Below are 57,671 nucleotides of genomic sequence, written 5' to 3' on the forward strand. Positions count from 1 at the left end.
AAGCCAGATGAACAAATTCCAGACGCAGATTCATGGTGTCTCTCGGGTTCCACGGCATGGCCGGCTCCAGACGATTCACTTGTCCGAAGTGTTACCCATGTCCCCGCACACCTGTTACCTATGTCTCAAGTCCATACACAGCGGCAAAGAAAAGTAGGTGCCGCCCCGCACAGGGGCGACGCTAATAGACCGACACGAACTCAAGGATACGCGACACAGCCGGCAAGCGCCCCACTAGACCCCTCAGGCAAAGTAGCCCCACCATCAACCACAATAGTCTGCCCAGTCACATACCCAGCGGAAGGCGAAGCAAGAAACACCATAGCCGCAGCAACATCCTCAGGCTCCCCTAACCTCCCAAGCGGCACCGCCCCAGCAATCCGCGCAGCAAGCGCCTCATCCCCCAGATTCACCATAGCAGGAGTCCGAATCATCCCAGGCTCCACGCCATTAACGGTAATCCGATGCACAGCCAGCTCCAGCGCAGCGGCCCGAATAAACCCATTCACCCCCGCTTTAGAAGCCGCATAGTGCGCCAACCCAGGATAAGCAACTCGCGGCCCAGTAACAGAAGAAGTCACCAGCAAACGCCCACCACCTTGCCTAACAAAAGCCGGCGTAGCAGCCTGCGCCAACCAAAAAAGCGCACTGAGATTCACAGCCAGCGTGCGCTCCAGCACCTCAGCAGAGATAGCCTCAAAAGCGGTCAGCGGAAAATACGCCGCGTTATGCACCACCACATCGAGCCGCCCAAAATCGATCTCAGCCTGCGCTATTAGCGCAAAAATCTGCTCGCGCACAGCGAGATCGACCTCATAGACACGATGCCCCTGCGGCCCCAACTCACCCAGCCAGCCGCGCGCCATATCAGCCTGCAAATCCACAAGCGCAATACTCGCCCCCTCACGCGCGAACGCTTCGACGATCCCGCGCCCGATCCCCTGGGCGCCGCCCGTCACCAGCACGGTACGCCCTGCAAAAAGGCCCGTCATGACGGATACCGCGTGATATTGAGCACCTGTGCATGCGCGCCCACCGGGAAATTCGACAGCGCATCGAACCGGCTACCCTGATAACCAAAAATCTTGCCATCGGTTTTCATCCGTTCGAGGTCGATCATCACGACACCCAGCGTCGGCACGATCTTCTCGCGCCAGACAAAGAGATAAAGCTTTTCGTCGATACCGATCATGTGACAACGGTCCACGTCCGCCAGGCCCGCTTCCACGCCGCTCAGGCACTGCCACGCGTAGAAGTTCTCGTTCAGATAGATGTGTTCGTAACGCTCCGTCGCGCTATACGTGTACAGATTGCGCATGCCGATCAGTTCGTTCGTAGCCGCGTGCAACGGCATCTGCGAAACGCTCACGCCCTCGCCCGCCGCAATACGGCCATGCCGCAATTGCATCTGCACGCCCGTCAATTCCATACCGCGTTCAACGCGCGTAAAGGCGTCGATATGCGTTTCCGTTTCGCTCGGCAAGGCACCCGCCACCACCGTGCACAAGGCGCGGCGCAGATCGAGTACGTAGCTCGTGGAAACGTTGCGCGGCTTGCCCTGATCATCGGCAAGCGATGCATCGGCGCCCACGTAATCGACGAAATACATGTCCTCGCGCACCGAACTCACCCGGCATTCATGGTGCGTTTTTGCACCGCCCGAGCGCTCGACCTCCACGCGTTGCGAGCTCGTGAAATGCAGCGTTTCGCTCGCTCCATCCGCGAATTCCAGCGTGAAACGGCGGCCTTCGAGATCGCCCGTCGGCGTGAGGATATGGCTATCCGGTGCGAAACCTTCGGCGAGTGCGCCGACCTGAATGAAAACGGGTTGGGACGACATGATAAGGAGAACTCCATGGAAAGTGTGTGAGGGCCGCACGCCTCCTGAAAGAAGCGGCGGCGTGACTCACACTCTACGGAGCCGCTACGCCGCGCGGCATCGACCATAAGGATGACAACGCCGCCCGCCTATCGCGCGATGGCGTCGGCCATTTCGTCGATCAACTGGCGCTGGAATGCCACGAAGCGTGCGCTCGGCTGCTGCAGGATCGCCAGTTCGAGCATCGGGTCTTCTACCTTGGTACGCACATCCGCGAGGGTTTCCACGATCGCATGGCCGCAGAACGGCACGTAGGCTTCCGAGTAACCGCCTTCGTGCACGATCACGAGCCGGCCGCCGCAATGGCGCTCGGCAGCGTCGCGCACGAGTTGCGTCATCGCGCGATAGCTTTCGCTATGCAGCAGCATGCGCGCGAGCGGATCGACGGCGCTCGCGTCCAGTCCGCTCGCCACCACGATCAGTTCCGGTTTGAAGCGTTCGAGTGCAGGCAGCACGATGCGCTCGAAGGCGTAGAGATAAGCGTCGTGCCCACCGCCCGGCAACAGCGGAATATTGATGTTCGCGCCTTCTCCGCGCCCTGCGCCGCGCTCATCCGCACCGCTATAGCCCGGCGGAAAACAGCCTTCCTGATGCAGCGAAATCGTCAGCGTGTTGGGATCGTCGTAATAGATCGATTGCGTGCCGTTGCCGTGATGCACATCCCAGTCGATCACCGCAACGCGCTCGACCGCGTGCTTCGCGCGCGCCGCTTCGATCGCAACCGGAATGTTCGCGAGCAGGCAGAAGCCCATCGGTTTGTCGCGCAGGCAGTGATGGCCCGGCGGGCGAGAGAGCGAGAACGCGTTCGCGGCGCGGCCTGCGAGTACCGTATCGACAGCGCTCATCGCAAGGCCCGCCGATAGCGCCGCGATTTCGTAGCTGCCTTTACCGAACGGCGCAAGTTCGCCCAGATCGCCGCCGTTCGCATCGCTCGCCGCCTTGAAGCGTTCGAGGTAATCGCGCGGATGAATTCTCAGCAGGTCGTCGTCGCTCGCGGCGGGCGCGCCTTGCATGTCGAGCGAGGCCGCCAGCCCCGACGCCTGGATCAGCGCCAGCAGCCGGCGTTTCGATTCCGGCGACTCCGCGTAACCGCTCGCGGAAGGTGGCTGCACCCAGCCGCCGACGGGAAAGAACAACGCGTGCGTGCCGCCCGTGTGCCAGAAAGTGCGTTCATCGGTGAAGAAGGCCGTTTTGCTCATGAGGTTCTCTTGCTCGTAGTGGTTCGTGTTGCGTTTGCAGGTTTAACCCTGAAAATCCAGTGTGAAAATCAATCGCGCTCGACGCGCAGCAGGCAGAGACAGGACACGACGCAGATCGCCGCCGCCCCCGCGAACAGCGCGCCCAGCGAAGCGCCCGCATCGAGCAGCACGCCCGCGATCAGCGGTCCCGCCGCGAGCCCCGCGCCAATCACGAAGTTCAGCGAGGCCACCAGCCGCCCCGTGCGGTCATGCTTCGCGGCAGCGGCCAGGATGAAGGGCAGCACAAAGGTCCATGCGAATTTGAAGGCGAACACCGCCGCCATATAGCCCGCCGTGCCCGGCTGCGTGGCCAGTCCCGCGAGCGAGACAGCGAGGATCGCGTAGCCCGCCAGCAGCATCGCGAAGCGCGCCAGACGCCCGCCGATCAGCGATGCACTGCCCGCGCCGATAATCCCCATCACGCTCGCCACCGCGAGCACTTCGCCCGTGTGCGCGGCGTCGAAACCCGCCAGCGCAGCCGCCTTGCTCGCAAAGGTCCAGACGCCGCCGATCGCCACGTAAAACGCCAGCACGCCGCCGATCACCAGCGCCGCGTTCAGCGCCGCACGCGCGGTAGTCGACGCATCGGCGCCCGCAGCCGCACCGGCGGCGCGCTTTGCGCGGCCCAGTTCAGGATCGAAGCCCCGCACCAGCGGCGCGGCGCACAGCCCCAGCACGCCGAGCACGGCATACAGCGCGCGCAATCCATAGCCTTCGAATACGTGCGGCAGCAGGAACAGGCCCACCGCGCCCGCCACCAGTTGGCCGACGACCCAGAGGCCATAGACGCGGTCGCGGTTTGCGCTGGTCGCCGCGCTCGTCATGCACAACACCATCAACGTGCCGCCGCCCAGCGCGGTGATCGTGCGCAGCGCCAGCAGACCGGCGAAGCCCGGCATGACGAATGCGGTCGCGAAGTTGCCCACGCAGAACACGGCCGTGGCGATGGCGGCAACGCGCCGCGCATCCACTCGCCCGAGCCACAGCAGCGAAGGCAGCGTCGCGCAACTGAACGCGCCCAGTTCGACAAAGAAATACGTGCCGATCTGCGAAGCGGATAGCCCGAGTTGCACGGCCAGTTGCGCGGCAACCGCAGGCGCAACCAGCAACAGCAAGGGCGTGATCGCCGCGAATACGACTAGCGAAAGCAGCGTCGAAGCCGCGAATTCGCGCGGTGCGGATTGCGCGGCTGCAAAGGACGGAGCGGGATTTTTCATGGAGTGAGAGTTCCGGTTAGCGAACAGGTCGATCAGAACGTGTGGGACATGCCGGCCATCGCGCCGAACTGCGAGACACCGGCCACCGGCAGCGTGTCGTACTCGTAGACGGGCTGCGTGCTGTCGCTCGTGTTGTGCGAGTAGCCCAGATTCACGTAGGCAAAAGTCCGCTTGGAGAGCGCATAGGTGCCGCTCGCGATATAGAGCGTGGGATGGCCGACGCTCGGCGTATTCGAAAACGTGTGATAAATACCCGCCGCGAAGCCGATGGCCGGATCGAGCCGATAACGCGCACCGCCCCATGCGACGGTCTTCGCGGGTTCGAGCGAGCCGGTCTGGCGTTCCGCGCCGCCGTATAGCGAAAGCCTGTCGATGTCCCAATGCGCGGCCAGCACGCCCACCACGCGTTGTTCGGCGGAGGTATCGGCGGTCGATGAAACCGCACCGTACGACTGGTGAATCACCGCGCTCACGCCAAAGCCGTTGCCCGCGTACTGCGCGCCCGCTTCCAGCACGCGGCCCGAACGCGAGTTGCCGGCGACGCCGCCCGTCGCGGCCAGCGCTTCGCCGCTGAAACCGCCGATATCGGGGCTTTGATATTTGATGGCGTTATCGATGAAATTCGCAGCAAGCGGCACGAGCACGCCCTGCCCGCTATACGACGCGTAAAGCAGCGGATCGTAGAAGACCGTGCGATCGAACAGCACGCTGAACTGACGGCCCATCGTCACCGTGCCGAAACCGCCTTTGAGCCCCACCCAGGCGCCGCGAAAGAAAGCGAGACCCGGCACCGTGGCCGAGCCATCGTTGAGATTCAGCCCTTGTTCGAGGCGGAAAATCGCCTGCATGCCGCCGCCCAGATCCTCCGTACCCGTGATGCCGATCTGCGAAGGCAGCACGCCGTAGTTCTGCAGATTGACGGCGCTGTGTGCGCCGTCCGCGTGCGTGCGGTACTGAATGCCGGCATCGAGAATGCCGTAAAGCGTGACGCTCGATTGCGCGTGCGCCGCGCCGCCCGCGGCAAGCGCCATCGCGGTTAGCGGCGCCAGGCGAATGCACGCTTCGATGCGCGAGCGCCTGCGCGGGTGCCTCAATCCATTCCATCGTTTCATCGACCGACTCTCCAAACCGTACGACGTTGTTGTCATTGACCACGTGCCCGGTAGCGTCGAGGCCCCGGATCTGCGTGCAGTGTCGGTAGCGGGAAAAGTCGTGAACAGACGTTCAAGTGAACGCTGCGGAAAACCCTGATGCGCTCGCCAGCGCCCGTGCAGACTGGCGCGAAGCCGGTTTCGTGCGGGTGCAGCACGCATCGCGTTGTGGCTGGCCCCGTTCAATTGCAGGGGGTGAAGACGCACTTCACAACGCTGTCCGCCGAAAATCGGCGGCACGTATAATCGGCTGCAAAATCGTGGCTTCACAATCGAAGAGGAGGAGCGCTTGACACGCAACGCAGACCGGCACGCGCCCTTCGCGAACGCCCCGGACATGCCCGCCGCGATCGCCATCGACACCTATGCGCACAACGCGCCCGCCGTGCGTAGCGCCGATTTCGAAGGCCCGTTTTGCGGCGACGGCACCGCCGAGCGCGACCTGAGCGTGTTGCTGCTCGATCTCTACGCGCTGGCGAATCAAACCGGCATCGGCGAATTCGAAAACGGTTTTTTCCGGCTGCTGCGCGGGCTGCTCGCTTTCGATGCGGGCTGGACCGGCGTGACCACGCACACGACCGGCGGCCCGGTCATGCACAACAGTTTTACATGGGGTCTGCCCGATTCGTTCTTCCCGGAATGGATCAAGGTGCGCGACTGCGATCCGCTCGCGCTGGGCACGCGCGGTGTTTATGGCCGTGCGATGGCGATTTCCATCGTCGACCCCGACGTGCCGCCGCGCTTTCGCAACTGGGCCGTCAAACACGGGCTCGCGCAGTTGATGGTGGTGACGGCGCTCGACCATCGCTTCGGACTCACAACTTTTCTTTCGGTGTATCGGCGTGCGCTCGACAAGCCCTTCAGCGCCGACGACGCGCACAAGGTCGGCAACGTGATTGCGCATCTCGCGGCGGCGCTCACGATCAATCGCTCGTTCCAGCTCACGCGCGAGCGCGGCACGACGCCCAGCGTCTCGCCTGCGCGTGCGATCTGCGATTCGTTCGGCACCGTGCATCAAGCCGATAAAGCCTTCGAGACGACCCTGCGCCACGACTGGCCGCTCTATGCCAACCAGACCTTGCCGCAGCCGTTGATCGACTGGCTGCACGGCGGCGGCGCGCATCCGTACACGGGCGAGCGCATCACCGTGCATTGCGTGCCGACGGCGGGCCTCTTTCAACTGGAAGCGCGCACGCGCTCGGAACTCGACCGCCTGAGCCCGCGCGAACTCGTCGCCATCCAGCACTACGGCGACGGCCTCTCGCACAAGGAAGTCGCGCAACGCATGGGTATTTCGCCGACCACCGTACGGCACTATCTGCGCTGCGCCTATCGCAAGCTTGGCATGCACGACAAGAGCGAGATTCCGCGCCTGCTGGCTGCCCTCAGCCAGCAGGAAGCGCTGAAGCCGTAACGGCGCCAGCGCCTCGCGCACACCCTAGAAGCGATGCGCCATGCCCGCCGTCACCACCAGTTGCCTGCGCGTGCTGGACGGCGAGACGCCGTAAATCTGCGCCTGTGCGTGCCGCCCCTGCTGCCCGACGCCAATCAGATACAACGTCGTGCGCTTCGAAAGCTGATACTGCGTGCCAAGATTGAGCTGATCCCAACCCGGCTCCGCACCCGCCGTGCCCTCGCCCGAATACTGCCCATTCGTGCGGATATACGCTACGCCCGCGAGCCACGTGGGCGTCATCTGCCAGGTGACGCTGGCCTCGTAGTTGTCGAGCGTGAGCGCGGTGGCGTCCAGATAGCGATACTGGGTCTTCGAATACAGTCCCGCGAGCGTCACAGTGCCGACGTGCCACGACGCGCCCGCCAGCCAGATGCGCTGCCGCTGCACGCCCGCGCCGCCCGCCAGGCTGTTGCTGAAGGTATTCGAATAGTCATCGAAAATACCCGCGCCCGGCGCACCCAGCGCGCCTGCAGGCTGCGTATCGGGCCGGTCGGCCTGCACGAAACCGACGCCTAGCGAGACCGGCCCCTGGGTCCAGCCGGCCCCTGCCGCGATCAGTCGATTGCCGGTGAAATCGCCGGGCTGATTGCTGAATCCATACGTCGCGCCAAAGCTGAAACCGGCGAAAGTCGGGCTGGCGTACTTGACGGTATTGCTGACCTTGAAGGTCGCGTTGGTGTTATCGGCATCGCCCACATGCGCGCCGATGTAGCCGGCCCAGGTTTCGTTGCTCGCGAAGCCCGATACGAAATCGATAGTCGAATCCCACTGCCGCCCGAGCGTGAGCGTGCCGTAGCCGTCGTTCGTCAGCCCCACATACGAGACGTTGAACGCGCGGCCAGGACCGTGCCCGTTGTCGATATTGAACGGACTCATCAGGCGGAACACGGCGCGGGTGCCGCCGCCCAGATCCTCCTGGCCGGTCAGAATCCAGCGCGACGAAGAAAGCTGCCCGCTCGCCGTGGTCCATTGCGCGTGACCGCCCGCGTTGTTGGCGTAGAGCAAACCCGTATCGAGAATGCCGCCCAGCGTGACGCTGCTCTGCGCATGCGTCGCGCCTGTGCCGAAACAGCAGCAGATGCCCAGCGAACCGGCGAGCGCCGTCCTCACGGTCAGAAAACGTGATTTCACGAAAGGATCTCCAGATGATTGGACTACTAATTAGTTATGAAGAATCTTGTTGCGAGAGGGAAAGCACGCGGCGGCTGCGGGCAAAGCCTGCTGCCGCCGCGTTTTTTGACCGGACACTTACGAAGCAGGCAGCCTCGCCACCGTGCGAAAGCCGATATGGTTCGTGCCCATCGTCAGATCCTGCGCGTGCCGGGCGCTGGGACGATAGCGTTTGCAATAGATCGGCGAACAGAGAAACGAGCCACCCTTGATGGTGCCGAACTGCGTGCCACGCGCCCGCGCAACCAGCGCATCTTCCAGATCGACGGCAGGCGCCGGCGGAGGTTCGGCCGCCTGTTGCGCATGGGTCTGTTGCCACGGGTCCTTCACCCATTGCCAGACATTGCCGACCATGTCGTAAAGCCCATAGCCGTTCGCTGGAAAGCAGCCTACCGGCGAAGTCGAAACAAAGCCGTCCTTGTCCGTGTTCTGGAAAGGAAACGCACCTTGCCAGGTATTCGCCATTGCTTTCGAGCGCAATGTGAAGGTGTCGCCCCAGGGATAGACGCCGTGCTTGCCGCCATGCGCTGCGTACTCGTATTCGGCTTCGGTGGGCAGATCGCGGCCGAGCCACTTCGCGTAGGCCTGTGCGTCTTCATAGGCGATCTGCACCACCGGATGATTATCGAGGCCTTCGATCGAGCTATCCGGGCCGTCCGGGTGCCGCCAGTCCGCGCCGGGCAGGTAGTGCCACCATTGCATCGCACCCACCAGCAGATCCTTCGGCGGCAGGAACACGGTGGAGCCGGGCCGCGTCATTGCCGCCGGCACGCCGGGATAGCGCGCCGGATCGAGGCCGCGTTCGGCGAGCGTGCGATAACCGGTCGCCGCCACGAAGCGCGCGAACTGGGCGTTCGTCACGTCGTAACGGTCGATCATGAAGGCGCCCACTTTCACGGACCGCGCGGGCGCCTCCTCAAGATAATCGCTGTCCGAACCCATCACAAAAGTGCCCGCCGGCACCTTCACCTGATCCGCCGCTGCGCCTGCGGGCGGCAGACCGCCGAACGCCCGGCAAGCTTTCACGGTGCCGAGTGAGGGTGCTGGCGCGACAGGCACGCTGGCCTGCGCGCGCTGTGCCCCAGCGACACCGCCCGCCACCGCGGCCCAGACCAGCGCGACGCCCAGCAGCGGCAGCGCGACCGGCGCGCCGCGTTTGCCCCACCAGGCCCGCGTGTTTGCCTTGCTGTGGCGCGCCATTTCAGTAGTCCGCGCGCGGATAGGACGTATCGCGCCCGGTCTCCACGACGTTGTTCTGCTGGACGTATTGCGACCATTCGGTCAGCAGTTCTTCGACCACTTCGGGACGTTTCGCGGATAGATCATGCAATTCGCCGCGATCGTGCGCGAGGTCGTAAAGCTGCCAATGTCCCTTGCCGTTGTCGTATGAATAGACGAGCTTCCAGTTGCCTTTGCGCAGCGCTTTGCGGCCCATCAGTTCCATGCCGTAGACGTAATCGGCCACATGCACGCGCTTGCGCTCGCCCGTGAGCCAGGGCTTCATCGACATGCCCTGCATCGGCAGCACGGTCTGACCATGGAATTCAATACCCGGCTGACGAATGCCCGCAAAATCCAGGATCGTGGGCGTGAAATCCTTCACGGTCAGCATCTGCTCGGCTTTGCCCGGCTGGATATGACCGGGATACGAAATGAACGACGGCGAACGAATGCCACCCTCATTCGTATAAGCCTTGAAAAGACGAAATGGTTGCGCGCTCACCTGTCCCCACGCCGGACCTTCGAACACGAACGAATCGGGGCGGCCGATATTGTCGAGCGTGTTATTGAAGTCGTGCGCGATCCATTGCGCGTTGCCGCTGTCCTTATCCCATTCGTTGCCTTCGGGGCCGTTGTCCGAGAGGAACACGATCAGCGTGTTGTCGTACTGGCCGCTCGCTTTCAGATAGTCGATCAGACGTCCCACGTTGCGATCGAGTTCGCTCACCATCGCCGCATAGGCTTGCATCGTGCGCGCCGAGCGGGCCTTCTCCTGATCGCTCAGCGCATTCCACGCTTTCGTGCCTTCCGGCAGCGGTGCGGGCTTCGTATCGGCCGGCACGAGGCCAAGACGCTTCATCTTGTCGATGCGGCGTTGCGCGATCACGTCGTAACCCACGTCGTACTGTCCATGGAAACGGCGCAGCGCGTCGTCGGGCGCCTGCAGCGGCAAATGTGCCGCCGTATAGGCTGCATACGCGAAGAACGGCCGTCCGTCGCGCGACTTGTCGCCCAGATATTCAATCAGTTTGTCGGTGTAGGTGCGCGACGAATAGAAGTCCTCGGGCAAATCGATTTTCTTGCCGTCTTCGCGGTAAGTCGGTTCCGGCGAATCGGAGGTAATGCGCATTTCCTTCTGCCGGAAATGCGCCGCGCCGCCGTTCATGAGCGCGTAGGAACGCATGAAGCCGCGCTGGTCAGGCCGCATGCCGTCGCTGGCGCCCAGATGCCACTTGCCCGCCATCACGGTCCAGTAACCGCCGTCTTTCATGACTTCGGGCAGCGCGGCCACGCGATGATTGAGCCCGCCTTCATAACCGGGATGATTGACCTCTTCTGGCGTGAGATGCGGCGTGATCATCTCCGCCATATTGCCGACGCCCGCGAGGTGATTGTCGATGCCCGAGAGCAGCATCGAACGCGTGGGCGAGCAGGTGGGCGCGACGTACAGGGTGTCGAGCAAACGGCCCTGCGCGACGAGCGCGTCGAGATTCGGAGTGGGAATCTCGCTGCCGAATGCACCGAGGTCCGAGCGGCCCAGGTCGTCGGCGACAATCAGCAGGACATTGGGACGCGTGGCACTGCCCGCATTTGTCTGAGCGAAGGACGGCGCAGCGAGTGTGGCGGCAAATGAAGCCGCAAATAAAGAGGCGAGAAGAGCAGCGAGAGGCGCGCGACCGCGCTGTGCGGCGGCCGGGTCGAGTCGAAAACCCAAGGTTATCTCCGTTATCGTGGTTATGTAGCGAGAACATCTGATTCGCACGTCTACGATAAGGAGCCAATAAGGCCACGCAGTATCACAAATCGGCAAACCGTCCCGCGGCAAGGTGAATACCCGGCACCGCGCGTTTGCACAAGCGGGTTTTCCCTTGCATGCGCCATGCGCATGGATCGCTCGCGCACACGCATACGCATACGCGTTTCATGCCCGGCGACCGGCACCAGAATCAAAACACGCAGAGCAAAATGTGGACGACCGTGCGCTGCGATTGCATCATGTCCGCTATTTCCATTCCAGCGGCTTCGCACCATGCGCATCACGCCACTCCCTCCCCTGCAGTGCCTCGTCGCCTTCGAAGCCGCCGTGCGTCATGCGAGCTTCACGCGCGCCGCCGCCGAACTGCATCTCACGCAAAGCGCCATCAGCCGCCAGATCCAGCAACTCGAGGAATTTCTCGGCCGCTCGCTCTTCGTGCGCGAGCATCGCGCGCTGCGTCTGACCATTGCAGGCGAGCATTACGCAGCCCAGGTGCAGCGCCTGCTCACGCAATGCGCCGAAGCCACCTTCGACGTGATGAAGCAACACGCCGCACTGGAGTTGACCGTCGCGTGTTCGTCGGGCGTCGCCGTGCTCTGGCTCACGCCGCGCCTGCCGCTCTTTCGCGCGGCCTTCCCCGATATCCAGTTGCGTCTGGTCGTACGCGACGGCCTTGCCTCGATGTCGCCCGCAGAGTTCGACGTCGGCGTCTATTACGTGCGGCATCAGGCAAGCGCCGACTACACGGCGCGGCGGCTGTTCGAAGAAGAAGTGTTTCCGGTCTGCTCGCCCGCCTATCTGGCGGGCCGCACGCTAAAGCCCGCCGATCTGCCAGGCGAAACGCTGCTGCTACTCGAAGACGGCCAGCGCCAATGGATGTCCTGGCCCGAATGGCTTGCCGCCAACGGCGTGAATTTGCCGAAAGCGCCGCGCGCGCAGCATGGCATCACCATCAATCACTATCCCCAACTCGTGCAGATGGCGATCCTCGGTCAGGGCGTCGCGCTCGGCTGGCGCCACATGATCGACGCATGCCTCGCCGAAGGCCTGCTCGTACGCGTGACGCAAGCCAGCGCCAGCCACGGCGGCGGCTACTACGTGATTTCGCCCAACGATCGGGCCCAGAGTCAGGCCGCGCGCCTCTTTACGCGCTGGCTGTTCGAGCAGGCGGAGGCGCAACGCAACGCGTAAAAAAGCACTAAGCATCGCGATGCATGCGCGCCACGCATGCAAGCATGCGAATTTATCGTTTCAGAAAAAAATGCCGATTTCTCTATGCTGGAGACATGCGGGGTACATCCCGCCTTCCACAAGAGGAGGAGGCCATGCAAGGAACGCTTTCACCGCGCGCAGCGGGTTCTGTCCGGAGCGCCGCGCAGCAGCGCCGCCGCGCCATCGTCGCGACCGTGCTTGGCAACGGCCTCGAATGGTTCGATTTCACTGTCTACAGTTTCTTCGCGGTCACCATCGCGAAGCTGTTTTTCCCCAGCGGCAGCGAGCTGACTTCCGTGCTGATGGCCGTGGCCACGTTCGGCGTCGGCTTTTTCATGCGGCCGGTGGGCGGCATCGTGCTGGGCGTCTACGCCGACAAGGCGGGCCGCAAGGCAGCGCTCTCGCTCACGATTCTGCTGATGGCGCTCGGCACCGCGCTGATCGGCTTCGCACCCACCTACGAGCAGGCCGGTATCGCCGCGCCGCTCCTGATCGTCATGGCGCGTCTGCTACAAGGTTTTTCAGCAGGCGGCGAAATGGGCGGCGCCACCGCCTTTCTCACCGAATACGCCCCGCCCGGACAGCGCGCCTGGTACTCGAGCTGGATTCAATCGAGCATCGGTTTTGCGGTACTGCTGGGCGCCGCCACCGGCACCTTCGTCACCACCACGCTCAGCCCGGAAGCCCTGCATAGCTGGGGCTGGCGCGTGCCTTTTCTGCTCGGCATTGTGGTCGGCCCCGTGGGCTACTTTATCCGCAGTCAGATGGACGAAACTCCGGCGTTCAGCGCCGTCGAAGAACAGGCGCGAGAAAACTCGCCGCTCAAGGAAGTGCTCTCGCACTACCCGCGCGAAACCTTTGCGAGTTTTTCGATGGTGATTCTCTGGACGGTCTGCACCTACGTGCTGCTGTTCTATATGCCGATGTATTCCGTGCGCACGCTGCATCTGCCACAGGCGACGGGTTTCGCTTCGGGCATGATGGGCGGCTTCATGATCCTGTGCTGCTCGCCGCTCGTCGGCAAGCTCGCCGACCGCTTTGGCCGCCGCGTGTTTCTCTCCGGTGCCGCGCTCGCGATTCTCGTGCTGGCATGGCCCATGTTCGCGTGGATCAACCACACGCCCGGCCTCGCTTCGCTGCTGACTTTCCAGGCCGTGTTCGGCGTGCTGATCGCCATCTACACGGGGCCGATTCTCGCCGCGCTCGCCGAACTGTTCCCCACCCGCGTGTTGTCCACTGGCCTCTCGGTGGCCTACAACTTCGCGGTGACGATCTTCGGCGGCTTCGCGCCCTTCCTCATCACCTGGCTGATCGCCCGCACGGGCAGCAATATGGCGCCCGCGCTCTACGTGATCGTCGCGGCAGCCATTAGCCTGATCGGCACGCGCTTTGTCAAAAGCGCCTGACACGATCCAGAACCCGATATCAAGGATTCCTCACATGCCTGCAACCATCCTCAAAGGCGGCAACGTACTCGACCTCGAACGCGGCGTGCTGCTCGAACATCATCATGTCGTGATCGAAGACGGGATGATTGTCGAAGTCAGCGACCGGCCCATCGATCTCCCAAACGCGCATAGCGTGGATGTGCGCGGCAAAACCGTCATGCCGGGTCTGATCGATTGCCACGTTCACGTGCTGGCCTCCAACGCCAATCTGGGCAGCAACGCCGCACAGCCCAATATTCTCGCCGCCATTCGCGCATTGCCGATTCTCGACGCCATGCTCGCGCGCGGCTTTACGAGCGTGCGTGACGCGGGCGGCGCAGACTGGGCACTCATGCAGGCAGTCGAAACCGGTCTCGTGCCGGGCCCGCGAATTTTCCCCTCTGGCAAGGCGCTTTCGCAGACGGGCGGCCACGGCGACTTCCGCCCGCGTGGCGATCTGCTTGAACCCTGTTCGTGCTGCTTCCGCACCGGCGCGATCGCACGCGTGGTTGACGGCGTGGACGCCGTGCGGCTCGCCGTACGCGAGGAGATCCAGAAAGGCGCCACGCAGATCAAGATCATGGCGTCGGGCGGCGTGGCATCGCCCACCGACCCCATCGCCAATACGCAGTATTCGGAAGCGGAAATTCGCGCCATCGTCGAAGAAGCCCAGGCCGCCAATACCTATGTGATGGCGCATGCGTATACGGGCCGCGCCATCGCGCGCGCCGTGCGTTGCGGGGTTCGCACGATCGAACACGGCAATCTCGTCGATGAAGACGCCGCGCGCGTGATGCATGAATTCGGCGCCTTCGTCGTGCCCACACTCGTCACGTATGACGCTCTGGCGAAGCATGGCGCGCAGTTCGGCCTGCCGCCCGAATCGGTCGCCAAAGTGGCCGCGGTACAGCAGGCGGGCCGCGAATCGCTCGAACTCTATGCGAAGGCAGGCGTGCCGATGGGCTTCGGTTCGGACCTGCTCGGCGAAATGCACGCGTTCCAGTGCGGTGAATTCCGCATTCGCGCGGAGGTGCTGGGTAACCTGGAAGCGTTGAGATCGGCCACGACAGTCGCGGCGGAAATCGTCGATATGAAGGGCAAGCTCGGCACGATTGCGGCGGGCGCCATCGCCGATATTCTCGTGCTCGACGGCAACCCGCTCGCCGATATCAACGTTATCGCCGGCGAAGGCGAGCATGTCGCCTATGTGCTCCAGCGCGGCAAGATTGTGAAGGAGCGCTGAAACAAGGCCTCAAGTGCGCGTCTCGACCGGTTCGTTGCGTACCGGTTGGTTGTGTACCGGTTCGCCCAGTACACACGACGACACCCGGTTGCGCCCGCTGGCCTTCGCAATCAGCAGTTGCGCGTCGGCGGCCTGCAATACTTGCTCGGCGCCGCCCGCCAAGTTTTCCAGGCTCGCGGTGCCGGTCGCACAACCCACGCTGACCGTGACCGCGCCCGCATCGCTCTTCGCATGCGCGATGCGCAAGCCTTCCACTGCATGACGGATGCGCTCGGCGAGCCCTGCAGCTTCTTCCGCGCCCACATCAGGCAGCACCACCGCGAACTCCTCGCCACCGTAGCGCGCCGCCATATCCTGCGCGCGACTCACCTGCGCACCGATGCATTGCGCTACGTTGCGCAGCACGTCGTCGCCAACCGCGTGCCCGTATTCGTCGTTGAACAGCTTGAATTTATCGATGTCGATAAACAATATGGATAACTGACGGTTTTTTCGGCTCGCCCGGCGCCATTCTTCGTCAAGCCTGATATCCAGCGCGCGGCGATTGCTCAGTCCCGTGAGGCCGTCAGTCATCGACATCTCGCGCAGCCTGGTCAACGCCTTGTAGCGCGAGCGCAGCGCGCTTTCCAGCGCCATCGATCCCACAGCCAGCGTGAGCGCAAAGCCCGCGGCCAGCAGCCCTTGCCACCACGCCTGATGCCGCCACACGCGCAATGTTCGATGCGTCGAAGGCGCCACCACCACCGCAAGCGGCGCGCTATCCACACGTGCACTACAGCATTTCACGCCAGCGAGATCGATACGTTCGCCGCGAATTTCGTGCAGGGCCAGCGACAGATTCTCATTAGGGCGCTGGGCGTCGACCAGCACGGCGCCATCGTTGCGCACCACATGCACGGCCTCGACATCGCGCGACTCGAAGCCGCCAATGAAGCGCTGCAGATTGTCGAGCCTCACGATCAGCACCGCAACGCCTTCGAACGCGCCACCCGGCCCTTCGATACGGCGCGCCAGGGCGATTGAACGCCGCCCGTCGCGAATGCGCGAATCCAGAGGTTCCGAAACATAAAGACCGTGAGACGTGCCACGCGCGAAGGCCTGAAAATAATCACGGTCGCTGAGATTGACCCTGGCCGCCGATGGATTTTCGAACGGCGCTTCTACCGTGCCATCCGCATCGACGATAAAAGCATCGTCGAGCAATTCATGCGACACCGCCTGACCAAAGCGAATACGTTCGCGAACATTGTCGGAGATAGGCGACGCAGCGGCGTTGCGCGGCGCAGACGCCATATCGTCGAGCAGCGCGCTGTAGATATTCATATTGGCGTTCAGACCGCTCGCCACCACGGACGCCACGCTCTGCGCACGCTCGTGAGCGCGCTCGATACGGCCCGCGCGGTCGGCGGTCAACCACGCCGTTGTGCCAGCAAGCACAACAACGGCGCATAACACACCGGCGACGGAGATGAGATTGGGGTAGGCATCGAGCGTTGCCAGCAGATGGCGCGACCCACGCCGCAATATGCGGCCCACATAAGAGAATGGCGTAATGACATTTCGGGTGGGCATCTAATTTCTCCTTATGCTCTCCGCCGATTATGAACGGACGCCGCGCTTCGGGATATCACAGAATCGCGATACTCGTGTAAAGAAATTGCTACACTCGATTTAGGCTTTTGCATTCGATACATGTCAGGAAACCTAATGAGTACGAGCGTCGTTATCGCGCAAGGGCAGACCGTGACGCGCCAGGCCGTGCGCCTGCTGGTCGAACGCGCGGGCTATCGCGTACTCGCCGAAGCAGCGGATGGTTTGAGCGCCGTGCAGCGCGTGTTGCAACAGCGCCCCGATATCGCGATCCTTGGATTGCAGATGCGCCGTCTTTCCGGGCTCGAAGCAATACGGCGCATTCACGCTGAATTGCCCTCTACGCGCATCGTCGTGCTCTCCGCGCTCGACAGCGCGCATTCGATGAGCGTGTGCGCCCAGGCGGGCGCCACGGCCTTCGTCAGCATGTCCGGCGAGCTATCCGAACTCACTGCTGCGCTCGACGCCGTGAGACGCGGGCGTAGCTGGTTTCCCGTCACGGCCGATGGACTTGCGCCAGCGCCCGGCGCGACAACATCCGAAGCCGCGCAACTCGACGCGCTTTCGGCGCGCGAACGGCTCGTGCTGTCCTATCTCGTGAAGGGCGAACGCCTGCGCTACATCGCCGCCGAACTCTCGTTGAGCGAAAGCACAGTCAGCACGTATAAGCGGCGTCTGCTGCAAAAACTCAATGCGACCTCAGTGGTCGAACTCGCGGAAATCGTGCGGCGTAGCGAAGCGGATACGTCCGCACACGATCAACCTGCCATTGCCGCCGATCGGAACCTCGCGCGCCTCATCGTCGACGCATTGCCTTTTCATGTGACCGTGCGAGACGGCACCGGGCGCGTGCTATTTCTGAATCGCTATGGCCACGAAGCGCTGGGTACGCGCGCGCAATGGATCGCGGGCACCGACTTTATCGAGCACGCAAAATTGTTGGGCGTATCGGCGGATCAGGCGAGCGAGCTTCAGCGCGCATTCAGCGACGCCGTGCGCAACGGTGTGCCTTATCGCAGCGAGATCATGGTCGATGGTGCGAACGGAATCGTCGCGGCCTTGCATTGGGGCGCACCGTTGCGCGACGGCAATGCGAATGACACGATGCTGTGCGGCAGCATCAACATCACGGAACAGGAAGAGGCTTTCGTTGTGCTGCGCGAGAAACTTGCAGATGCCGAGCGCGAAGCAAGGCAAAAAGACGGCCTGCTCCAGCATTTCGTGCAGACGCTTGCGCCCGACGTCGAACGCCTGGGCGCGTTGATCGCCAATCAAAGTTCGCGAGCGCCAACAAGCTCAATCACCGCTGCAACAAATGCGGTCATGGCATCGCTGCGCACGACTTTGAATCGCTACGCGCTGCTCGCGCGCATCGAGGAGGATAGTTCTGCGCGCATGCTCGAACGCTGCGCGCCCGCCGCAATCGTGCGCGCCACCATTGAAGAGGCACGCACGCGCCATCCGCAGGCACAGATCGATCTGGATATCGCCGCGCCACGTTCCGCCGCACGCGCGGCGTTCATCGCCAGACCGGCGTTCGACGATCTACTCGGGCTGATGATCGATGCAGCGCTGGGCGCAGCGCCCATCATGCGACTCGTGAGCATAGCGTTGCAGACATCGGCGCGCTCGCGCGGTCTGCTCGATCTGCAACTCGTCGTGCAAGCTGTGCCGCCCGGCAGCAGGAAGGCGATGCGTACCACGCGCGCTACGACCCGCACACGCGACGACTGGCTCTTGCCCGCGTGCAGAAGAATTGCGGAGAAAATCGACGCATCGCTCGAAAGCGTCGATGACGGCCCGCGCTGCCGCATGGTGCTGAAAATGCACTTGCAACGCACACAGGACGATATCGGCGGATAACGTATCACTCCATCGATACCGCTTCGGACGCCGGCTTGGCACGCTGCAACAACTCCACGAGCCGCTGCGCGAGCGGCGACACATAACTGCCCGCCCGCGTAATCGCCCCCACTCTGCGGCCCAGTTCCAGTTCGGCGGAATCGACGTTGAGGCGCAAGATGCCGCGCTTCGCATTCGCGGACACATTGCCCGCAATGCAGAGCATGCGCGAGCCGCGCATCAATTCCAGCAGGGCCGGCACCGCGAAGTCCGTCTCCACACGCAAGGCCGGTTCGGGCAGCCCCTGGCGGCGGAATGCATCGTTGAGCTGTCGTCGCAGCGGCACATTCATGCCGGGCAGCAACCAGTGCTCGCCCGCCAGATCGCGCAATTTCAGGCGCGTCTTGCGCTGCAACGGATGCGATTCATCGGCCATCACGTACAGGCGGTCGTCGAATAGCGACACCGTGGCGAACTCGCCACCCACCTCGGGCGGCTCCGGCGCAACCGCCATATCGAGTTCGCCGGCGCTCATCAGCGCGAAAAGATCGCTGGCGAGGCGGCGGCGCAAACGCAGCCGCGCGGCCGGACGCTCGTTCATCAACTGGCGGCAGGCGCGTAGCACGATCGAATCCGGCACCGTCGGCGAATAGCCCACGCGCAGAATACCCTGCTCCCCTGTCTGGATCGCGCGCAGTTCCTTGAGTGCATCTTCGTATTCCAGCGCGATGCGGCGCGCGCGCTCGACGAACACCGTACCGCCCGGCGTGAGCGCCACACCGTTCGGGCTGCGGTGAAACAGCGCGAGGCCCACTTCGTTCTCGATCCGCTTGATCGCCTTGGTCAGCGCCGGCTGACTCATGCCCAGCGCCTCTGCTGCCTTGCCGATTCCTCCGCAACGTTGGACCTCCAGTAGATAGTCCAGATCGCGTGTCTCCATGGCATTCCCTTTGGTTATGGGTTTATAGCCACCACTTCATTGCGGTGATGACCGACATATTACACACTGGGCCGACATTCATTGGAGACCTGAATGAGCTTTCCGTATTTTCTGCGGCGCGCGGCCGCCTATTGGGGCGACGTGCCCGCCGTGATCCATCGCGATCGTCCGCTCAGCTACCGTCAACTCGAAGCGCGCTCGAACCAGCTTGCACACGCACTGCTGGCTCTCGGGTTGCAGCGCGGCGACCGCGTGGCCGTGCAATCGCGCAACTGCACCGAACTCGTCGAAATCGAATCTGCGCTCTATAAGGCGGGGCTCGTCAAGGCCGCACTCAATCCGCGTTTCACTTCGGCGGAAGCCACCGACGTCGCTGGCAACTGCACGCCGCGCCTACTGATCGCAGGACGTGGCTACGCCGGTTATACGCGCGAAACACCGGGTTTTGAGAGCGTGGAGGCGTTTATCGCCATCGGCGGCGCCGAGGGTTATCTCGACTATGAATCGTTGCTCGCGCAATCTTCTTCACAACCGCTCGATATCATCAGCGCCGCGGACGACCTCGCCGTGCTGCACTTTTCATCGGGATCGACGGGAAAGATCAAGGCCGCGATGCAGAGCTATGGCAACCGTATGGCTTCGCTGCGCAAGCTGCTGATGGGCATGGATACCCAGCCGCGCCCCGGCGACCGCCTCGCGCTGGTTGGGCCGATCACACACGCCTCCGGCATGCTCATGCAGCCCTTCCTCTACGGCGGTGCGACGCTCGTGCTGTTCGACAAATTCGAGCCCGAGGCCTTTCTCGCCGATCTCGAACGTTTGAAGGTCACGCATGTGTTCATGGTGCCGACCATGATCAACATGCTGCTCAACGAACCGGCACTCGCCCGTACCGACCTGCGCGCACTGAAATCGCTCTCTTACGGCGCAGCGCCGATGGCGCCCGCGCGCATCGAAGAAGCGTGGGCGCGCTTCGGTCCGATTCTTTCGCAAGGCTATGGCGCAAGCGAATCGACATCGGGCGTCACGCGCCTTTCGATGGCCGACCACGCGCACGCAATCGCCGCGCGCCCCGAACGTCTCGCGTCATGCGGGCGACCGATGGGCGAGACCGAAGTCCGCGTGATTGGCGAAGACGGCCAGCCGCTCGCTGCCGGCGAAGTGGGCGAAATCGCCATCCGCGGCGACGATGTCTTCAAGGGCTACTGGAACGCACCGGAACTCAGCGCCGAAGTCCTCGTGAACGGCTGGCTGCTGACCGGCGATCTCGCGCGCACCGACGAAGAAGGCTATCTCTATCTGGTCGATCGCAAGAAGGACATGATCATTTCGGGCGGCTTCAACGTCTATCCGACCGAAGTGGAAGCCGTGCTGTACCAGCATCCCGATGTGCTCGAAGCCTGCGTATTCAGCGTGCCGGACGAGCGCTGGGGCGAAGGCGTGAAGGCCGCGATCGTGCTCAAGCCGCAACGCGCTACGAGCGCCGACGATCTGGTCGCCCATTGCCGCACGCTGCTGGCCGACTACAAGTTGCCGCGCTCGATCAGCTTCGTAGGCGAGTTACCGCGCAACGCAAGCGGCAAAATCGCCCGCAAGATCGTGCGCGAACAATACTGGGCCGGTTCCGATCGCCGCGTGAATTAACTATTATTACGGATACCGAATCATGTTCCACTACGTAACCGATCCCGTTTTCGACGCCACACGCGAAAACATCCGCCGCTTCGTTGCCGAAGAACTCGCACCGATGGAGCGTGAACTCGGCCTCGATTCCGAAAGCGTCTGGCCGCGCGAGGTGCTGCGGCGCGTCTGGAAGCGCTCGGCGGAACTGGGCTTCTATTCCGCCTGCCTGCCCGCGCAACTGGGCGGCAAGGGATTTTCGGTGCTTCAGCAATGCGCGCTCAAAGCCGACCTTGCCGCAAGCGGATGTTCACTCGCCATCCACGTATTGGGCGATCTGGGCGGTCCGCCGCGCGTGGGCAATATGCTCAAGTACGCGACGCCCGATCAGTTGCAGCGCTATTTTATGCCGGTGATTCGCGGCGAACGATCGACCTGTTTCGCGCTGACCGAACCGCACTCGGGTTCGGACGCGCAAAGCATCAGCACCACGGCCACCGAAGATGGCGACGATCTGATCATCAGCGGTCACAAGCATTACATCAGCGGCGCGCCGTTCGCGGACTTCGCCATCGTCATGTGCGTGACCGACGCCACAGCCACGCCGCCTGCGATCAGCGCGGTACTGGTCGATCTCGATCTGCCTGGCGTCACGGTCGAGCAGGAATACGTGCCAATGTCGGGCCAGCATATCGACGCGGACATCCGCTTCGACAAAGTGCGCGTGCCGCGCGCGAATCTGTTCGGCGGCGCGGGCAATGGCTTCAAACTGGGCATGTCGCGCATCAACGTGAACCGCCTGCTGCACTGCCCGACGATGCTAGGCCTCGCAAATTCGGTGTACGAAGCGTCGCTCGATTACGCGCGCAGCCGCCGTCAGTTCGGCGGACCCATTGCGCGTTTTCAGGCGATCCAGCACATGCTCGCCGATATGGCTGCTACGTTGTGGGCCTGCGAAAGCATGATCGCGCAGACCGCCGCGCTCGCTGACGCAGGCGGCGATCTGCGCATGAAAGCCGCAGCATGCAAGGTCTTCGTTTCGGAGCGCTGTTTCGAAGTGGCCGATAAAGCCGTGCAGATTCACGGCAACGTGGGCGTGACGCGCCATCATCCGGTGGAACAGGCCTTCCGCAAACTGCGCATGTTCCGCATTTTCACGGGCACCAGTGAGATTCAGCGCAACACCATCGCGCGCGCCATTCTCGAACCTTCCGGCGCATAGACGCACAACTCGCCCACTCAAAAATCACGCGCAATAGACGCACAAAAAGACTGGAGACAAGGATGTCCGCAAACGGCAGCGACTACCGGCCCGCGCGCGCGTGGTCGATCGCCATCATGCTCGCATTGATGATGATGGTGAATTTCCTCGACAAAATCGTATTCGGCATGGTTTCCGTGCCGATGATGCACGACCTCGGCCTGACACCGACGCAGTTCGGCCTGATCGGCGGCAGCCTCAACTGGCTGTTTGCGATCTCGGCCGTAGTGGGCGGCGTGCTTTCGGATCGCATCGCCACGCGCGTGATTCTGCTGCTGATGGCGCTGTCGTGGTCGCTGCTGCAATTACCGATGCTGTTCGCCAGTTCGATGACGGTGATCCTGCTGCTGCGTGTGCTGCTGGGCGCGGGCGAAGGCCCCGCCTCGCCGGTCTCGTTGCACGCGCTCTACAAATGGTTTCCCGACGAAAAACGCGGCCTGCCCGCCGCCGTGCTCTATCAGGGCAGCGCGCTTGGGCTTTTTATCGCCGGTCTTGTGATTCCTCTGATCACTGCTCGATGGGGCTGGCGCGCGAACTTTGCGGTGCTCGCCGTGCTCGGCTTTGTGTGGTGCGTATGCTGGCTGGCGTTCGGCAGCGAAGGACCGCTCGATCCCTTGCGACGCCCTTCGATCGAACAACAGGCGCAACGCGTGCGCTGGCGCGTGCTGTTGACGGACCGCACTATCGTCGGCAACTTCTGCGGCCATTTTGCGGCGAACTGGGTGCTCGCCACTTCGCTCACGTGGATGCCGCATTATCTGCAGGCAGGGCTCGGTTATAGCGCCAGCACGTCGGGCCGTCTGTTCGCGCTGTTCGTGGCGATCACCACGCCGATGGGCCTCGGCCTCGCGTGGCTGTCGCAACAGATGCTCTGTGCGGGCATGCCTTCACGCCGCGCGCGTGGCCTTTTTATCGCCGTTGCACTGGGCATCGCGGGCCTGCTGCGTATGGCGGTGTTCGTGCCTGCCCTTGGCTCCTTCGAGAAAGTCCTGCTGCTCACGCTGAGCAGCGGCCTCACGCTGGCGATGTATTCGGTCGGCCCCGCGATGCTCAGCGAAGTCGCGCCCGCAGGCCAACGTGGCGCGATTCTCGCCTTGAGCAACGCGATTGGGTCGCTCGCGGGCCTGAGCGCCCCGCTGCTGACCGGCGTGCTGATCCAGCGCGCGTACGGCAATACCGCTATCGGCTTCGAGCAATCGTGTGTGCTGTGCGGCTTCGTGCTGATCGCTTGCGCTGGATTGTGCGCGCGCTGGCTCGATCCGAAACGTTCGCGCGCCGCCTTGCAATCGATGCGCGCGCCGGAACTCGCCGCTTCGCACACCACGCACTAAACCTCTTTTCCTGGCATCGACCGTTCCATGCACGACATCCTTCCTTTTCAGCGCGCCACGCAGGCGACTATCGACGCTCAACGCGCCGCGCAACTGAATTTGCCCATCGACGATCCGCTCGATATCGAAGAAGCGCAACGCGGTTTTATAGGCACGATTCCCGAGGCGGAAATTCGCGATGCCTATGGTCGTCTCGTCTGGAGCATGGCCGATTACGCTTTCCTCGAGGACGAAACCGCACCGCCAACTGCGCATCCAGCGCTCTGGCGCCAGGCGCGCCTCAATCGCCTGCACGGGCTCTTTGCCGTCACGGAGCGCATCTATCAGGTGCGTGGCTTCGACCTGTCGAACATGACGCTGATCGAAGGCGATCACGGGCTGATCGTCATCGATCCGCTCACCTGCCGCGAAACCGCCCATGCTGCGCTCGAACTCTATTACGCGCACCGTCCCCGTCGACCGGTGGTCGCCGTGCTCTACAGTCATAGCCACACGGATCACTTCGGCGGCGTAAAAGGCGTGATCGACGAAGCGCGTGTACGCGCAGGCGAATGCGCGATCATCGCGCCGGAAGGCTTCATGGAAGAAGCCGTGTCCGAGAACGTGCTGGCCGGCACCGCGATGGAGCGGCGTTCGCAATTCCAGTTCGGACAGACGCTCGCGCGCAGCGCGTGCTGCCAGATCGACGCGGGGCTGGGCAAGACCATGCCGAGCGGCACCGTTACGCTGATCGAACCCACACAATTGATTCGTGAGGAAACCGAAACACACTGTATCGACGGCGTAGAGATTGTCTTTCAGTTGACGCCAGACAGCGAAGCGCCAGCCGAAATGCACTTTTTCTTTCCGCAATTGCGTGCCCTGAATGTCGCCGAAAACGGCACGCGCACGCTGCACAATCTTTGCCCGTTGCGCGGCGCGCAAGTGCGCAACGCCAAACTGTGGTCGCACTATCTGAATCAGGCCATCGAGCGCTACGCCGGCGCAGCCGATGTGGTGTTCGCGCAGCACCATTGGCCGACGTGGGGCACACAGCGCCTGACGACCTTTCTCGAACAACAGCGCGATCTCTACAAATATCTGCACGACCAGACTTTGCGTCTGATGAATCGCGGCTGGACCGCGGCCGAGATTGCCGAAACGCTCACCCTGCCCGACGCGCTGGCCGCTCAATGGCATACGCGCGGCTATTACGGCACGGTCTCGCATAACGTCAAGGCAATCTATCAACGCTATCTGAGCTGGTACGACGGCAATCCGGCACATCTGCATGCCTTGCCCGATAACCTTTCCGCGCCACGCTACGTCGACTATATGGGCGGCGCAGAGGCCATACTCGAGCGGGCGCATCGCGACTTCGCGCGCGGCGAGTATCGCTGGGTCGCCGAAGTCATGAACCGGCTCGTGTTCGCTCAACCGGATTTGCGCGCCGCGCGCGAACTGGGTGCGGCGGCACTCGAACAAATGGGCTTTCAGGCCGAATCGGCGACATGGCGCAACGCCTATTTGCTAGGCGCACGCGAGCTGCGCGAAGGGATCGGAGCGCAGGCAGGACACGTCATGCGCAGTCAGGACCTCGTGCGCTCGCTCAGCGATGGCGCGTTCTTCGACTATCTCGCCGTGATGGTAGACGGCGGCAAGGCGCAGGCGCTCGATATCCGCATGAGCTGGCATTTCACCGATCGCGGCGCGCAATACGCGCTCTATCTGAAGCACGGCGCGCTGAGCTGGTCGACAACGCCGCATCGCAACGGCCACGATCTGGGCGTCGCGATGACGCGAGGCGCGCTCGATCGCATCCTGCTCGGCGAAACCCAGTTTGGTGCGGCCGTGGCCGAAGGCCAGATCGTGCTCGAAGGCGCGAAGGCTTTATTCGGCGCGTTTCTCAAGACGCTGGAAAAGCCGGATGGCCGGTTCAACGTGGTCGAACCGTAACGGCGCGCAGCCATTGGGGTCGTTGCGGACATGCTCGCGAGGAATGTCTATATGCCAGTCGCTTGATTGCGCGCCCAGAAGCGCTCCGACACACTGAATATCGGTGACACGTCATTAGTCATCCATATCAATTAAAAATGAAGTACGGAGACATATGAAAAAGCTTCTACTCGTCGCGGTGGCTGGCGCGATCCTTCCTGGCATGGCCTGTGCGCAATCGAGCGTCACGCTCTATGGGTATCTGGGCGGCGGCGTGCGCTGGACCAACGGTCTAAAAGGCGGCAGTTCGGTCGCGTTCAATAACAATATTCTTGCGGGCAATCGTTTTGGCATTTCCGGCGAGGAAGATCTGGGCGGTGGCATCAAGGCAATCTTCAAGCTCGAAAACGCCTTCAATAGCGGCACCGGCGCGCTGAAGAATACCGGCGTGCTGTTTTCGCAGGCGGCCTATGTTGGCTTCAATGGCGAATATGGGCGGCTCACGTTCGGGCGTCAGGTCAGTTCGAACGAGTATTTTTCCATTCTGATCGATCCGCTCAATGGGCAGGGGCAAACGCTGGCCGTCGCGCCCAATGCACTCTATTACTTTAACTATTTCACCTACGATACGCGCTTCAATAACACCATCAGTTATCTCGGGCGCGTGGGCGGTCTGCGCTATGGCGCGAGTTATTCGCCCGGTGGCGTGGCCGGCAATACGCGCGCGGGCACCAATGTCTCCTTCATGACCTTGTATCAATGGAGCGGCGGGCTCGCGGGCTTTGGCTATCAGAAGCAATGGAATGCCGCGGCTACGCAGTGGGCCGAAACCTTCCAGGGCGGCGGCTCGCTTGTGTTCGGCTCGGCGCGCGTCTTTCTCAGCTACGCGGATCTCAATGTGAGCGCCAGCACGGCCGGCGCGCCCAATCGCCACGACCAGATGCCGGGCGTGGGCATCGTGTATCTGCCTACGCCCGCCATTCAATTGACCGCCGCGCTCTACTACGACCGCGCGACCCATCTGGCAAACGCGAAACAGGGCGACGGGCACAAACTAACGACTTATGCCGTCGCCGAGTACTACCTCTCCAAGCGCACCGAAATCTACGCAGAGGCCGATTTCAACGGCCTATCCGGCGCTTATCGCTCCGATGCCTTGAATATCGCCGCGCTCGGCATTCGTTCCGGCACTTACTCGACGACTGGGTTTTCGATCGGTTTCATGTCGCGTTTTTAAGGGCAAACGGGGCGCGGCGCACGACCGGCTACAGACTTTACACGTTGTTACCCGCGCGTAGCGGACGGCCGCAGCGGCATTCCTTATACTCCGCCGCATCCGCTACCGACAAGCGACCCGTCGCGCCAATCACGCGCGCAGCGCCGCTCAAAACACCGTGATGCCCATGCTCTCTACCCGTTCCGCCCTGACTGCCGCGCTGGTCGCTGCTACCGCTGTTTCGCTGTCCGCCTGCGTGGCACCCGGCTATGCACCGGGATATGCTTCGGGCTATTCGTCATATGGTTCGCAGCAGGGCTATCAGGGCCCGGCCGCAGCGCCGGTCTACGCGCAGCCCGCTACCGTGCAGCAACCGGTCTATGCACCGCCGCCCGCTCCCGCGCAGCCCTACGATACGCAAAACAACGGCCAGTACAGCGGACAATACAACGCACCGCAGTACAACAATCAATACGGCACGCAGTACGGCACGATTGCCGCGATCCGCCCGGTTACGAGCGCGACGAGCGCTTCGGGTGTCGGCGGAACCGTGGTCGGCGCGCTGGTTGGCGGCGTGCTCGGCAACCAGATCGGACGTGGACACGGCCGCGATGCCGCAACGGTGATCGGCGCACTCGGCGGCGCCTATGCAGGCAACCAGATCGGCCAGCAGATGGGCGGCCCGGCCGGCTATCGCATCGACGTGCAGATGAGCGACGGTTCCTCGCGCTCCTTCGACGTGCCGACGCCCGGCGATCTGCATCCGGGTGATCGCGTTCAGGTCAACGGCAGCCAGTTGGCGCGCTATTGATAGCGCCGCGTTGAATAATCATCAGTCATGCTGATGATTTGTGCACAAAAAAAGCGGCGGCGCCAGAAGCGCTCGCCGCTTTTTATTTACAGGCTCTTATTACGCTTACGCGCGACCATCGCGCAATTCGCGACGCAAGATCTTGCCGATATTGCTTTTCGGCAAGCCCTCGCGAAACTCGACCATTTTCGGCCGCTTGTAGCCCGTCAGGCGTTCCTTGCACCAGTTGAAAACCTCTGCATCGGTGAGTGCGGGGTCTCGCCGCACCACGAAGATTTTCACGGCCTCGCCCGAGTGACGATCGGGCACGCCCACAGCAGCCACTTCGAACACGCCCGGATGCTGCGCCACCACGTCTTCCACTTCGTTCGGATAGACATTGAAGCCCGATACCAGAATCATGTCCTTTTTGCGGTCCACGATCTTCACGAGACCGTTTTCGTCCATCACCGCGATATCACCCGATTTGAAGAAACCGTCCGCGGTCATGACCCTGGCGGTTTCGTCAGGGCGCTGCCAATAGCCTTCCATCACCTGCGGCCCGCGCACGCAAAGCTCGCCCGCGACGCCCATGCCCAGCACGTTGCCGTCGTCGTCGCGAATCGATACGTCCACCGAAGGCAGCGGCAAGCCGATCGTGCCACTCCATGTGGTAGAAACCGGCGAATTGCAGGTCACGCACGCCGAGGTTTCGGTCAGGCCATAGCCTTCAGTGACCGGCACGCCGGTCTTCTCGAACCAGCGCTTCGCCACGGCTTCCTGCACGGCCATCCCGCCGCCCACCACGGCAAATAGCTGGGAAAAATCGAGCTTGTCGAAGTCGGGATGATCGAGCATCGCGTTATAAAGCGTATTCACGGCGGGGAACATGGTGATGCGATATCCGCGCAGCGTTTCGATCATGCCGGCCATATCGCGCGGGTTCGGCACAAGTACCGAAAGGCCGCCGGTATGGATGCTCAACAACCCGCACACCGTCAATGCGAACACGTGATAAAGCGGCAGCGCGGCAACGGTGACGTTCTGCGTGACATCGGGGCGCTTCGCGCGCGCCGGTTCGAGCCACGTTTGCGTTTGCAGCAGATTGGCGATCAGATTCCGATGCAGCAGCACCGCGCCCTTCGATACACCCGTGGTGCCGCCCGTGTACTGCAGAAACGCGATATCGTCCGGGCCTTGCTGCACCGGCCTGAATGGCAGACGTTCACCCAATGCGAGCGCGGTGCTGAAGCGCGTGTGACCGGGCAAATTCCATGCGGGCACCATCTTCTTGACCCGTCGCACCATGAAGTTCACGAGCCAACCCTTCACACCCAGCAGATCGCCCATGGTTGCGACTACAACGTGTTTAATCGACGTCTGCGGGATCACCGCTTCGAGCGTGGTCGCAAAGTTCTCCAGCAGGACGATGGCTTCGGCGCCGCTATCCTTGAGCTGATGTTCGAGTTCGCGCGGCGTATAAAGCGGATTCACGTTCACGACCACATAACCCGCACGCAGAATCGCCGCCAGCGCAACCGGGTATTGCAACACATTGGGCATCATGATCGCCACGCGCGCGCCGCGCTCCAGCCCCTTCGATTTCAGCCACGCAGCGAGGTTGCGCGAGAACCTGTCGAGTTGCGCATAGCTGATCGATTTGCCCATGCAGGCGAATGCGGGCCGGTCGCCGTATTGACGAAAACTCTCTTCGAATAGCGCGGTAATCGAACGATAACGCGACATGTCGATTTCGGCCGGCACGCCCGCAGGATAGGAATGAAGCCAGGGTTTGTTCATGATGGAGTTCGAAGAAACGAAAAGAATTGGCAGATTGCTTGTGTTGGTTGGCACGCGGCGGCGTTCAGAGCTGCACGCCGCGCAATGCATGGACGATTTCCTGAAGCCGCTGCGGCGTCGCATCGGCGGCGGCGAGCGGTTCGCCCACCGACAAGGTCAGGCGGCTCATCGCCCGGCGGCGCAGCGGACGCGGCGTACGCGCCTGCTCGTCGCGTGAAAACACGCTGCCCCACAGACCTTGCAAGGCCATCGGCACGACGGGCGCGGGCACGCGGCGCAGAATCTCCATCACGCCATGACGAAACGTATTGATTTCGCCATTACGCGTGATCTTGCCTTCGGGAAAAATGCAGACCAGTTCGCCTTGCTCGAGTGCCTGCGCGCAGCGCGTATAAGCCTGTTCAAGCAGCGCAGCATCTTCGTGCGCGGGCGCAACCGGAATCGCCTTGACATGGCGGAACAACCAGCCCACCAGACGCGAACGGAAAATACGATGATCCATGACGAAGCGAATCGGACGCGGGCTTTCCGCCATGATCACAATCGCATCGATAAAACTCACGTGATTGCAAACCAGCACCGCAGCGCCCTCTTGCGGAATGCGTTGCGTATCGATTCGATTCACGCGATAGAACGTATGCACCAGCACCCACGCAATAAAACGCAGCATGAATTCCGGCACGAGCGAGTAAATGTACACGGCAATCACAATATTCAACAACCCCGTGATCAGGAAAATCCCTGGAATACCCACGCCTGCAGCGCCCAGCGCCACGCCCATCAACGCAGAAGCAATCATGAACAATGCATTGAGAATATTATTCGCGGCGATAATGCGTGCGCGATGCGTGGCCTTGCTGCGGCTCTGGATCAGCGCATAAAGCGGCACGCTATAAAAGCCGCCAAACATCGCGAGTAGAAAAAGATCGGCAAGCACGCGCCAATGCGTGAATGCGCCCATGAATTCACTGACCGATTGCAGATGCGAGTGGGTCGGCAATGCATGGCTCGCGAAAAACAAGTCGATGGCAAACACACTCATGCCGATCGATCCCAGCGGCACGAGACCGATTTCAATGCGTCCACGCGAAAGACGTTCGCACAGCAACGAGCCCAACCCGATGCCCGCCGAAAACGTGGCCAGCAACACGGTCACGACATCGGGATTCGCGCTGAGCACCTCTTTCGCGAAGCCGAAGAACGAGGAGAGAAACGTCGCGCCCACAAACCAGAGCCACGAAATACCAAGCAGGCTGAGAAACACCGCGCGATCTTCACGCGCAATCTTGAGATTGCGCCACGTTTCGTCGAGCGGATTCCAGTTGATGCGCAGATCGGGCTGCGGCGCGGGCGACATCGGCACACGCGAAGAAACGAAACGCCCCACGATCGCCAGCGTCACGCACAGCGCGGCAAGCAGCATCGCGCCCTGCGCGCCCGCAGCGGCAGCCGCACCACCGGCAAGCGTGCCCGCGAGAATCGCCACGAATGTGCCCATTTCGACGAGTCCGTTGCCGCCCACCAGTTCCGCATCAGCGAGATGTTGCGGCAGATACGCGTATTTCACCGGCCCGAACAGCGTCGAGTGCAGCCCCATGAGGAAGGTGCAGAGATAAAGCAGCGCGGCGCTATGCAACATGAAACCCGCGCCACCGATCAACATGGCGACGATCTCGAAGCTCTTCACGAAACGCGTCAGCGCTGCTTTGTCGAAGCGATCCGCAATCTGCCCGGAGGTTGCCGAAAACAGCACGAAAGGCAGCACGAACAGCGCGGGAATGACGAAGGCGGCTGTCTTCGCATCGACGCCCGCGAAGCTGGACGCTTCGTAGGTCACCAGCGACGTGAAGCCGATCTTGAAAGCGTTGTCGTTGAGCGCGCCCAGGAATTGCGTCCAGAAGAACGGCGCGAAGCGGCGCTCGCGCAGCAGGGCGAATTGCGAAGGTTCGTCACGGTGTTCGCGGCTTGCGTTATAGGTCATGGGTGACTCGTGTGCTTCCAGAGAGGTCGATCGTGAACGCGCGGTGCAGCTTGCCACCAAAAGGCGCGTCCGGACAGGAGACGAAGCGAGTATGCCGACCAGGATCAAATCGCGCTCAGATACGTGGTAGAGTCGCCTGCAATATCACCACGAGTATCAATTTTTAATACTTTACGATGAGTGAAACCACCCAACTCGTTGAGACGCTGAAGCGACAGTTACGCGCGCGACGCCTGACCTATCGCGACGTTGCCCACGCGCTGCGCGTGTCCGAACCCAGTGTGAAACGGCTCTTTTCGAAGGGGCGCTTCACGCTCGACCGGCTCGAGGAAATCTGCGGGCTGCTCGGTTTCACGCTGGCCGAACTGGTGCAGGAGGCGGCCGCAACGGTGCCGCAATTGCGCATCCTCACGCAGGCGCAGGAAGCGCAACTGGTGTCGAACGAACGGCTGTTGCTGGTCACGGTTTGCGCGCTCAATCACTGGGCCGTGGACGATATCGTCGCGACTTACCGGCTCACGCGCGCGGAATGTCTGAAGCTGCTGCTCGCGCTCGATCGTATGGGCCTGATTGCACTTCTGCCCGGCGATCGCATTCGCCTGATGGTGGCGCGTGACTTCGACTGGATTCCGGGCGGCCCGATCCGGCAATATTTCAAGGCGCGCGGCCTTGGGGATTTTCTCGAAGATAGTTTTGGCGGCGCGGGCGAATCGCTGGAATTCACCCAGGGCATGTTGACCGAGGCGGCGCGTGCGGAACTGTCGGTGGAATTGCGGCGGCTGCGCAGTAAGTTCGCGGCGCTGCATGACGAATCGGCATCGGCGCCGTTGACCCACCGGCGGGGTACGGGCCTGCTCATTGGCACGCGCGAATGGGAGCCGCGCATGTTTGCGGAATTAAGACGTGTGGCGGATTAGTGACGTGCGCCAGATCCGTAACCCGGCATCCCGCATCGGGAAATATGATTCGGATGCCGAATCATCTAACCGTATGAATCTGAAAATCGAACGATATTTCGGCCGGATCAAAACCGATCCGGCCGCCAGCGCGCAACGCGCTGGTTTTCAGCCATCCACAGGATTCAACGGCGTTTCCAGCAGCAACTGGTAAAACGCCAGATCGAGCCAGCGGCCAAACTTGAAACCCACTTCCGGCAGCGTGCCAACGTGCCTGTAGCCCAGCCGCTCATGCAGCGCGATACTGCCGGCGTTGGTTGCGTCGATGGCGCCCATCAAGGCGTGCACGCCGTTCTCGCGCGCGGCGTTGGCGATCGCTTCCATGATCACGCGGCCCAGACCCTTGCCGCGATGATCCTTATGCACGTACACCGAATGCTCGACCGTGTATTTGAAAGCGGGAAACGCGCGGAACGTGCCGTAGCTGCCAAACGCCAGCAGCGTGCCTTGCGCATCTTCCACACCGATCACCGGGAAATTGCCCGCGCGCTTCGTGTTGAACCAGGTGACCATGCTTTGCGCGTCGCGCGGCTTGTAGTCGTACAGCGCAGTCGAATTGACGATCGCGTCGTTCAGGATCGCCAGAATCGCATCGGCATGGCGTTCATGGGTGCATTGCACGATGGTGTGATCGCTCATTTCGTTGTCCTTTGTGTCATTGAAACTGTGGTCAACGCCACGGCATAGCGCGCGTGCTTGCGACCCGGGTTGCGAAAAACAAGTTGCTGGTCGAGCACCATGGCGAGGCAATCGCCGGCTTTCAGGTGCCATTCCTGCTCACCCACGCTGATGGCCATTTCCCCTTCCAGCATCCAGACCTGCTGATGCGTGACCACATGGCGCGCAACGTTGTGAAAGCTCACGCTCTCGCCAGGCGGAAAACGCACTTCCACCAGTTCGAGCGGCGACTCAAAACCCACGGGCGACAGGTGCCTGCGCTGATAACCAGTGGCGGGGTCCGTCCATGTGGGCTGATCCGCGTGGCGCGCGAGCGGTTCTTCGGCAACGCCTTCCGGTTCGTCGGCGAACAGCGCGGCCATGGTGACGCCCAGGGCGTCGGCCAGCTTGCTGAGCACAACCGCCGTAGGGCTGATTTCCTGGCGCTCGATCAGCGAGATCGTCGAACGGCTGACGCCACTCGCTTCCGCCAGTTCATCCAGAGTATGGCCACGCCCCTTGCGCAGATCGCGCACGCGTTTGGCAAGCAGGGCTTCGACATTCATGAATCCAGTATAATGGATTTTTATTCCATTGCAATGGAAATTGTGTTTCGCGGCGGGCGTCAAGCGCTTCCGGCAAGGCCTCGGCGCGATGGTGCCTGCGAGTTGCCGCGCTTTCCCGGTATGATCGGCTGGCACGCTGAGACATTCATCGAGGACAAAGCGCATGATTCAATCGATTCGTAGAGGCGGCCGTAGCGCGCGCCTGGCAATGCGGCGCACCTTTGCGATCGCGACGGCGCTGGCCGGCAGCGCAGTGCTTTCTTTGGCGCACGCCCAGACGCCGGTGCCAGCGGCACTGCAGCCTGCCGGCGTGACCCACGTCGTAGCTTCGCTCGCGGCAACGGGCGTGCAGATCTACGTCTGCAAGCGCGATACCGCCAATCAACTAACGTGGACCTTTCAGGCGCCGCAAGCCGATCTCTACGACGCCTCCGGCCAGCTCGTCGTCAGGCACGGCGCGGGGCCGTCGTGGGAAGCGCCTGATGGCAGCCGGATCACGGGCAAACTGCTGCAGCACGCCGCTAATCCCGAAGACAGCGCGGCGATTCCGATGCTCCTCCTCTCGGCCACCAATGCGGGCGGCGCGGGCCTCCTGAGCACTGTTCGCTACGTGCAGCGGCTTGCCACGCACGGCGGTGCGGCACCTGCACACGCCTGCGTGCGCGAGGGCGAGGAAGGACGAAGCCCTTATCTCGCGGAGTATGTGTTTCTCGAATGAATGTGCTGTGAGCGCATGTGTATAGGCGCTCTCGGCGCAACGGTATCCGATCTTCATGGGAAAAGATGCTGCTAACTACGAACCAGTTGCCGACGCTAAGCGGATGAGGCATGCAAAGGCAGATGCACAGATCGTCGCTCAATGCAGCTTGCCGCCCATCCGTTCCTGTGGAAATGCGCGAGCGTTCGCAGCGCATAGACGCCGACTATTCAGTAGTTATCCGAACTTCCTCCACCACCACATCCGATGAAGTATGAGACTCATCCACCTTCGTCATAAGTGTTCCCGTCGTTAGCGTCTCTTGACGAAAACGGCCTGCTTCAGCAATCCGCATCTCGCCAGCTACCGACCGCCTGTATTTGCGATGCTTTCCATGTCCAACGCGCTGCGCGCGATAGATGCCGGCGTGACCGGAAAACAGAAAGGCAGTCACGCAACCGATTGCAGCAAGCGGGCCAATATCCGCGCCAAAGAGTTCGATGGCCATGATCGTAGTGGCGATCGGCGTATTGGCGGCGCCGGAGAACACCGCGACGAAACCGATCGCGGCCATCATGGCAAACGGCATATGCAGCAGCGGCGCAAGCGCATTACCGAGCGTGGCTCCAATATAGAAGAGCGGCGTCACTTCGCCACCCTTAAACCCCGTCCCCAGCGACGCAACGGTAAAACCGAATTTGCCCAGAAAGTCCCACGGCTGCATCGGCTGTTGAAACGAGCGAACGATGTCCGGAATACCCAGGCCGATGTAGTGCCAGGCACTAAACGTCCACACCGCAATGGCAATCAAGATCCCGCCGATCAATGGGCGCAAAGGTGGATAAGTGACTTTGCTCTTCACGAACGCGCCCAGTTTGTGCGCGCTGGTCGCGAACGCCATGCCGGTCAGACCGAACAGGATGCCCGCGATAACAACAGCGGCAATACTCCAGGCACCGATGGGTGCAATCGTGCCGACAACGTATTGAACATGATGAACGCCCCACGCGAGGCAAACCTTATCGGCAACGATACCTGCGACGATGCAGGGAAAAAGCGCGTCATAACGCATGCGCCCGATAGCGAGCACTTCAAGCCCGAAAATCGCACCGGCCAGCGGCGTGCCGAATACCGACGCAAACCCCGCACTCATACCGATCATAAGCAGAGTTCTGCGGTCCTCATGTTCGAGGCGAAACGCGTGAGTGAGTTGATCCGCGAGCGCGCCGCCCATCTGTACCGCAGTACCCTCACGTCCGACCGATGCACCGAATAGATGCGAGACGATCGTGCCGCCCAGCACGAGCGGCACCATTCGCAACGGCACGACCTTCTTCGGGTCGTGTATCTCGTCGATGAGCAGGTTGTTACCTGCGTCGACTGGCTTGCCCAGCTTGTGATAGAGCCAGCCCACACCGAATCCCGCAACGGGAAGCAGCCAGATGGCCCAACGATGGGCCTCGCGCCACGCAGTCGCATGATCGAGGGCGACAAGAAAAAATGCCGACGCGCTGCCCGCGAGCGCCGCAACAAGGCAAGCAATCAGCAACCACTTGCCGAAAAATGGCAGCAGTTCAAGTTGTTCAAAACGAGGGAATTTGTGCATTGGTCAATAAGCCGATGTTCCAGGGCCTGACCAACGGGAAGATGTGGACGCGAGCGCCTACAGCCCCAACGAAAGTCAGGTAACTGTAGGCGTCATTAACCGCGAGTTGAGCGCGGTGGTTAAAGGAGGAACGCCATCTCCTGTAGCAGGAATATACAGGAACGCGTTGAAGCGAACAACCGCTGGTAACGCGCCAAACGCGTTCCAGTTCATTTGCGTTACTCGGGCCGGCCACGGATCAGTGCTATCTGCCTATCACTCGCCGGCGAATTTTGGCGACATCGGGTATCACACTCATGGCAGTATAAGATGTGGCATTTTTGTGACGATGCGCGAGCACTCATCGAACCCGAGGTGATGCCCTATGTTCGGCCGATTCATGCCTGGAGCAGGCAATTTCTTCGAACTCTTCAATGCTCACGCCCGCTATATCGTGGATGGCAGCCGTGCGCTCGAAAAACTCATTGAGAATATCGAGGACGCCGAGCATCACCGGCGTAACGTCAAGGTCATCGAGAAATCCGCAGACAAGCTCACCAGCGACTGCAACGATCTGCTGCACAAGACGTTCATCACCCCGCTCCATCGCGACCAGATCCAGCAACTCATCAACACGATGGACGACATCATCGATGTCATCGAAGACGTCGCGAACACCATTACGCTCTATGACGTAACAGCGCTGCCCGACGATGCAATCGAATTCGCGCGTCTGAGTACACGAACCGCCATTCAGGTTCAACAGGCAGTCAGCATGCTTTCCGACATGAAGCAGGCAGAACAGATCCTCCAATGCTGCAAGCAAATCGACGAGCTTGAATCGGATGTCGACAGATTGCTGCGTATTGCGATCTCGCGACTCTTTCGTGAAGAAGAGGACGTCAAGACACTGATCAAGCTGAAGAGCGTCTACGAACTGCTTGAAACCATCACCGACAAATGCGAGGACGCCGCCATGATCATCGAGGGCATCGTATTGGAAAACGCCTGAGCGAGCGATCTTGGGAGCCGCCGCAATGGCATGGTGAATTGCAGCCCGGCTGATTTGATGCGCGAAACCCAGCCCGCAATATTCTCGAATAATCGCCCAATCTATGTGACACTGTTGTCACACTCAGGCGCTGTTCCAGGAGCATTCCAGCAACAGGTTGCATGAACCATGATGTGACGGTCGACTATCGTGTTGATCCTTCTGAATCTCCTCTCCGGTGTGTCGCTCCTGGTATGGGGCACACACATCGTGCGTACCGGCATTCTGCGCGTGTTCGGCGCAGACCTTCGCGCGATTCTGGGCCGCAGCACCGGTAGCCGGCTCAAGGCCTTTCTCGCCGGCGTTGGCGTCACGAGCCTCGTTCAAAGCAGTAACGCCACGGCGGTCATCATCACGTCGTTTGCCGCGCAAGGCATGGTCTCGCTCGCCAGCGGACTGACGATCATGCTGGGCGCCGATGTCGGCACCGCGCTCATGGCGCGGGTGCTGACGCTCGATCTGTCCTGGCTTTCTCCGCTGCTGATACTCGCGGGTGTACCGCTTTTCCTCACGCGCAAGCAAACGCGCGCGGGGCAAACGGGGCGAGCGATTATCGGGCTCGGCTTGATCCTGCTCGCACTCCATCTGATCGTAGAGGCCGCACAACCCATGATGCAGGGCGCGGGTGTGCGCGTGATGTTCAGCGCCCTGACCGGCGACACCGTGCTCGATGCGCTGGTCGGCGCCGCCTTCGCGATGCTCTCGTATTCGAGTCTCGCTGCCGTTCTTTTAACGGCGACGCTTGCCTCTTCAGGCGTCATTTCGCTGAAGGTCGCGTTGTGCCTCGTGGTTGGTGCGAACCTCGGAAGCGGACTGCTTGCGCTAATGAGTGCCCTGCCGCAGAACGCCGCGGCCCGTCGCCTGGCTGCAGGAAGCTTTGCGTTCAAACTGATCGGCGCGCTGATCATCCTGCCGTTCGCTTCGCTGCTCGCCAAAGTTCTGCCCGTGCTGATTGCGAATCCGCGTGAGGCAGTGGTCGGGTTCCATCTCATCTACAACACGGTGCGCTGTTGCGCGTGCCTCACGGTGGTCGACCGGGTCGCTGCCATCAGCCGCAGATTATTGCCCGACCGGGCGCAGACGAGCGGCGAACTTCGTCCGTTGCATCTCGATCCTGCCGGGCTCGTCACGCCGGGACTTGCCCTTGCGAATGCCTCGCGGGAAGTGCTCCGCATTGGCGACATCGTCAGCGTGATGCTCGACAACGTGTCCGAACTGCTCCGCCGCAATGATCTTGCCGTCGCCCGCGAAACCATGCGGATGGACGATGACGTCGACCAGCTCTACGCCGAAGTCAAAAACTATCTGACGCTGATCTCACGTGAGCAACTCGACGAAGCCGAGAGCCGCCGCTGGACCGATATCATTTCGCTCACCATCAATCTCGAGCATGCCGGCGACATCATCGAACGCATTGTCAGCGATATCGAAGAGAAGAAGATCTCGCAGCGGCTTGCCTTTTCCGAGCAGGGTTTGGGCGAACTCGACGATCTGCATGCGCGCCTCGTGAGCAATCTCCGTCTCGGGCTGTCGGTGTTTCTCAACAACGATCTACGCTGCGCCGAGCAGCTTCTCGCCGAAAAGGAACGGTTCCGGGATCTGGAGCGCGTCTATTCCCACAAGCATCTGGACCGGCTTGCGGGACAGGCACTGCGTAGCGTGGAAACGAGTGCATTGCACCTGGATCTGATCAGCAATATGAAAAGGCTGAATTCACTCTTTTGCTCGACGGCCTACCCGGTACTCGACGCGGCAGGCGCACTTCACGAGACCCGGCTTCGCAAGCGTTCGCTAGACAGCCTGCATCAGAAGGAATGATCGGATTCGCAATGCCTCGGGCGATCAGGAAAAACCCTGCAATGCAGGCGTTTCAGTTGCCACGCGTACAGACAACCGGCAAAGACCGGCCCATCTTCCCCGCGCGAAATCGGCGGTGAGGTTCCGCGCGATGTCTCCTGCCACGCAAACGTAGCGATGCCGGCCGCCAGTCTGCCGACTCGCGTTGCGATCGATCGACATCCGGCACGAAGCCTGAGTCAGGGGCATCGCCTGCCGCAGGTCGCGCCGGCAATAGCGTTCTGGTTGCCAATACAACGAAAAAATCGATCCAACTGGTTCGCATCTGTGCCCCACCCGGTTCATCCATCGTGCGCGCGTCGTTGCGTTTCCGACTGATGAAAAAAAACGCCCCGAAGCGCGCATCGGGAATGCTTCCCTGTGCCCACGCTTCGAGACGCCGTTGTCTCGCCTTCCCGTTCCCCGTCGATGGCAGGATGCGACTTCTGGCCTTCGTTGACCAGCCGCCGATGCTACAACGCCATCGGTTTAACAAAACCGTCGCTCACAGTAACTGCGCCATTATTCCTCGTCCAGTACATTTTCCGCTTGCTGCTCCCATCGGCATGGAAGCAAGCTTGGGGCGTTCGAGTCGCGCAGGCAAATGCCTGTCACTGAGCGTTAAATATCGGCGTCGTGTGCCTGCCTGGCCACCGGCTGCCATACCTCAACCGCGAGTTTGACCTGACCGGCCGCCGACAAAACCGCAGCGACAACTGGCGCGTCTCCGGCTACTTCACGGCGAGGCGAATCCATGTGGATGCCGATTTTGGCGGAATAGCCCTGGTAAAAGGCGGCAGGAAACGCTGCGCTAATGTCGCCAATAAAATATGCTAGCTGCGTTAAACGAACGATGCGAAACGCTGGTTCGCAAGCTTAAACATTGGCGTCGAACCCATTCAAAGCGCAAGTAATCCCCAGAAGAATGCAAAAGAAGGAGGCGGAGAGCACTAAACACGAAAGGCAATTGGACACAGGAGAAACACACTGCCTTTCATGAATCCTGGTCACCCGGCCATCGAACAAATACCTAAAGGAACTGACGGATAACGTGCGGGAGCGTCGTGCATCGGGCAGGGAATCTGCGGGGAATGTCTTGCATAGAGCCGATGTCGGGGAAGTGGGTTTGGCGCTGCTGTATCCGCACGCTGCTTGCCGTTAGCGCCGAACATGCGAGTCACTCGTGAAACGCGACAATAATATTTCCTCACTCGGCAAGCGCGCAAGAACGTGCGATATCATTGCGCCATCGACGATTGCACCGTTTACACCGCTGTCGTCCAGCGGCGCACTGTCGATATTCCACGAACCCTGGTGGCTCGACATCGCCACGCAAGGGAACTGGAAACTCGCAACAGTCAATCGCAACAATCAGATCATCGGGGAAATGCCTTATACGCCGACGCGTCAGCATCTGTGGCGCGTGGCGCATCTTCCGCCGCTCACGCGCACGCTCGGCCCCGTGATCAAACCGGTGACAGGTAGCGACGCGTGCCAACGGCATCATCGTCACGATGTCACGGCGAAACTGATCGAGCAGCTTCCCGATTGCGACAGCTTTTTTCAGGTATTCGATCCGCGTATCGACGATGCGATTGCCTTTGCGCTCAAGGGCTTTTCGGTCTCGGCGCGCTACACGTTCCAGATCGATGCAAACAGCTCGACAGACGATGCGTGGGCGAGTCTCGACACCAAGACCCGCAATGTGATTCGCGGCGCCCAACGCAGTCTCACAGTCGCGCCGATAGAAACTCCGTGCGAATTCATTCAGTTCTACGAAGCCAATCTGGCTTCCCGTTCGCGTACCAATGCTTATTCGTCGGAAGTCATGCGTCAGCTTGTCAAAGCGTTCGTCGAGCGCAAGGCAGGCACCCTGCTCGGCGTGTACGAAACGGGCGGCAGGCTGGTCGCGGCCATTGGCCTGGTGTGGGACCGTCACGCGACGTATTATCTGCTGACATCGCGGGTGCAAGACGCACATTGCGGCTCGATCAGCCTGTTGCTCTGGACCGGCATCCAGCGCGCGCTGGAGAGCAAGCTCACATTTGATTTCGACGGCTTCGCGAGCCCTTCGACGTTTCACTTCCTCAGCGCTTTCGGCGCCACGCTGCGCCAGCGCCTCGCCGTCGAGCGGCTTGGCACGGGTTACTCGTTAGCGCGCGCGGTCAAACGACGGATTGCGCCGAGCAAGGAGTTTGCGCCCACGCTCTGAACTCCGTGTTAAAGGAATGACTGGGCCCGCAACGGAGTCATTCCTTTTATCAGGCGCTGCAAGTCCATTCCCGGCAAGGTTGAATCGAGACTCGACCTTGCGCTGTTGACTAGTGGAAATGTCACCTTCGCTGATCGAGGGATTGAAGCAATTCGAATCCTTCAGGCCAGCCGCCCAGATTGCTATTCGCATTGAGATGGCCTTTTTCTCCAGCGTCGACGAATCGACTTCCCCATGCAGCAGCACAGCGACGCGCATGATCCGAACTTCCATAAGGATCGTTGGAACTGGACACGACGATAGTGGGAAACGACAGCCGTTCCGTGGGTAGCGGCAAAAATCCGGTTGCATCCGCAACGGGAAAGGCGTGTGCCGTGGGATCGGGCACAGCGACAAGCAGAGCACCGCGAATCCGCCGAAAATGGCGAGACGCCCAATGCGCGACCGCCAGGCATCCAAGGCTGTGTGCAACGATGACAGGATCTTCTGCGCTTTGCGCAAGTTGTCGATCGATTGCAGTCACCCACTCGCTACACGCAACCCGATCCCAATCTTCGACAGCAAGCCGCCGCCACTCGGGATGCTGCGTTTCCCAGATACTTTGCCAATGAGATGGCCCGGAATTGCCAATCCCTGGAACAATAAAAACAGCGTCGTCCATCTGCCAGATCTCCGTGGTGAATGAACATCCAGTGTAAAAGCGCACGGATTCTGGCAACATCCCAGATCAAATGAATTGACGGCTAAAAGCCGTCAAAGATAACGAATTTGGCGGGGTGCACAAATGAAACCTAAGCAGGTAACGTTGGACCGGCTCGACTGGCGGATATTGGAGGCTCTTCAGAGTAACGCGCGAATCAGCAATACCGAACTCGGCAAGCAGATCGGACTTTCGCAGCCGGCCGTTACCGCGCGTATCAAACGACTGGAAGCACACGGCGTCATCGAGGGTTACGCGGCCCGGATCAACCCAGGTCTCGTGGGCCGTGGCATTGCGGCCATCGTCCGGATTCGCACGACTCATGCGCAGATCAAGCATTGCCTGAGCGCTTTCGAAGCGTCGCCGGAAATCGTCGAGGCGCATCGCATCACTGGCGAAGACTGCTTCGTGGTGCGCATTGTGGTCGAGGATATGGCGCAGCTCGAAGCTGCGATCGACTCACTGGCGAAATTTGGGCCGGTAACGACCAGCGTGGTGCTGGCGAGTTATCCACCGAAGGTAATCCGAGGGGCGTAGCTTTGAGGGGCCGGCTTGTAGCAAGTCGGCTTGCCCGCTATCTGAGAGTTCCTGCGTTCGCGACTCTGCGGCCAACGTTGAAATCAATGAGCCAGCCACAAAAAAGAGTCACGAATCTTTGCCCTGGCTTCAGGAAGCGCTTTGCGAATCGCCATCAACGGGAATCAATTGCCCGGAAATGGAACGTCCGGCATCGGATGCCAGAAAGACAGCGAGCGCCCCGAGCTCCGCCGGATTCACGAAATGTTTGATCGACTGATTGGCGAGCGCAGCCGCTTCCTCCTGCGCGACTGTGCGGCCGTTTGCCGACGCACGACCCGCGAGCACCTGCTGGATACGTGGCCCCTCCACCGCGCCTGGCAAGATCGCGTTGACGCGTATGCCGAATTCGCCCAGTTCACGCGACAAGGTCTTGGTGAAACCAATGAGGCCCCACTTGGTGGTGGCGTAAGGACTGCGATTCGGATAACCGAAGCGGCCCGCCAGCGATGACATGATCAAAATGACGCCCGCGCGCGATTGCTTCAGGTACGGAATGGCGTGTTGCGTCACCGTGAACGTGCCGGTCAGATTCAAACGCAGTACGGCTTCCCAGGCGTCCGGGTCCATGTCCGCGACGCTCGCGGTCGGTCCCGCAATGCCCGCGTTATTGATCAGGACGTCCAGGCCGCCCAAGGCGGACGCAGCGTCGGCGACCATACGCGATGCCGACGCGCGATCGGCGATGTCGCACACCGATGTCGTGAGGCCCGGCAATTGCGCCTGCATCTGCTGCAGTGCAGCTTCGTCGATATCGCAGATGTGAACGCTCGCGCCTGCCGCTACGAAAGCTTCGGTAATCGCGCGCCCGATCCCGCCGGCGCCGGCGGTGACAAGCACGCGCAGTCCTGTCGATGTGGTCATGAAACCCTCCTTTCCAGTTCGTTCATGATCGCCGCTCAATCGCACGCGGCGCGGATGAATTCAGGCACACCGACGGCCTTGAGCCGTCCATCGTCCTGCTTGATGCACAAGGCGCGAGTCGCGCTACCCTCGCAGATCAGCGTATCGTCGCGCATGACGCGATGGCTTTGAATGAACACTTTGCCCCGCCATTCCTCGACGCGCGTATGCACGGCCAAACGTTCGCCGTAAGTCGCAGACGTGTGAAAGCGTGTGTGAATCTCCAGCAGCGGCGCACCGATGCAATTCGGCAGTGCTTGCATTTCCCGCCATGGCGGCAGGCCGCACTGTATAAAATAATCGTGCGACGCGGCGTCCATCCAGCGCGAAAAGTTCGGAAAAAACACGATGCCCGCCGGGTCGCAATCGCCGAATTGCACGTCGATACGATAGATAGTCACTTTACTCACGAATCCATGCTCCTGATTCCAGTTCAGCCATTGTGCGCGCGTTGTCCGCGCCACACTGTCGATGCGGCGACATTTCGCGTCGGCGGCTCTGCGCTCCATGCGGAGGGATCGCAATGACCCGGCAAAAGCGGATGGTCACGCTATCGCTTACGCTCGACGAACTGCTCACGCAATCGCCGTGGTTTGCCCGCCTGGACGCAGCCGCGCAGGCCCGCGTACGCACCGAGGCGTCGGAGCGCGCCGTTGCAACGGGTCAGTCTTTGAGCCTTCACGGCGAACGGCAACACGCCTGGTTCGGCGTGCTCGAAGGCCTCATCAAGTGGTCGATCACCGCTCGCGACGGACAAACGGTGACATTGGGCGGGCAGTCGGTCGGCAGCTGGTTCGGCGAGGGCACGCTGATCCGCAACGCGCCGCGCGAATCGGTTCTCATCGCCCTGCGTGACAGCCGTGTCGCGCAAATTCCCCGCACGACCTTCAACTGGCTTCGCGAGCAGCAACCCTCGTTCAACGAGTTCCTGCTACTTCAGGTCAACGAGCGCTTGCACTGGTTCATGGGCGCCGTTGCCGCAAACGGCCTGCTCGACACCGATAGTCTCGTCGCCCGGGCGCTGGTGGGAATGGTGCAGCCGCTGTCCAATCCGGGTGGCGTCGCGCATTTGGCGCTATCGCAGGAAGAGCTCGCCAATCTCGCCGCCGTGTCGCGACAGACGTGCAATAAGGCCATGACCCGCTTCAAGAACGCAGGCCTCGTGCACACCGAATACGGCGGCATCGTCGTGGTCGATTTGCCCGGGCTGCGCGCTTTGGCCGGATAACGTCGCCTCGGGTACTCGGGTGCCCGCACGGATCGGTGTTTACGCTGTCCCGAACTGTCGCGCCATAGACAGTCGCGCTCACGCCGGCCCGAAATAATGCGTGTCATACATCAGGAGACACGCAATGAATCGCGCCCATTCGCTGCCCCCAGCAGCCGCGCCGCTCGAGAGCCCGTCAGGCCGCCTGGCCGAAGATGCCGTCTTTCAAAAGATCATCTGGCGCGTGATGCCGCTCATTCTGATCGCTTACGTCTGCGCATTCCTCGACCGTATCAATATCGGCTACGCGCAGTTGCAGATGAAGCAGGACCTTGCCTTCTCCGACGCGGTCTATGGACTCGGAGCCGGTATCTTCTTCGTCACGTATCTTTTGTTCGAACTGCAAAGCAATCTGGTGCTCGAGAAGATCGGCGCGCGGCTCACTTTCCTGCGCATCATGGTGCTGTGGGGCCTCACATCCGCCGCCACGGCATTCGTCACGGCGCCGTGGCAATTCTATGGAATCCGGCTATTGCTCGGCCTGTTCGAAGCGGGCTTTTTCCCCGGCATCATTCTTTATCTGACGTATTGGTATCCGAGCCAGCGCCGCGGCCGCGTGACGGGTCTGTTCCTGTTCGGCATGCCGATCACGGGCGTGCTCGGCGGACCGCTTTCGGGCACGATCATGAGCCGCCTGGAAGGCGTGGGCGGCATGCACGGCTGGCAATGGCTGTTCCTCGTCGAAGGCTTGCCGACGGTGTTGTTGGGGATTGTGCTGTATCGCATGCTTCCGAACCGGCCGGCTAGCGCTCCATGGCTGAACGATGCCGAGAAAGCGCTCGTGCAGTCGGTCCTCAATGCCGATCACGGCGGCAAATCCCGCTCTGGCCATCATGGCAAGCTCACCGCGGCGCTGGTCGACCCGAAGACCTACGTGCTGGCTTTCGTCTACTTCTGCTGCGCCTGCGCCGTCTACACGCTGACGTTCTGGTTGCCGACGATGATCAAAGGGCTGGGCATCGCCCCGCTTGCCACGATCGGCTGGTATACGGCCGTGCCTTATCTCTTCGGTGCGCTGGGTGTGCTCGTCATCAGCCGCAGTTCGGATCGCTTCAAGGAGCGCCGCTGGCATGTCGGCGGCACGCTGGTCCTGGGCGTCGTGGTGCTCGCCTTGACCTCGTTCCTCGGCACCGCTGTCGTACCGGTGATGGTCCTGATGTGCGTGGCCTCGTTCTTCATCTTCGGCGGCGGCTCGCTGTTCTGGTCGATCCCGCCGACCTACCTTGGCCGGGACTCGGCTGCGGCAGGGATCGCCGTCATCAGCTCGCTGGGGATCCTCGGCGGATTCGTCAGCCCGACGCTGATCGGCTGGATCAAAGGCGCGACCGGCAGCATCCAGATGGGCCTGCTTGCCCTGACCGCGGTTGTCATCGGCGGCGGTCTCACGATCCTGCTGGGCCTGCCCAAAAGCGCAGTCCGGGTTGGTCCCGGCGACGATTCGAACGCGCCTTGATCGAATTGCCATCGCCATTCCTGTTCTTTGCATCCCATTCAAAATCTGGAGTCACCCATCATGAGCAAGCCCAAAGTTATCGTGACCGTTGCGCCGACCGGCGGCATGGCCAGCAAGAAAATGAACCCGAACCTGCCGACGCAGCCGCAGGAGATCGCGGACGACACCTATCGTTGCTATAACGCCGGCGCCAGCGTCGTTGCGGTGCACGCGCGGCGTCCCGACGATGAGGCCACCTGCGATCCGGCAATCTATAGCCAGATCAACCGGCTGATTCGCGACAAATGCGACATCATCCTCAACAACTCCACCGGCGGCGGTATCAATGGCGACATGGTTCGCGAACTCGACAACGGCCTGTGGGAAATCCAGTGGGAAGAACGGCTGAAGGGCATGCAGGGCGACGGCGTCGAGATGTGCACGCTCGATGCGCAGACCGTGATTGCGAGTTTTGGCGGCAAGGAGATACTGGTGGCGACGCCGCCCTCGCGCATCCGGCAGATCGCGCAGATGATGAAGGATCGCGGCATCAAGCCGGAGTGGGAAGTGTTCGGCCTCGCCGATATCGTCCAGGATGTTCAGCGTGCGATTCATGAGGGGCTCGACGAGGCGCCGCACTTTATCAATATCGTGATCGGCGCCAATGCGTTTCAGGGCGCGTTGCCCTACACGCCCCGGTTGTTGCAGACGATGGTCGATCATCTGCCTCGCGACACCGTTTTCAATGTCAGCGCCATCGGCGCGGCGCAGTTGCCCGCCGCGATGAATTCGCTGTTGCTCGGAGGGCACGTGCGAGTCGGGCTCGAAGACAATCTCTACTACCGGCAAGGTCAGTTGGCCACCAATGTGCAACTGGTCGAGCGGCTTGTTCGCCTGGTACGCGAGATGGGCTATGAGCCGGCCACGCCCGCTGAAGCACGGGAGATCATTGGACTGCGGCCGTTGCGCGAAACCAGCCGCGCGGCCTGTCAGGAGGCTTAGGCAATGGCAGCGCGGGCCATCAAGGTGGCCGCGTTGTCGGCACGGGTGTCATTGGCGCAGGTTGGGCGACACACTTCCTGGCGCAGGGTTTTGCCGTCACGGCGACCGATCCCGGCGAGAGAGCCGAGCCGCCCTCCTGATTCCACCTCATTTGTTCCCCCGACGCAAAACTCATAGTCCATGGCGGGTGTTCGAATCCTGCGCCGATACGCCTAGAGTCTGCATCCATCGGATCGCTTCGATCCGCCCGGCAAGCAGACCGGAAACTCACTTCCAGCGAGGCCTATTGTGAACACCCCCGTGAACACCCCCAGCAGCAATTCGAAAGTCATCATCGTCACCGGCGCGTCGCAAGGCATTGGCGCGCAAACGGTCGAGGCGTTTCTCGCACTCGGCCATCGCGTGGTCGCGACGTCTCGCACCATCGCGCCCTCTACCGACGCGAATCTCGTCACAGTAGCCGGCGATATCGGCGACCCGGCCACCGCGCGCCGCGTAATCGATGCGGCCATCGAGCGCTTCGACCGCATCGATACGCTCATCAATAACGCCGGCATTTTCATCGCCAAGCCGTTCACGCAATACACGGCCGACGACTACGCGGCAATCACCCGCGTCAACCTCAACGGCTTCTTCCACATCACGCAACTGGCCGTCGAGCAGATGCTCAGGCAACGCAGCGGCCACGTGCTCAGCATCACAACGAGTCTTGTCGATCAGGCCAACCACAACGTACCTTCGGTGCTGGCTTCGCTGACCAAGGGCGGCCTGAATGCGGCAACGAAGTCGCTCGCGATCGAATACGCCGCCGCGGGCATTCGCGCCAATGCGGTGTCGCCGGGCGTCATCAAATCGCCGATGCACGCGCCCGAAACGCACGCGGCATTGAGCGCGCTGCATCCGATGGGGCGCATGGGCGAAATGAGCGAGATCGTCGATGCGATTCTCTATCTGGATTCCGCCGCCTTCGTCACCGGCGAGATCCTGCACGTGGATGGCGGCCAGAGCGCCGGGCATTGAACTCATCGAAACCAATCAACGCGCGCCGTGCCGAACGGCCGCGCAACCGGCCGGCCGCAGCTTGGCCGATGCTCGCGGCCGTGTATGGCCGCATGGCACAGACCGTGGACACCGGCATGGGCGATCTGGACTGGTCGGCAATGGCCGCTTTCCTGCTCGACCAGGAGTGCTCTGGCGGGCCGCCCGCGCCCGCCCGTTTCTCCAGCAGCCGAAAGCGCGTTTCATATTGCGGAATTCCCACCGATTTTCTGCGTCGCGGCGTTTTCGCGGTTTGAAAATGTGTTTTGCATCGCAAAATTTCTCTCGTATCTCATTGAAATATAAGCATAAATTATGTCTTATGTCTTATATAAGAGTTGGGCGAACGGCGCTTACTATTAAGTCATGCAGTGCGCTTCGAGACACGCAGCGACACGCCGGACTCACCAGTCAAACGCGCTTTCCTCTCAGGAGATACACATGTCCCAATATCAAGAAGACATCCAGGCAGTTGCCGGTTTGAAGGAGCAACAAGGCAGCGCCTGGGATGCCATCAATCCCGAATACGCCGCCCGCATGCGCGCCCAGAACAAGTTCAAGACGGGCCTGGACATCGCGAAGTACACGGCAAAGATCATGCGCGCCGACATGGCTGCCTACGATGCCGATCCGGCGAAGTACACCCAGTCGCTCGGTTGCTGGCACGGTTTCATCGGCCAGCAGAAGATGATCTCGATCAAGAAGCACTTCAACAGCACGGAACGCCGCTACCTGTATCTGTCGGGCTGGATGGTTGCGGCCCTGCGCTCGGAATTCGGCCCGCTGCCGGACCAGTCGATGCACGAAAAGACCTCCGTCAGCGCGCTGATCCGCGAGCTGTACACCTTCCTGCGTCAGGCCGATGCACGCGAACTCGGCGGTCTGTTCCGCCAGCTCGACGGCGCTGAAGGTCCGGCGAAGGCCGCGATCCAGCAAAAGATCGACAACCACGTGACCCATGTCGTGCCGATCATCGCCGACATCGACGCCGGTTTCGGCAATGCTGAAGCGACCTATCTGCTGGCCAAGCAGTTCATCGAAGCGGGCGCCTGCTGTATCCAGATCGAAAACCAGGTCTCGGACGAAAAGCAGTGCGGTCACCAGGACGGCAAGGTCACCGTGCCGCACGAGGACTTCCTCGCCAAGATCCGCGCGATCCGCTACGCCTTCCTCGAACTGGGCGTGGACGACGGCATCATCGTGGCGCGCACCGACTCGCTGGGCGCAGGCCTGACCAAGCAGATCGCCGTGACACGCCAGCCGGGCGATCTGGGCGACCAGTACAACGCGTTCCTCGACTGCGAAGAGCTGTCCGCCGACCAGTTGGGCAACGGCGACGTCATCATCAAGCGCGACGGCAAGCTGCTGCGTCCGAAGCGCCTGCCGAGCAACCTGTTCCAGTTCCGCGCCGGTTCGGGCGAAGCGCGCTGCGTGCTGGATTGCATCACCGCGCTGCAGAATGGCGCCGACCTGCTGTGGATCGAAACCGAAAAACCGCATATCGCGCAGATCGGCGGCATGGTCAGCGAAATCCGCAAGGTGATCCCGAACGCCAAGCTGGTCTACAACAACAGCCCGTCGTTCAACTGGACGCTGAACTTCCGCCAGCAGGCCTACGATGCGATGCAGGCCGCCGGCAAGGACGTGTCGAAGTACGATCGCGCCCAGCTGATGAGCGTGGAATACGACCAGACCGAACTCGCCACGCTGGCCGACGAGAAGATCCGCACCTTCCAGGCCGACGCGTCGCGTGAAGCCGGCATCTTCCACCACCTGATCACGCTGCCGACGTACCACACGGCCGCACTGTCGACGGACAACCTCGCGAAGGAATACTTCGGCGATCAAGGCATGCTCGGTTATGTGGCGGGCGTGCAGCGCAAGGAAATCCGCCAGGGCATCGCCTGCGTGAAGCACCAGAACATGTCCGGCTCGGATATCGGCGACGATCACAAGGAATACTTCAGCGGCGAAGCAGCGCTGAAGGCAGCAGGCAAGGACAACACGATGAACCAGTTCTAAGAACGGTCATTTCGCAAGCAAACAGCACGCAAAAACGCCAGCCCAGCCGGGTTGGCGTTTTTTTATCCGCCTTGCCGAAAACACGCGGCTGCACCAATACTCTTCGTCAAACCCGGCAACGGAGAGCACCATGTCCCTGCAGAGCATCAAGCATGTCGTCGTCGTGATGTTCGAAAACCGCTCGTTCGATACCATGCTCGGCGGTCTTTACAGCAACGGCGCGAGTCCCGCGCAATTTCTGCCTGCATCGACTGCGCAGAAAGCATTCGATGGCCTGACACCCGGGCTGTCGAATCCCACCAGGGCAGGCGGCACGATCTTCGCGACCACGCCGGCCGCCACCGCCACCCTGCCCGATCCCGACCCGCAGGAAACGTTTGTGAACGTGAGTGAGCAACTGCTCGGCGGCGCGGCAGGCGCGGCGCCGATGTCCGGCTTCGTGCTCAATTACGAAACGACCACCACGGCAGACCCCAGTCAGGTCATGCAGTGCCACAGCCCGGAACAGTTGAACGTGCTTTCCACGCTTGCGCGCGAATACAGCGTCTGCGATGCCTGGTTCGCCTCCGTGCCCAGCCAGACCTGGCCGAATCGCGCCTTCGTCCACGCGGGCACCTCGAACGGTCACGTGGACAACGGCCATCCGCCCGATCCGTTCGACTGGCAGGTACGCACCATCTTCAACGTGCTGGGCGATGTGGGCGCGAGCTGGGCCGTGTATAGCGATGCGCTGATTGCCCCTTCGCTCACGGTCACGATGTTCCCGACGCTCTGGGGTACGAAATACAAGCCGAATTTCCAGCGCTTCGGCGATTTTGTCTCCGCTTGCCAGAACAACACCTTGCCGCAGTATGCGTTTATCGAGCCGCGCTTTCTGCTCGATCCCAACGATCAGCATCCGCCGCACGACGTCTACGCGGGCGAGCGCTTTCTCTACGATATCTGGCACGCCATCAGCACTTCACCTGCGTGGCCCGAGACGCTGTTCATCATCACCTACGACGAACACGGCGGCACGTACGATCATGTGCTACCGCCCGCCAACGCCGTGTCGCCCGATGCCGCGAGCGATCCAGGCGACCAGAACTTCGCATTCGACCGCTTTGGCGTACGCGTGCCCGCCGTGGTCGTTTCGCCGTGGATCGCGCCGGGCACCGTGTTCCGCTCGCCGGAGCCCACGCCTTACGACCACACGTCGATCCTCGCCACTTTGCGCGACTGGCTCGCCATCGCGCCCACGGACATGCTCGCGAGCAAACGCGTCGCCGCCGCGCCGACGCTCGCGCCCCTGCTCACGCTCGACACGCCGCGCACCGACCTGCCGGCAATCGCCGCGCCGCCCGCCAGCGGCTTTACCGCGACCAGCCTTGCGCGCCCGCTCAACGATCTGCAGCAGAGCCTCGTGAGCGGCACCGCGCGCCGTGCGGGACTGAACCCGGCGGCGACGCTCGGTTCGATGTCCACCGGCCAGCACGCGCTGGACTTCTTCCACAAGCTGACGGGCGGAAGCCCGCCTGCCCCCCAACCCGCCGATCCCGCCAGCGAGACCGCACCGGCAAGCCCATCGCCACAGGACTAACCGGCGCCGGGCGGCGACTCGCGCCACCGTCATCAACGCGCAATCTGCACGCGGTACGCTGGGCGTACAAGAACTCAGATCCCAGCACCGCATGCAACCCGTCACCTCAGAGTGTGACCGGGCGTCAGTCCGCGCCGCCCGTCTTAGTGTCTTCGCGAGCGCCTCGCTGGTGGCCGTGCAACTGACGATCGGCTGGTGCGCGGATTCGCGCGCCATCTTCGCCGACGGCGTCCACACCTTCATCGATCTGCTGGTCGATGCACTGCTTTTTGCCTCGCTGTTGCTGCGCGCCAGTCAGTTGCGCAAGCTGCCGCGCATGGCCGCGTCCTTCACGCCGGCGACCTTCTGCACCACAGTCTCAGCCCTCGCGGGCGCTGCATTGCTGGCTCAGGGTTGCGGCGGCATGTCGGTTGCGGACGCAACGATTCCGGCCGCCACCAGCGGCGCGACACAGAGCTGGGTGCTGGCGGCAGCGTTGCTGGTGATCGCCATCCGCGAATACACGGCGCGACGCCTGAGCGCCACTGCGGAAAAAGTCGCCGATACCGATTCGCGCGCCGCAAGCGTATTGAGCGCGGGTGCGTGGCATGCGCGCATCGATGCGTTGTCAGCTTGTGCTGCGGCGGCTGGCGCGGGCGGGATTCTGGCAGGCTTCGGCAACCTCGACCATATCGCCACGGCTTTGATCGGCGCGATCATGCTCGCCACGGCGATCTTTCCGAAAGACAGCCCGATTCGCAAAGCACTGGGCTTCCTCAAGGCGTCTGCATGGCGGATGTGCTCGCTGCGCATGGGGCCTCGCGCGCAGGCTTCGGAGCGTGGCGCAGGACGCTAGAGCTGCCAGCGCAACCGCGCCTCTGCGCGGCTGCATCAGCCACTAATACACGCTGGGTACGCCCGGCGGACGATGTTTGAAGCGCCGATGCACCCAGTAGTACTGCTCTGGGCACTTACGTATCTGCGTTTCCAGAAACTCGTTGATCCGACGCGCATCCTGTGTGTCGCATTCCGATGGAAAGTCGCCGAGCGGCTCGAAGATGGTGAGCTTGTATCCGCGATAATCCGGCAGCACTTCCGTAACGAACGGCACCACCCGCGCATGGGCCAGGCGTGCCAGGCGCGAAACCGACGTGAGCGTGCAGGCGGGAACGCCGAAGAACGGCACAAAAACGGAATTGTGGATGCCGTGATCCATGTCCGCGGCCAGCATGACCGGTTTGCCCGAGCGAAGCAGCCCAACGATCTTCCTCGCGCTGGTCGAACGTTCGATCATCTCCGCGCCAAATCTGCCGCGTTGGCGCTTCGCCAGCGCGCACAGGCGCGCGTTCGACATCCGCGTGTACAACGAGGCGGCGGGCGATTGCGTCGAATACAGTATGCAGCCCACCTCGATGCTCACAAAGTGAAAGCCCAGGAAGATGGTCGGTGGCGCATTCGGGTCGTCCAGATCAATCCGGCTTTCGATGTCCACCAGCTTCAGCAAGGACTTCGCACTGCCAAACCATTGAATGCCGCGTTCGAAATAGCTGCGGATGACATGGCGAAAGTGATTTCGCGCGAGGTCGTCGTACTCGCGTTCCGAGCGGTCTGGAAAGCACAGCCGCAGGTTGACGTGAACGATACGTTTGCGGGAGCTCGGAAGCCGGTACAGCAGCGCGCCGAGCGAGCTGCCAAGCCTCGCGACCAGCCCGTAAGGAAGGATAGAAAGAACGCGTAGCAGCGCCACCATCGCAGCAAAGCCTGCTCGCCCCAAGAATTTTTCCTGCTTATGCGTTTCGTCTATCGCCATTTGGAAAAGTATCGACACTGATGGACAGCGATCCTTGCTAGGCTCAGCGCCGTGGCGGGAAGCTGGAACGAAAAAATTGAGGTTGCGACGCCATTGTCTTGAGGTGAACGAAGCGTAGCAATTTCAGGCCGGCTTCGCACGTGCCACTTTGTGACAGGCTATGTCGCGACGCACCATAAGGATTTGTCCCCGGTAAAGGACGATTGGCCCGCTCGCGGCCTGCCTCAAGCCGTAACGGCGCAGCAGCGTCACGGCGTAACGCACACCGAAGCACCGGCCAGACACGCTACTACTGCGTCCCCATCGACGCCAGCCGTCACCCCTTACCCCAACTATCACCACGGTTATTCTGGTCAATCTAAATAGTAATGGTTATCATTTACAAATCCAGATGACGTAGACGCACTGTCTGCGCACAGGATCAAACACGGCGCAAACAGGAGGCACGACCATGCACCAGCACGCCACGCCCGCCACCGGCGGCTCGCCAGCCAGAGACCAGAGCTTGTCCCAGTGGCAAGCGATCACCCGTCAGGCGATCGCCGCCACGCGCGAAGCCGGCGCGGGCGCCGCGCTGGACGGCTACGAACGCGCCCTGTCGATCGCACGCCAGTTGGTGGCCGCGCCGCCGCCGGGCCACGCCGAAGATTGCGTCGCCGCTCTGGTGGTTTCCTGTCACAACCTCGCCGATCTGCACCTCGACCACGGCGATACCGACACCGCCGCGCGCTATCTGTGCCGCGCGCACGAAACGCTCATCGCGCTGATGGTCGACACCGACCGGTCCGCGTCGCTTCGCCAGGCTGCGCTGCATCACAGCCGGCAAACCCACCTTGCCCTGATCTCGCATGTGGCCAGCCATGGGCCCCATCCCCTCGTCACCCGTGTCCTGCGCGCGGGCTGTCTGGCGTTGAACGTCGACGGTCCGGCGCGGCACTGATCCACCCGCTGATTCCCTTCAGCCCGCCCGCAAGGAGTTACCTCGATGCCCTACGTTTTGCCGGACCTGCCGTACGCGGTCGATGCGCTCGAACCGCATATCGATACCCGCACGATGGAGATCCATCACTCGAAGCACCATCAAACCTACGTCAATAATCTCAATGCCGCGCTGGAAGGCAGCGAATTCCACGATCTGCCGGTCGAAGCGCTGGTCGCCCGGATCGAGTCGCTTCCTGAAGCCTTGCGCCTGGCAGTCCGTAACAATGGCGGCGGTCATGCCAACCACAGCCTGTTCTGGAGCGTGATGTCGCCGCGCGGCGGCGGCGAGCCGGACGGCGCGCTCAAAGCCGCCATCGACGCCGATCTGGGCGGCTTCGACGCCTTCAAGGACGCTTTCACCAAGGCTGCGCTGACGCGCTTCGGCAGCGGCTGGGCATGGCTGAGCGTCGATCCCGAAGGCAAGCTCGTGGTGGAAAGCACCGGCAATCAGGATAGTCCGCTGATGGCGGGCCTGATGTCGGGCAACACGCCGATTCTTGGCCTCGATGTCTGGGAACACGCCTACTACCTGAAGTACCAGAACCGCCGGCCCGAATATATCGGTGCGTTTTATAACGTGGTCGACTGGCAGGAAGTGGCGCGCCGTTACGCCGCCGCACGCGGTTAAGCCCAAGCTGGCATCTCAGGCACTCCGGATCGCCCGCCGCATGATCAGGAACACTAAGTAGTCATTGATCGTATGACGCACCACGTCATACGGGAGGTTTCGATGAACACGGCGACAGACTCCTGCACGCTCACCGGGCGTGCAACCAGCGCGATCCGCGAAGTGCTTGCCGGCGGTCCGCGCGGACCGCGGGCGCTGCTGCTGTTCGCGGGCCCGGCGGTGATCGCCTCGATCGCCTATATGGACCCCGGCAACTTCGCGACCAACATCCAGGCCGGCGCCGGATACGGCTATGCGCTGCTGTGGGTCGTGCTGGCCGCCAACCTCGTGGCGATGCTGTTCCAGGCGCTCTCCGCGAAACTGGGCATCGTCACCGGCCGCAACCTGGCGGAACTGTGCCGCGAGCAGTTTTCGCGTCCCGCCGTCTACGCGATGTGGGGCGTCAGCGAAATCGCGGCGATGGCCACCGATCTCGCCGAATTCCTCGGCGGTGCGATTGCACTCGCGCTGCTCTGCAAAATGCCGCTGATCGCCGGAATGGCGATCACGGCAATCGTCACTTACGGCATCCTGCTGTTCGAGAAAAACGGCTTTCGCCCGATGGAAATCGTGATCGGCGCGCTCGTGGGCGTGATAAGCCTTTGCTATCTCGTCGAGATGTTCATCGCGCCGGTTGCCTGGACACAGGTGGCCCGGCACACGCTCGTGCCGTCACTGCCGGGCGGCGGTGCGCTGGTTCTGGCGGCGGGTATCGTCGGCGCTACGGTGATGCCGCACGCGATCTATCTGCACTCGGGGCTGACGCAAGGCCGTATCGTCAGCAACACGGCGCACGAGCGCCGCCTGCTGGTGCGCTTTTCCAATCTCGAAGTGATCGTCGCGCTGTCTGTCGCCGGGCTGGTGAATATGGCGATGGTGATCATGGCCAGCGCCGCGTTTCATACGGGCCACCGGGACGTGGCGGAAATCGGCACGGCGTATCAAACGCTGACGCCGCTGCTAGGCGCAGGCGCGGCCTCGCTCTTTCTGGTTTCGCTGCTGAGCGCCGGAGTGTCGAGTTCGGTGGTCGGCACCATGGCCGGGCAGATGATCATGCAGGGATTTGTCGGCTTCCGCATTCCGGTCTGGCTGCGCAGACTCGTGACGATGGCGCCTGCGTTCGCGGTCGTCGCGCTGGGCGTGAATGCGACGCAGGCGCTGGTCGTCAGCCAGGTGGTGCTCTCGTTCGCATTGCCGGTGCCGATGGTCGCGCTCGTGTGCTTTACGCGCCGCCGCGACATCATGGGCGAATTCGTCAACAGCCGCATGACCGATGTTGCCGCGATCGCGGCAACCGGGGTGATCCTGCTCCTGAACGGCGTTCTGCTGCTTCAGACCTTCGGCGTGACGCTGCCGGGTTTCACCGGCGCGGCTTAAGCCCGCTATCTCACGACGCGCCGAAGGTGTTCAACATCAGGCGCGGCCGTCGTAATTCGTCCACTGTCCCGCACTGAAATCGTAGAGTTTGCAGTGACGCGCGGTGGAGAAATACCAACTCCACGAAAACGGCTGGATCACGATGCGCTCGGGCAGCAGCGTTTCGAGCCGCGCCTGCGCCTCCTCCAGCCGGTACAGTGGAATGCTCATATCCAGATGGTGCGCGGTGTGCTCCATGATGTGATGCATCATCGCGCCGAAGTGCCATTTGAAGGTCAGGTGCACGGTGGTCGAAATAAACGGCTGCGCGTTGGCCCATGCCGTGCGGTCGTCATACCAGCGCACGCGTTGATGCGTGTGATGCACATAGACGACAAAGCCAATCATCGAGCACCAGAACAGAAACGGCACGCCGAACCCGCACACCAGCAACAGCAGCACCGATTGCCCGGTCGCCACGGCGGCCGCGGCGAGCGCGCCCAGCCAGACGAGCGCGAACGCGGCCACCAGGCTGCAGTCGCGGAAGAACACCGGACGGCGCGTCGGCATCGCGGTCTTGCTCGGGAAGAACATGCGCTTCCACCAGATCTCGACCATGTAGTAGAGGCCCGGCGCCCAGCCGCTTCGATAAAGGCGCTCGACGCAGCGGCGCGGACGCGACAGCGCGCGAAACTCAGCGAGACTAAGCGGCGCCCAGATGAAATCGAAACCCTTGAGGTTCGTGTAGCCGTGGTGCACGACGTTATGCCCGACTTCCCACAGGCTATACGGCGTAAGCGACGGCAGGAACGCAATGCGGCCGAGCCATTTGTTGAGCCCGCGGCGCGGCGTGAGACTTTGATGGCACGCATCATGGCCGATGATAAACAGCCGCCCGATCACGAAGCCCATGCAGAGTGCGCCAACCAGTTTGAGCGCTACGCTATGCGCGAGCACGACCAGCGCCATCAGCGCGGCGAAAACGGCGTAGTCGATCAAAAGCAGGACGATGGGATAGGCGGTCGTGCGCCCGGACAGCGATTCGAGCCACGAGCGCAGGATTTTCCGGTGCGGCAACGGATCGCCTGGCGGCACGGGCTGGACAGGCATGGTCATAGGTCGATTCACCTCGTAAGAAGAACAGGGAGCGATGAGTGCAATGTGCGTAAAGGGCGCAGACGCAGCGAGCGCATGGAACATCGGGGCTCGCGCGCTCAGGCGCAATGAGTCGGCGATTTTCGCCGTGCTGTGGGACTTTCGATCAGTCGTCCAAAACAGGTCTTGATTGCGATCAAGAGACCGATATGGGCGACGTTTGGCCGCATGGGTGCAGGCGGGCGACGTCTGGCGGCGCTTTGCTGTGCGTGGCTAATCGTCGGCATCGGCGGATGCGGCCGCTCGCGATGCGATCACCCGGTCGAGCGCGTCGGGCTGCATCACCAGCACGCATTGCTTGCCGGTGCGCGAGCAATAGTCCTTCACCCGCCACCAGTCGCCGTGGCTCACGCATCCCGCCTGGCAGATCACGAGATCGGCGTCGGCGA

48 protein-coding genes, 2 pseudogenes and 1 riboswitch (1 of these 51 running past the window's edge) are annotated in these 57,671 nt (G+C 61.9%); of the genes and pseudogenes, 29 read left to right on the top strand and 21 right to left on the bottom strand.

All coding sequences use genetic code 11. The annotated features are described in order from the left end of the window. Positions 1–200 precede the first annotated feature (200 nt). The 5 genes from G3N59_RS31100 to G3N59_RS31120 form a co-directional block, all read right to left on the bottom strand. Positions 201–992 carry an SDR family oxidoreductase gene (locus G3N59_RS31100; protein WP_205986685.1) on the bottom strand — a complete coding sequence of 264 codons (792 nt, stop codon included), beginning with the start codon at positions 990–992 and terminating at the stop codon, positions 201–203. Then, positions 989–1,840, bottom strand: a complete 852-nt coding sequence (locus G3N59_RS31105) for a MoaF C-terminal domain-containing protein (protein ID WP_205986686.1) — start codon at positions 1,838–1,840, stop codon at positions 989–991. The genes G3N59_RS31100 and G3N59_RS31105 overlap by 4 nt, the downstream gene beginning before the upstream one ends. A 128-nt stretch (positions 1,841–1,968) precedes the next feature. Further along, positions 1,969–3,078, bottom strand: a complete 1,110-nt coding sequence (locus G3N59_RS31110) for a class II histone deacetylase (RefSeq protein ID WP_205986687.1) — start codon at positions 3,076–3,078, stop codon at positions 1,969–1,971. A 68-nt stretch (positions 3,079–3,146) separates the two neighbouring features. Then, positions 3,147–4,334, bottom strand: coding sequence for an MFS transporter (locus tag G3N59_RS31115; RefSeq protein WP_205986688.1), 1,188 nt, complete (start codon positions 4,332–4,334; stop codon positions 3,147–3,149). 32 nt (positions 4,335–4,366) lie between these two features. Beyond that, entirely contained in the window at positions 4,367–5,365 is a 999-nt protein-coding gene (locus G3N59_RS31120) for a porin (RefSeq protein WP_241024501.1), read from the bottom strand. A 409-nt stretch (positions 5,366–5,774) separates the two neighbouring features. On the opposite strand from G3N59_RS31120, the gene G3N59_RS31125 reads away from it, so the two are divergent. Then, positions 5,775–6,899, top strand: coding sequence for a LuxR C-terminal-related transcriptional regulator (locus G3N59_RS31125; RefSeq protein ID WP_241024482.1), 1,125 nt, complete (start codon positions 5,775–5,777; stop codon positions 6,897–6,899). 24 nt (positions 6,900–6,923) lie between these two features. Here the strand turns inward: G3N59_RS31125 and G3N59_RS31130 are convergent, their stop codons facing one another. From G3N59_RS31130 to G3N59_RS31140, 3 genes are all read right to left on the bottom strand, one after another. Further along, positions 6,924–8,072, bottom strand: a complete 1,149-nt coding sequence (locus tag G3N59_RS31130; RefSeq protein ID WP_205986690.1) for a porin — start codon at positions 8,070–8,072, stop codon at positions 6,924–6,926. Positions 8,073–8,189: 117 nt separating this feature from the next. Next, positions 8,190–9,311 (bottom strand): formylglycine-generating enzyme family protein, encoded by a 1,122-nt coding sequence (locus tag G3N59_RS31135; RefSeq protein ID WP_205986691.1) that lies wholly within the window; start codon positions 9,309–9,311, stop codon positions 8,190–8,192. A gap of 1 nt (position 9,312) precedes the next feature. Then, a complete protein-coding gene (locus G3N59_RS31140; protein ID WP_205986692.1) occupies positions 9,313–11,046 on the bottom strand; it encodes an arylsulfatase in 1,734 nt (577 codons plus the stop codon). A 315-nt stretch (positions 11,047–11,361) separates the two neighbouring features. Between G3N59_RS31140 and G3N59_RS31145 the strand changes: the two genes are divergently transcribed. From G3N59_RS31145 to G3N59_RS31155, 3 genes are all read left to right on the top strand, one after another. Then, a complete protein-coding gene (locus G3N59_RS31145) occupies positions 11,362–12,279 on the top strand; it encodes a LysR substrate-binding domain-containing protein (RefSeq protein WP_205986693.1) in 918 nt (305 codons plus the stop codon). Between the two features lie 134 nt (positions 12,280–12,413). Then, positions 12,414–13,706 carry an MFS transporter gene (locus G3N59_RS31150; RefSeq protein WP_205986694.1) on the top strand — a complete coding sequence of 431 codons (1,293 nt, stop codon included), beginning with the start codon at positions 12,414–12,416 and terminating at the stop codon, positions 13,704–13,706. Between the two features lie 34 nt (positions 13,707–13,740). Continuing rightward, on the top strand, positions 13,741–14,970 hold the full coding sequence (locus G3N59_RS31155) for an amidohydrolase family protein (protein ID WP_205986695.1): 1,230 nt from the start codon (positions 13,741–13,743) through the stop codon (positions 14,968–14,970). 9 nt (positions 14,971–14,979) lie between these two features. Here the strand turns inward: G3N59_RS31155 and G3N59_RS31160 are convergent, their stop codons facing one another. Further along, complete coding sequence (locus G3N59_RS31160) at positions 14,980–16,542, bottom strand: diguanylate cyclase (RefSeq protein WP_205986696.1); 1,563 nt, start codon at positions 16,540–16,542, stop codon at positions 14,980–14,982. Between the two features lie 135 nt (positions 16,543–16,677). Between G3N59_RS31160 and G3N59_RS31165 the strand changes: the two genes are divergently transcribed. Next, positions 16,678–18,423: a response regulator transcription factor gene (locus tag G3N59_RS31165; RefSeq protein ID WP_205986697.1), complete on the top strand. Its 1,746-nt coding sequence runs from the start codon at positions 16,678–16,680 to the stop codon at positions 18,421–18,423. Positions 18,424–18,427: 4 nt separating this feature from the next. On the opposite strand, the gene G3N59_RS31170 is transcribed toward G3N59_RS31165, so the two are convergent. Further along, positions 18,428–19,342, bottom strand: a complete 915-nt coding sequence (locus tag G3N59_RS31170) for a LysR family transcriptional regulator (RefSeq protein WP_205986698.1) — start codon at positions 19,340–19,342, stop codon at positions 18,428–18,430. A 93-nt stretch (positions 19,343–19,435) separates the two neighbouring features. Here G3N59_RS31170 and G3N59_RS31175 point away from each other — a divergent pair, with 93 nt between their 5' ends. The 6 genes from G3N59_RS31175 (at position 19,436) to G3N59_RS31200 (ending at position 27,495) form a co-directional block, all read left to right on the top strand. Further along, entirely contained in the window at positions 19,436–20,986 is a 1,551-nt protein-coding gene (locus G3N59_RS31175) for an AMP-binding protein (RefSeq protein WP_205986699.1), read from the top strand. 22 nt (positions 20,987–21,008) lie between these two features. Then, positions 21,009–22,184 carry an acyl-CoA dehydrogenase family protein gene (locus G3N59_RS31180; RefSeq protein WP_205986700.1) on the top strand — a complete coding sequence of 392 codons (1,176 nt, stop codon included), beginning with the start codon at positions 21,009–21,011 and terminating at the stop codon, positions 22,182–22,184. 62 nt (positions 22,185–22,246) lie between these two features. Then, positions 22,247–23,554, top strand: coding sequence for an MFS transporter (locus G3N59_RS31185; protein WP_205986701.1), 1,308 nt, complete (start codon positions 22,247–22,249; stop codon positions 23,552–23,554). Positions 23,555–23,581: 27 nt separating this feature from the next. Further along, complete coding sequence (locus tag G3N59_RS31190; RefSeq protein WP_205986702.1) at positions 23,582–25,489, top strand: alkyl sulfatase dimerization domain-containing protein; 1,908 nt, start codon at positions 23,582–23,584, stop codon at positions 25,487–25,489. A 154-nt stretch (positions 25,490–25,643) separates the two neighbouring features. Beyond that, positions 25,644–26,705: a porin gene (locus tag G3N59_RS31195; protein WP_205986703.1), complete on the top strand. Its 1,062-nt coding sequence runs from the start codon at positions 25,644–25,646 to the stop codon at positions 26,703–26,705. A 157-nt stretch (positions 26,706–26,862) separates the two neighbouring features. Next, a complete protein-coding gene (locus G3N59_RS31200; protein ID WP_205986704.1) occupies positions 26,863–27,495 on the top strand; it encodes a glycine zipper 2TM domain-containing protein in 633 nt (210 codons plus the stop codon). Positions 27,496–27,600: 105 nt separating this feature from the next. On the opposite strand, the gene G3N59_RS31205 is transcribed toward G3N59_RS31200, so the two are convergent. Together G3N59_RS31205 and G3N59_RS31210 are read right to left on the bottom strand one after the other, a co-directional pair. Further along, the gene (locus tag G3N59_RS31205) at positions 27,601–29,274 is read right to left on the bottom strand and encodes a long-chain-fatty-acid--CoA ligase (RefSeq protein WP_205986705.1); all 1,674 of its coding nucleotides are present in this window, start codon (positions 29,272–29,274) and stop codon (positions 27,601–27,603) included. 64 nt (positions 29,275–29,338) lie between these two features. After that, entirely contained in the window at positions 29,339–31,255 is a 1,917-nt protein-coding gene (locus G3N59_RS31210; RefSeq protein ID WP_205986706.1) for an MFS transporter, read from the bottom strand. 176 nt (positions 31,256–31,431) lie between these two features. On the opposite strand from G3N59_RS31210, the gene G3N59_RS31215 reads away from it, so the two are divergent. Beyond that, entirely contained in the window at positions 31,432–32,172 is a 741-nt protein-coding gene (locus G3N59_RS31215; RefSeq protein ID WP_205986707.1) for a helix-turn-helix transcriptional regulator, read from the top strand. A gap of 147 nt (positions 32,173–32,319) precedes the next feature. Here the strand turns inward: G3N59_RS31215 and G3N59_RS31220 are convergent, their stop codons facing one another. Then, positions 32,320–32,850 (bottom strand): GNAT family N-acetyltransferase, encoded by a 531-nt coding sequence (locus G3N59_RS31220; RefSeq protein WP_205986708.1) that lies wholly within the window; start codon positions 32,848–32,850, stop codon positions 32,320–32,322. Next, positions 32,847–33,434: an XRE family transcriptional regulator gene (locus G3N59_RS31225; RefSeq protein ID WP_205986747.1), complete on the bottom strand. Its 588-nt coding sequence runs from the start codon at positions 33,432–33,434 to the stop codon at positions 32,847–32,849. Before G3N59_RS31225 ends, G3N59_RS31220 begins: the two co-directional genes overlap by 4 nt. Positions 33,435–33,597: 163 nt before the next feature. Between G3N59_RS31225 and G3N59_RS31230 the strand changes: the two genes are divergently transcribed. Then, positions 33,598–34,152: a DUF3455 domain-containing protein gene (locus G3N59_RS31230; RefSeq protein ID WP_205986709.1), complete on the top strand. Its 555-nt coding sequence runs from the start codon at positions 33,598–33,600 to the stop codon at positions 34,150–34,152. Between the two features lie 205 nt (positions 34,153–34,357). On the opposite strand, the gene G3N59_RS31235 is transcribed toward G3N59_RS31230, so the two are convergent. Continuing rightward, a complete protein-coding gene (locus tag G3N59_RS31235; protein WP_205986710.1) occupies positions 34,358–35,737 on the bottom strand; it encodes a voltage-gated chloride channel family protein in 1,380 nt (459 codons plus the stop codon). A gap of 79 nt (positions 35,738–35,816) precedes the next feature. Next, positions 35,817–35,887: riboswitch (Fluoride riboswitch) on the bottom strand. Between the two features lie 214 nt (positions 35,888–36,101). Between G3N59_RS31235 and G3N59_RS31240 the strand changes: the two genes are divergently transcribed. From G3N59_RS31240 to G3N59_RS31250, 3 genes are all read left to right on the top strand, one after another. Beyond that, positions 36,102–36,728, top strand: coding sequence for a DUF47 family protein (locus tag G3N59_RS31240; protein WP_205986711.1), 627 nt, complete (start codon positions 36,102–36,104; stop codon positions 36,726–36,728). A 189-nt stretch (positions 36,729–36,917) separates the two neighbouring features. After that, entirely contained in the window at positions 36,918–38,585 is a 1,668-nt protein-coding gene (locus G3N59_RS31245) for a Na/Pi cotransporter family protein (protein WP_205986712.1), read from the top strand. A gap of 1,201 nt (positions 38,586–39,786) precedes the next feature. Next, a complete protein-coding gene (locus G3N59_RS31250; RefSeq protein ID WP_346777969.1) occupies positions 39,787–40,815 on the top strand; it encodes a GNAT family N-acetyltransferase in 1,029 nt (342 codons plus the stop codon). Between the two features lie 121 nt (positions 40,816–40,936). Here G3N59_RS31250 and G3N59_RS31255 read toward each other — a convergent pair whose 3' ends face one another. Then, positions 40,937–41,476: an alpha/beta hydrolase gene (locus G3N59_RS31255; protein WP_205986713.1), complete on the bottom strand. Its 540-nt coding sequence runs from the start codon at positions 41,474–41,476 to the stop codon at positions 40,937–40,939. Between the two features lie 123 nt (positions 41,477–41,599). On the opposite strand from G3N59_RS31255, the gene G3N59_RS31260 reads away from it, so the two are divergent. Then, positions 41,600–42,052, top strand: a complete 453-nt coding sequence (locus G3N59_RS31260; protein ID WP_205986714.1) for an Lrp/AsnC family transcriptional regulator — start codon at positions 41,600–41,602, stop codon at positions 42,050–42,052. A 129-nt stretch (positions 42,053–42,181) separates the two neighbouring features. Here G3N59_RS31260 and G3N59_RS31265 read toward each other — a convergent pair whose 3' ends face one another. Continuing rightward, positions 42,182–42,955 (bottom strand): SDR family oxidoreductase, encoded by a 774-nt coding sequence (locus G3N59_RS31265; RefSeq protein ID WP_205986715.1) that lies wholly within the window; start codon positions 42,953–42,955, stop codon positions 42,182–42,184. A gap of 35 nt (positions 42,956–42,990) precedes the next feature. Then, entirely contained in the window at positions 42,991–43,404 is a 414-nt protein-coding gene (locus tag G3N59_RS31270) for a thioesterase family protein (protein WP_205986749.1), read from the bottom strand. A gap of 113 nt (positions 43,405–43,517) precedes the next feature. Between G3N59_RS31270 and G3N59_RS31275 the strand changes: the two genes are divergently transcribed. The 9 genes and pseudogenes from G3N59_RS31275 (at position 43,518) to G3N59_RS31315 (ending at position 52,169) form a co-directional block, all read left to right on the top strand. Then, positions 43,518–44,222 carry a Crp/Fnr family transcriptional regulator gene (locus G3N59_RS31275; RefSeq protein ID WP_205986716.1) on the top strand — a complete coding sequence of 235 codons (705 nt, stop codon included), beginning with the start codon at positions 43,518–43,520 and terminating at the stop codon, positions 44,220–44,222. Positions 44,223–44,346: 124 nt separating this feature from the next. Next, the gene (locus tag G3N59_RS31280; RefSeq protein ID WP_205986717.1) at positions 44,347–45,714 is read left to right on the top strand and encodes an MFS transporter; all 1,368 of its coding nucleotides are present in this window, start codon (positions 44,347–44,349) and stop codon (positions 45,712–45,714) included. A gap of 60 nt (positions 45,715–45,774) precedes the next feature. Then, entirely contained in the window at positions 45,775–46,695 is a 921-nt protein-coding gene (locus G3N59_RS31285; protein WP_205986718.1) for a 3-keto-5-aminohexanoate cleavage protein, read from the top strand. Beyond that, positions 46,680–46,823 (top strand): annotated as a pseudogene (locus G3N59_RS31290) (3-hydroxyacyl-CoA dehydrogenase NAD-binding domain-containing protein); the annotation flags it as partial. The gene G3N59_RS31285 and the pseudogene G3N59_RS31290, both read left to right, overlap by 16 nt. A gap of 172 nt (positions 46,824–46,995) precedes the next feature. Continuing rightward, complete coding sequence (locus tag G3N59_RS31295) at positions 46,996–47,715, top strand: SDR family oxidoreductase (RefSeq protein ID WP_205986719.1); 720 nt, start codon at positions 46,996–46,998, stop codon at positions 47,713–47,715. A 68-nt stretch (positions 47,716–47,783) separates the two neighbouring features. Beyond that, the gene (locus tag G3N59_RS31300) at positions 47,784–47,990 is read left to right on the top strand and encodes a hypothetical protein (RefSeq protein ID WP_205986720.1); all 207 of its coding nucleotides are present in this window, start codon (positions 47,784–47,786) and stop codon (positions 47,988–47,990) included. 184 nt (positions 47,991–48,174) lie between these two features. Continuing rightward, positions 48,175–49,755, top strand: a complete 1,581-nt coding sequence (locus G3N59_RS31305) for an isocitrate lyase (protein WP_205986721.1) — start codon at positions 48,175–48,177, stop codon at positions 49,753–49,755. 130 nt (positions 49,756–49,885) lie between these two features. Beyond that, positions 49,886–51,250: pseudogene (locus tag G3N59_RS31310) on the top strand (alkaline phosphatase family protein); the annotation flags it as partial. A gap of 175 nt (positions 51,251–51,425) precedes the next feature. Continuing rightward, complete coding sequence (locus G3N59_RS31315; RefSeq protein WP_277397952.1) at positions 51,426–52,169, top strand: cation transporter; 744 nt, start codon at positions 51,426–51,428, stop codon at positions 52,167–52,169. 42 nt (positions 52,170–52,211) lie between these two features. Here the strand turns inward: G3N59_RS31315 and G3N59_RS31320 are convergent, their stop codons facing one another. Then, positions 52,212–53,123: a lipid A biosynthesis lauroyl acyltransferase gene (locus G3N59_RS31320; RefSeq protein ID WP_205986724.1), complete on the bottom strand. Its 912-nt coding sequence runs from the start codon at positions 53,121–53,123 to the stop codon at positions 52,212–52,214. Between the two features lie 451 nt (positions 53,124–53,574). On the opposite strand from G3N59_RS31320, the gene G3N59_RS31325 reads away from it, so the two are divergent. From G3N59_RS31325 to G3N59_RS31335, 3 genes are all read left to right on the top strand, one after another. Next, on the top strand, positions 53,575–54,063 hold the full coding sequence (locus tag G3N59_RS31325) for a DUF2753 family protein (protein ID WP_205986725.1): 489 nt from the start codon (positions 53,575–53,577) through the stop codon (positions 54,061–54,063). A gap of 45 nt (positions 54,064–54,108) precedes the next feature. Next, a complete protein-coding gene (locus G3N59_RS31330) occupies positions 54,109–54,732 on the top strand; it encodes a superoxide dismutase (RefSeq protein WP_205986726.1) in 624 nt (207 codons plus the stop codon). 102 nt (positions 54,733–54,834) lie between these two features. Then, positions 54,835–56,148 (top strand): Nramp family divalent metal transporter, encoded by a 1,314-nt coding sequence (locus tag G3N59_RS31335; RefSeq protein ID WP_205986727.1) that lies wholly within the window; start codon positions 54,835–54,837, stop codon positions 56,146–56,148. 36 nt (positions 56,149–56,184) lie between these two features. Here G3N59_RS31335 and G3N59_RS31340 read toward each other — a convergent pair whose 3' ends face one another. Together G3N59_RS31340 and G3N59_RS31345 are read right to left on the bottom strand one after the other, a co-directional pair. After that, on the bottom strand, positions 56,185–57,243 hold the full coding sequence (locus G3N59_RS31340; protein ID WP_241024494.1) for a fatty acid desaturase: 1,059 nt from the start codon (positions 57,241–57,243) through the stop codon (positions 56,185–56,187). A 252-nt stretch (positions 57,244–57,495) separates the two neighbouring features. Further along, a protein-coding gene (locus G3N59_RS31345) for a DUF2325 domain-containing protein (RefSeq protein ID WP_205986729.1) crosses the window boundary here: on the bottom strand, positions 57,496–57,671 show its end. It continues 505 nt past the right edge of the window; only the last 176 of its 681 coding nucleotides appear in the window; its start codon lies off the right edge, out of view; it ends in the stop codon at positions 57,496–57,498.

Origin of the sequence: Paraburkholderia sp. Ac-20340 (assembly GCF_017104965.1) — a bacterium.
Lineage (GTDB): Bacteria > Pseudomonadota > Gammaproteobacteria > Burkholderiales > Burkholderiaceae > Paraburkholderia.

Coding starts and splice junctions, on each gene's coding strand:
- G3N59_RS31100 (WP_205986685.1), bottom strand. CDS start 992: ATGACGGGCCTTTTTGCAGGGCGTACCGTGCTGGTGACGGGCGGCGCC.
- G3N59_RS31105 (WP_205986686.1), bottom strand. CDS start 1,840: ATGTCGTCCCAACCCGTTTTCATTCAGGTCGGCGCACTCGCCGAAGGT.
- G3N59_RS31110 (WP_205986687.1), bottom strand. CDS start 3,078: ATGAGCAAAACGGCCTTCTTCACCGATGAACGCACTTTCTGGCACACG.
- G3N59_RS31115 (WP_205986688.1), bottom strand. CDS start 4,334: ATGAAAAATCCCGCTCCGTCCTTTGCAGCCGCGCAATCCGCACCGCGC.
- G3N59_RS31120 (WP_241024501.1), bottom strand. CDS start 5,365: ATGGCGCTTGCCGCGGGCGGCGCGGCGCACGCGCAATCGAGCGTCACG.
- G3N59_RS31135 (WP_205986691.1), bottom strand. CDS start 9,311: ATGGCGCGCCACAGCAAGGCAAACACGCGGGCCTGGTGGGGCAAACGC.
- G3N59_RS31145 (WP_205986693.1), top strand. CDS start 11,362: ATGCGCATCACGCCACTCCCTCCCCTGCAGTGCCTCGTCGCCTTCGAA.
- G3N59_RS31150 (WP_205986694.1), top strand. CDS start 12,414: ATGCAAGGAACGCTTTCACCGCGCGCAGCGGGTTCTGTCCGGAGCGCC.
- G3N59_RS31155 (WP_205986695.1), top strand. CDS start 13,741: ATGCCTGCAACCATCCTCAAAGGCGGCAACGTACTCGACCTCGAACGC.
- G3N59_RS31160 (WP_205986696.1), bottom strand. CDS start 16,542: ATGCCCACCCGAAATGTCATTACGCCATTCTCTTATGTGGGCCGCATA.
- G3N59_RS31165 (WP_205986697.1), top strand. CDS start 16,678: ATGAGTACGAGCGTCGTTATCGCGCAAGGGCAGACCGTGACGCGCCAG.
- G3N59_RS31170 (WP_205986698.1), bottom strand. CDS start 19,342: ATGGAGACACGCGATCTGGACTATCTACTGGAGGTCCAACGTTGCGGA.
- G3N59_RS31175 (WP_205986699.1), top strand. CDS start 19,436: ATGAGCTTTCCGTATTTTCTGCGGCGCGCGGCCGCCTATTGGGGCGAC.
- G3N59_RS31180 (WP_205986700.1), top strand. CDS start 21,009: ATGTTCCACTACGTAACCGATCCCGTTTTCGACGCCACACGCGAAAAC.
- G3N59_RS31185 (WP_205986701.1), top strand. CDS start 22,247: ATGTCCGCAAACGGCAGCGACTACCGGCCCGCGCGCGCGTGGTCGATC.
- G3N59_RS31190 (WP_205986702.1), top strand. CDS start 23,582: ATGCACGACATCCTTCCTTTTCAGCGCGCCACGCAGGCGACTATCGAC.
- G3N59_RS31195 (WP_205986703.1), top strand. CDS start 25,644: ATGAAAAAGCTTCTACTCGTCGCGGTGGCTGGCGCGATCCTTCCTGGC.
- G3N59_RS31205 (WP_205986705.1), bottom strand. CDS start 29,274: ATGAACAAACCCTGGCTTCATTCCTATCCTGCGGGCGTGCCGGCCGAA.
- G3N59_RS31210 (WP_205986706.1), bottom strand. CDS start 31,255: ATGACCTATAACGCAAGCCGCGAACACCGTGACGAACCTTCGCAATTC.
- G3N59_RS31215 (WP_205986707.1), top strand. CDS start 31,432: ATGAGTGAAACCACCCAACTCGTTGAGACGCTGAAGCGACAGTTACGC.
- G3N59_RS31220 (WP_205986708.1), bottom strand. CDS start 32,850: ATGAGCGATCACACCATCGTGCAATGCACCCATGAACGCCATGCCGAT.
- G3N59_RS31225 (WP_205986747.1), bottom strand. CDS start 33,434: ATGAATGTCGAAGCCCTGCTTGCCAAACGCGTGCGCGATCTGCGCAAG.
- G3N59_RS31230 (WP_205986709.1), top strand. CDS start 33,598: ATGATTCAATCGATTCGTAGAGGCGGCCGTAGCGCGCGCCTGGCAATG.
- G3N59_RS31235 (WP_205986710.1), bottom strand. CDS start 35,737: ATGCACAAATTCCCTCGTTTTGAACAACTTGAACTGCTGCCATTTTTC.
- G3N59_RS31240 (WP_205986711.1), top strand. CDS start 36,102: ATGTTCGGCCGATTCATGCCTGGAGCAGGCAATTTCTTCGAACTCTTC.
- G3N59_RS31255 (WP_205986713.1), bottom strand. CDS start 41,476: ATGGACGACGCTGTTTTTATTGTTCCAGGGATTGGCAATTCCGGGCCA.
- G3N59_RS31260 (WP_205986714.1), top strand. CDS start 41,600: ATGAAACCTAAGCAGGTAACGTTGGACCGGCTCGACTGGCGGATATTG.
- G3N59_RS31265 (WP_205986715.1), bottom strand. CDS start 42,955: ATGACCACATCGACAGGACTGCGCGTGCTTGTCACCGCCGGCGCCGGC.
- G3N59_RS31275 (WP_205986716.1), top strand. CDS start 43,518: ATGACCCGGCAAAAGCGGATGGTCACGCTATCGCTTACGCTCGACGAA.
- G3N59_RS31280 (WP_205986717.1), top strand. CDS start 44,347: ATGAATCGCGCCCATTCGCTGCCCCCAGCAGCCGCGCCGCTCGAGAGC.
- G3N59_RS31285 (WP_205986718.1), top strand. CDS start 45,775: ATGAGCAAGCCCAAAGTTATCGTGACCGTTGCGCCGACCGGCGGCATG.
- G3N59_RS31300 (WP_205986720.1), top strand. CDS start 47,784: ATGCTCGCGGCCGTGTATGGCCGCATGGCACAGACCGTGGACACCGGC.
- G3N59_RS31305 (WP_205986721.1), top strand. CDS start 48,175: ATGTCCCAATATCAAGAAGACATCCAGGCAGTTGCCGGTTTGAAGGAG.
- G3N59_RS31315 (WP_277397952.1), top strand. CDS start 51,426: ATGCAACCCGTCACCTCAGAGTGTGACCGGGCGTCAGTCCGCGCCGCC.
- G3N59_RS31320 (WP_205986724.1), bottom strand. CDS start 53,123: ATGGCGATAGACGAAACGCATAAGCAGGAAAAATTCTTGGGGCGAGCA.
- G3N59_RS31325 (WP_205986725.1), top strand. CDS start 53,575: ATGCACCAGCACGCCACGCCCGCCACCGGCGGCTCGCCAGCCAGAGAC.
- G3N59_RS31330 (WP_205986726.1), top strand. CDS start 54,109: ATGCCCTACGTTTTGCCGGACCTGCCGTACGCGGTCGATGCGCTCGAA.
- G3N59_RS31335 (WP_205986727.1), top strand. CDS start 54,835: ATGAACACGGCGACAGACTCCTGCACGCTCACCGGGCGTGCAACCAGC.
- G3N59_RS31340 (WP_241024494.1), bottom strand. CDS start 57,243: ATGACCATGCCTGTCCAGCCCGTGCCGCCAGGCGATCCGTTGCCGCAC.